This is a genomic window from Streptomyces sp. CoH27 (genome assembly GCF_020181035.1).
Taxonomy (GTDB): Bacteria; Actinomycetota; Actinomycetes; order Streptomycetales; family Streptomycetaceae; genus Streptomyces; species Streptomyces camelliae.
In genome coordinates this window covers 1-56,829 of record NZ_JAIQYY010000024.1, presented here as the reverse complement: position 1 = coordinate 56,829, position 56,829 = coordinate 1, and the positions used below count along the sequence as shown (strand labels likewise).

Below are 56,829 nucleotides of genomic sequence, written 5' to 3'. Positions count from 1 at the left end.
TGATGGTCGCGCCGAGTGGGGTGAGCACCACCAGCGCCAGCAGGACCGACAGGCCGTAGAGGACCGGCACGGCGTTGCGCAGGGCGCGGTGGCCCATCCAGATCGTGGCGGTCATCAGGGCGAAGCCGATGCCGAGGTTCATCAGATGGCGTTCGAGGAAGTAATACGGGTCGCCCTGGTTGATCTCCGTGCGGTTGCGGGTCGCCGAGAACACCAGCAGCGAGCCCAGCAGGGACAGCGCGAGGGCGGCCAGCAGTATCGGCCAGTCGAGCCGGCGAGCCAGCGAGTCACGGGCGAAGATCCTGGTCCAGCCCGCCCGCGCCGGGCCGTACCCGGAGACGGAGAAGCTGTTGCCGGTCATGAGGGCATCCTCCGGCTCCCGCGCCTGGGAATCCTGCGTGGCCTCCTGCGGGTGTTGCGGTTGCCCGCCGTGGGCGAGGGCGAGGTGGCGGGCTGCTGATCGGTGCCGTTGCTGGGGTTGTTCTGCTGCGAGGCCTCGGCGTCCTTGCCCGGGTCGCCGGTGATCTTCGGGGCGGCGATCGTGCCGTCCGTGCGGACCTTCGGCAGGGTCTTCTGCGGTTCGGGCAGCAGCGCCTTCCTGGTGTCGATGGAGCCGTCTCCCTGGACGCCGTAGAGCGCGCTGTAGATGTTGCGCACGGCCTCACCGGCGGAACCGGAACCCGTACCGGCCTGGGAGATCGTCATGATCACCGAGTAGTCCTTGGAGTACGTGGCCAGCCAGCCGGTGGTCTGCTTGCCGTAGACCTCCGCCGTACCAGTCTTGCCGTGCAGCTGGATCTTGTCCTGCGGCCAGCCGTTGAACTTCCACGCCGCCGTACCGCGCGTGATGACGCCCGCGAAGGCGTCGTCCATGCCCTTGAGGGTGGCCTGGGTGACCGGCAGCTTGCGCGCCACCTTGGGCTTGATCTCCTGGACGCTCTTGCCGTCGGGGCTGATGATCGCCTTGCCGATCGTCGGGACGTACTCGGTGCCGCCGTTGGCGACCGCGCCGTAGATCATCGCCTCCTGGATCGGCGTGACGAGCGTGTCGCCCTGGCCGATGGAGTAGTTGATCTCGTCACCCTCGCGCATCTTGTTGCCTTCGAGGCAGTTCTCGTAGGCGATCTTCTCGACGTAACTGCCGTCCTTCTTGCCGGACTTGCACCAGGCGTCCTTGTTGGCCTTCCAGTAGTCGAGCTTCCACTGGCGGTCGGGGACGCGGCCGGTGACCTCGTTGGGCAGGTCGATGCCGGTCGCCTTGCCGAGCCCGAACTGGTGGGCGGTCTTGAAGAACCAGTCCTTCGGCTGGCCCTTCTTGGGGTTGATGCCGCCGTCCTTCTTCCACTCGTTGTCGCCGAGGCCGTAGAAGACGGTGTCGCAGGAGACCTCCAGGGCGCGGCCCAGGGAGATGTCGCCGAAGTTCTCGCCCTCGAAGTTCTTGAACACCTGGCCGCCGACGGAGTAGGAGCTGGTGCAGGGGTAGCCGCCGTCCCAGGCGTAGCCGGCGTTGACCGCGGCGGCCGTGGAGACCACCTTGAACGTCGAACCGGGGGCTGCCTGACCCTGTATGGCCCTGTTGAGCAGCGGGTAGTCGGAGTCCTTGCCGGTGAGGGCCTTGTAGTCCTTGGCGGAGATGCCACCCACCCACACGTTCGGATCGTAGGTCGGCGCCGAGGCCATCGCGACGATCCGGCCGGTCTTGGCCTCCATCACCACGACGGCGCCGGAGTCGGCCTTGAAGTTCTCGCCGGTGTTCTTGTCGAACTGCTGGCGGGCGGCCTTCATGGCCTGGTCCAGCTCGTACTCGGCGACGCGCTGCACCCGGGAGTCGATGCTGGTGACCAGGTTGGAACCCGACTCGGAGGGGGTGGACTTGGCCTTGCCGATGACCCGGCCGAGGTTGTCCACCTCGTAGCGGGTCACGCCGGCCTTGCCGCGCAGGTCCTTGTCGTACTCGCGCTCCAGGCCGGAGCGGCCGACCATGTCGGAGCGCAGATAGGGCGAGTCGGTGTCCTTGGCCTTCTGGATCTCGGCGTCGGTGACGGGCGAGAGATAGCCGAGCACCTGCGCGGTGTTGGAGTTGCCCGGGCCGGGATAGCGGCGCACGGCCTCGGGCTCGGCGCTGATGCCGGGGAAGTCCTCGGAGGCCTCGCGGATCTGCAGGGCCTGCTTGGGTGTGGCCTTGTCGGTGATGGGGATCGGCTGGTACGGCGAGCCGTTCCAGCACGGCTGGGGCGTCTTCGCGTCGCACAGCCGGACCTTCTGCATGACCTCCTCGGGCTGCATGCCGAGGACGCCGGCCAGCTTGGTGAGGACGGCCTTGCCGTCGTCCTTCTGCTTGAGCAGGTCGGTGCGGGAGGCGGAGACGACCAGGCGGGTCTCGTTGTCCGCGAGGGGCACGCCCCGGGCGTCCAGGATGTCACCGCGCACGGCGGGGTCGACGACCTGCTGGACGTGGTTGCCCGACGCCTCCTTCTGGTACTGCGCGCCTTCGCGGATCTGCAGATACCACAGGCGGCCGCCGAGGGTGCCGAGGAGGGAGAGGACGAGGATCTGGATCACGACGAGCCTGATCTGGACCCGTGGGGTCCGACCGGTCTCGGGGATGTTGGTCACTGCGGCTGTCTCCCCCTCTCAGAGCGCTGATGCGGATGCGCGTACGAATGATGAACGACCAGCCTGTGAACCCGCGTTCCGCGAAAGCTGACCCGTTCGGGTGAATTCCGCGGGCCCCACAGGTGCTTGACCGTGCGGCGCGGCGACCTGACCCCTCACAGCCGCTTGACCCCCTTGATCCGGCCGACCCGGGCCGAGCGGGTGCGGGCCTTGGCCTTCAGGGCGCCGAGGCCGCCGCGCTGGCTGCCGATGCGCAGGCCGGTGCCCGAGGAGAGCCAGCCGGAGGAGATGTCGGTGGCCTTGGCGGCGGGGCCGGACTCGGTCAGCGGATCGTTGTCGGAGCGGCGGGCCAGCCACATGATCACGGGGACCACGAACGGGGCGAGCAGCAGGTCGTACAGGGCGGCCGAGATGAGCAGGCCGGGCAGGCCGACATGGCGGGCGGCGGTGTCCCCGACCAGGGCGCCCACGCCCGCGTACAGCAGCGTGGAGCCGATCGCGGCGGCGACCACGACGGCCATCGGACCGGTCGCCGACTTCAGCCGGCCGTGGTCCGGCTTGATCAGGCCGGCGAAGTAGCCGGTGACGCACAGCACGAGCGCGTAGCGGCCGGCCGCGTGGTCGGCGGGCGGGGCGAGGTCGGCGAGCAGGCCGGCGCCGAAGCCGACGAGGGCGCCGCCGACATGGCCGTACACCATGGCGAGGCCGAGGACGGTGAGCAGCAGCAGGTCGGGGACGGCGCCTGGCAGATGCAGGCGGGCGAGGACGCTCACCTGGATCACCAGGGCCACGACGACCAGCGCGCTGGAGAGCAGGATCCGGTTGAGGCGCATGGGGAAGTCAGCTCCTAGTGCTGCTGGCCGGTCGAGTCGGTCGCGTTGGCCGAGGGGGTCACCGTGACGGTGACGGTCGGCGTCGGGGTCGGCTTGTCCTGGGCCGGGAGCACGGTGTCCCGCGGGTCCTTCTTCGGGGCCTCGACGACCACACCGACGATGTCGAGCTTGGTGAAGCTGACGTACGGGGTGACGTAGAGGGTGCGGGTCAGGCCGCCGCCGGAGGGGTCGACCCGGGAGACCACGCCGACCGGGACGCCCGGCACGAACGGGCGGTCGTTCTGCGAGCCGAAGGTGACGAGCCGGTCGCCTTTGTGCACCTCCGCCTTGCCGTTGAGCAGTTCCACGCGCAGCGGGCGGTCGCCCTGGCCGGAGGCGAAGCCGAGTTCGTCGCTGCCCTCCATGCGGGTGCCGACGGTGAAGTCGGGGTCGTTGGCGAGCAGCACGGTGGAGGTGTCCGGGCCGACGGTGGTGACACGGCCGACCAGTCCGTCCCCGTTGAGCACGGTCATGTCGCGCTTGATGCCGTCGTTGGCGCCGACGTCGATGGTGACGGTCCAGGAGAAGCCCTGCGCCGACCCTATGGCGACGACCTGGGCGCCCTTGATGCCGTACTGGCCCTCGCCCGCGATCTTCAGCATCTTGTCGAGTTGGTTCAGCCGGCTGCGGTTGCGGTCGTCGCTGCCGAGCTTCGCCTTGAGGGCCGCGTTCTCCTTCTCCAGCGCGGCCAGCCGGCTGTGCCGGCTGCCGGAGTCACGGATCGCGGAGACCGCGTTGCCGACGGGGTCGACCGCCGAGGACAGCCCGTTCTCGACGGGCCCGAACACCGCGGCCGCGGCCTGCCGGGCGCCGTCGACCGGGGAGTTCCGGCCCCCTCGGATATCCACCGTGATCAGTGCGAACGCGATGGCGATCAGCAGGACCAGGAGCAGCCGGCTCTCTTTCGTGTCCCTCACGTGCGGCGGCCGTGCCCTTCCTCGATAGGAATTCGAAGAGCCCCTGCGCGGCGCGGTAGCGAACCCGGCACGGCACGCGAAACGCACACCGAAGGGACCCATTTGTGGGAGCTTATGCCTCTATATCAACGATCCGCCGCACGAGAGGAGAACGTCTCGTACGGCGGAATCGATGAGTTGCGTCATCTGCGCGGAGCCGCGTCCAGCACCTGCTGGAGCGCCTCGAACTCCTCGACGCACTTGCCGGAACCGAGCGCGACGCTGTCCAGCGGGTCCTCGGCGATGTGGATCGGCATGCCGGTCTCCCGGCGCAGCCGCTCGTCGAGGCCGCGCAGCAGGGCTCCGCCGCCGGTCAGAACGATTCCTCGGTCCATGATGTCGCCGGACAGCTCCGGCGGGCACTTGTCGAGGGTCGTCTTGACCGCGTCCACGATCGCGTTGACCGGTTCCTCGATCGCCTTGCGGACCTCGGCGGCCGAGATGACGACGGTCTTGGGCAGCCCGGACACCAGGTCCCGGCCGCGCACTTCGGTGTGCTCGTCAGCGTCGAGGTCGTACGCCGAACCGATCGTGATCTTGATCTGCTCGGCCGTGCGCTCACCCAGCAGAAGGCTGTACTCCTTCTTGATGTACTGGATGATCGCGTTGTCCAGTTCGTCACCCGCGACGCGGATGGACTGGGCGGTGACGATGCCGCCGAGCGAGATGACCGCGACCTCCGTGGTGCCGCCGCCGATGTCCACCACCATGTTGCCCGTGGCCTCGTGGACCGGCAGGCCGGAGCCGATGGCCGCGGCCATGGGCTCCTCGATGATGTGCACCTGGCGGGCGCCGGCCTGGGTGGACGCCTCGATCACGGCGCGGCGCTCGACGCCCGTGATGCCCGAGGGCACACAGACGACGACCCGCGGCCGGGCGAGATACCGCCGCTTGTGGATCTTCAGGATGAAGTAGCGGAGCATCCGCTCGGTGATCTCGAAGTCGGCGATCACGCCGTCCTTCAGCGGACGCACGGCCACGATGTTGCCCGGCGTCCGGCCGATCATCTTCTTCGCTTCGGCACCGACCGCGAGGATCCCACCCGTGTTGGTGTTGATCGCGACGACGGACGGCTCGTTGAGTACGATTCCGCGACCCCTGACGTACACCAGCGTGTTGGCGGTCCCGAGGTCGACAGCCATGTCACGGCCGATGAACGACATTGAGTTCCCCATCCGGATTCATCTGGCCTTCCTGTGCTTTTGAGGGCATATCAGGTCGGCGAGGCGGGTGCTGTGACGTGAAGGCTTCCATCGTAAACGCGCCTGCACGGCCACTGCGCGAGGGTCTCCGCCATTGTCACCAGATGGCGGGCCGCCTCGCCTGTGGAGACGGTCCATCGGAGGCACGCGTTCCCCCGATCGGCAAGGCATATGCCAAGGGACGGCCGGAAATGTACGGCCGTCCCTGGTCAGGCGCCGCCGCATACGGCTGACGCCCCCTCAGAAAAATTGGCGAAACCTCCGCCCGGGATTCATGCCCGGCCGGGGAAGAAGATCTTCACCTCGCGCTCGGCGGACTCCTCGGAGTCGGAGGCGTGGATCAGGTTCTCGCGGACGATCACACCGAAGTCACCGCGGATGGAGCCGGGCGCGGCGGCGATCGGGTCCGTCGGACCGGCGAGCGCGCGCACGCCCTCGATGACCCGCTCGCCCTCGACGATCAGCGCGACGACCGGGCCGGAGGACATGAACTCCACCAGCGGCTCGTAGAAGGGCTTGCCGACGTGCTCGCCGTAGTGCTGCTCCAGCGTGGCGCGGTCCAGGGTGCGCAGCTCCAGCGCGGTGATCTGCCAGCCGGCCTTGCGCTCGATACGGCCGATGATCTCGCCGGTCAGGCCACGACGGACGGCGTCGGGCTTGAGCAGGACGAGGGTGCGCTGGGTCACGAGGTACTCCTTACGACTGACATGTGCGGTGGCACGAGGTTACAAGAGGCGTGCTCAGCCCTCTGCGGCGAATCTGGCCTTCGCCTCGTCCACCTTCCGGCCGAAGTGCACCGACGCCCACCACAGGCCCGCGAAGACCGCGCCCATGAAGTACATGGTCGGGACGAAGACACCGGAAGCGATCAGCGCGATCTGCAGCGCCCAGCCGAGGGCCACCCCCCCAGGACGCGTCACCACCGCGCACATCAGCACGCACAGCAGCATCGCGACGCCACTGACCAGCCACACCGTCGACACCGACAGGCTCGGGTCCTTCATGGCGACCAGTCCGGCGAAGCCGATGATGAAGAACTCGCCGATCAAGGTCGAGGAGCACAGCGTACGCATCGTAGGAGCCTCAGCCCTTCCCCAGCAGCAGCCGGGCCTCGCCGACCGTGATGACAGAACCGGTGACCAGCACGCCGCCGCCCGCGAACTCGCCCTCCTCCTCGGCCAGCGTGATCGCGGCCTCCAGGGCGTCCGGCAGCCGCGGCTCGACCTGCACCCGCTCCTCGCCGAACACCTCGACGGCGATCCCGGCCAGCTCGTCCGCGTCCATGGCCCGCGCGGTGGAGTTCTGGGTGACGACGACCTCGGCGAAGATCGGCTCGAAGGCCTCCAGCAGCCCCCGTACGTTCTTGTCGCCGCTCGCGCCGACCACACCGATCAGCCGCGTGAAGTCGAACGCCTCCTGGACCGCCTCCGCGGTCGCCACGGCGCCCGCCGGATTGTGCGCGGCGTCCAGCACGACGGTCGGGGAGCGCCGCACGATCTCCAGCCTGCCCGGGGAGGACACGGCCGCGAAGGCCTTGCGGACGGTGTCGATGTCCAGTCGCTCCGCGCGCGCGGCGCCGACGCCGAAGAACGCCTCCACGGCGGCGAGCGCGACGGCCGCGTTGTGCGCCTGGTGGGCGCCGTGCAGCGGGAGGTACACCTCCTCGTACTCACCGCCGAGGCCGCGCAGGGTGAGCAGCTGCCCGCCGACGGCGACCTGCCGCGCCACGACCCCGAACTCCAGCCCCTCACGGGCCACGGTCGCGTCGACCTCCACGGCCTTCTTCAGCAGCACCTGCGCCGCGTCGACCGGCTGCTGGGACAGGATCACCGTCGCGCCCTGCTTGATGATCCCGCCCTTCTCGCCCGCGATCTCCGCGGGCGTCTCACCCAGCCGGTCGGTGTGGTCCAGGTCGATGGGCGTGATCACGGCGACGTCGGCGTCGATGACGTTCGTGGCGTCCCAGGAGCCGCCCATGCCGACCTCGACGACGGCCACGTCGATCGGGGCGTCCGCGAAGGCGGCGTACGCCATGCCCGTGAGCACCTCGAAGAAGGACAGCCGGTACTCCTGCGCGGCATCGACCATCTCGACGTACGGCTTGATGTCCTGGTACGTCTCGATGAACCGCTCGGCGGAGATCGGGGCGCCGTCCAGGCTGATGCGCTCGGTGATCGACTGCACGTGGGGGCTGGTGTAGCGGCCGGTGCGCAGCTCGAAGGCGCCGAGGAGGGCCTCGATCATCCGGGCGGTGGAGGTCTTGCCGTTGGTGCCCGTGATGTGGATCGAGGGGTACGAGCGCTGCGGCTCGCCCAGCACGTCCATCAGCGCGGAGATGCGGGAGACCGAGGGCTCCAGCTTGGTCTCGCCCCAGCGGGTGGCCAGGTCCGCCTCGACCTCGCGGAGAGCCTTGTCGACCTCCGGGTCCTCCGGTCGCCCGGGTACGTCTGCCTGCGGCGGGCCGCCCTGTGTGCGCAGGGTGCGGCTGCCGGCCTCGATCACCGCGAGGTCGGGGTCGCGGGTGGTTTCGGCCTCGATGAGTTCGTCGAAGCTGTCGAGGGGGTCGGGCTGGTCGTTTTCGTGCGGGAGGTCGCTCACAGGGCCAGTCTACGGAGGCCCGGTGACATGGGTAGGCGAAGGCCCCCGGAGCTGTACGGCTCCGGGGGCCTTCCGTCACGCACGACCGGTTACGCCGACGGCAGCTTCTCCAGCTGGGCCGTGATGCGGGCGATGTCCTCGTCGGCCTTGGAAAGACGCGTGCGGATCTTGTCCACCACGTTCTCCGGGGCCTTGGCCAGGAAGGCCTCGTTGCCGAGCTTGGCGGTGGCCTGGGCCTTCTCCTTCTCGGCGGCGGCCAGGTCCTTCGCGAGGCGCTTGCGCTCGGCCGCCACGTCGATCGTGCCGGAGAGGTCGAGGGCGACCTCGGCGCCGGCGACCGGGAGGGTGGCCGTGGCGGTGAAGTTCTCGCCCTCCGGCTGGAGGCGCAGGAGCTGGCGGATGGCGGCCTCGTGCGGGGCGAGGGCCGTACCGTCCAGGGTCAGGCGGGCGGGGACCCGCTGGCCGGGCTGGAGGCCCTGGTCGGCGCGGAAGCGGCGGACCTCGGTGATGACCGACTGGAGGCTCTCGATCTCCCGCTCGGCGGCGGCGTCGCGGAAGCCACTGTCCTTCGGCCACTCGGCGATGACGACCGACTCGCCGCCCGTCAGGGTCGTCCACAGGGTCTCGGTGACGAACGGGACGACCGGGTGGAGGAGCTTCAGCGTGACGTCCAGGACCTCGCCCAGGACGCGCTTGCTGACCTCGGCCGGCTCGCCGCCCGCCTGGAACGTCGTCTTGGACAGCTCGACGTACCAGTCGAAGACCTCGTCCCACGCGAAGTGGAACAGGGCGTCGGACAGCTTGGCGAACTGGAAGTCCTCGTAGTACGCGTCGACTTCGGCGACGACCGAGTTCAGGCGCGAGAGGATCCAGCGGTCGGTCGCCGACATCCGCGACGCGTCCGGCAGTTCGCCCTCCACCGTCGCGCCGTTCATCAGCGCGAAGCGGGTGGCGTTCCAGATCTTGTTGGCGAAGTTGCGGGAGCCCTGGACCCAGTCCTCGCCGATCGGGACGTCGACGCCCGGGTTGGCACCACGGGCCAGGGTGAACCGGAGCGCGTCGCTGCCGTACTTGTCCATCCAGTCCAGCGGGTTGACCGCGTTGCCGAAGGACTTCGACATCTTCTTGCCGAACTGGTCGCGGACCATGCCGTGCAGGGCGATGGTGTGGAACGGCGGGGTGCCGTCCATCGCGTACAGGCCGAACATCATCATCCGGGCGACCCAGAAGAAGAGGATGTCGTAGCCGGTGACCAGGACGGAGTTCGGGTAGAACTTCGCGAGCGACTCGGTCTGCTCGGGCCAGCCGAGGGTCGAGAACGGCCACAGGCCGGAGGAGAACCAGGTGTCGAGGACGTCGGTGTCCTGGTGCCAGCCCTCGCCGCTCGGCGGCTCCTCGTCGGGCCCGACGCAGACGACCTCACCCTCCGGGCCGTACCAGACCGGGATCCGGTGGCCCCACCACAGCTGGCGCGAGATGCACCAGTCGTGGAGGTTGTCGACCCAGTCGAAGTACCGCTTCTCCATCTCCTGCGGATGGATCTTGACCTTGCCCTCGCGGACGGCGTCACCGGCGGCCTTCGCGAGCGGGCCGACCTTGACCCACCACTGCATCGACAGGCGCGGCTCGATGGTGGTCTTGCAGCGCGAGCAGTGGCCGACGGAGTGGACGTACGGCCGCTTCTCGGCAACGATCCGGCCCTCGGCGCGCAGCGCGGCGACGATCGCCGAGCGGGCCTCCAGGCGGTCCATGCCCTGGAAGGGGCCGTGGACGGTGATGACGGCGTGCTCGTCCATGACCGTGATGGACGGCAGGTCGTGGCGCTGGCCGATCTCGAAGTCGTTCGGGTCGTGCGCCGGGGTGACCTTGACGGCGCCGGTGCCGAACTCGGGGTCGACGTGCTCGTCGGCGACGACCGGGATGGAACGGTCGGTCAGCGGGAGCCGGATGAGCTTGCCGACAAGGTGCTTGTAGCGCTCGTCCTCGGGGTGGACGGCGACGGCCGTGTCACCGAGCATCGTCTCGGCGCGGGTGGTGGCGACGACGATGGTGTCGTCCCCCTCGCCGTACTTCATGGAGACGAGCTCGCCGTCGTCGTCCTGGTACTCCACCTCGATGTCCGAGATGGCCGTCAGACAGCGCGGGCACCAGTTGATGATGCGCTCGGCGCGGTAGATCAGCTCGTCGTCGTAGAGGCGCTTGAAGATGGTCTGAACGGCCTGCGAGAGCCCCTCGTCCATGGTGAAGCGCTCACGCGACCAGGCGACGCCGTCACCGAGGCGGCGCATCTGCCCGCTGATCTGGCCACCGGACTCGCCCTTCCACTGCCAGACGCGCTCGACGAACGCCTCACGGCCGAGGTCGTGCCGGGACTTGCCCTCCTTGCCCAGCTCGCGCTCGACGACGTTCTGCGTGGCGATGCCGGCGTGGTCCATGCCGGGCTGCCACAGCGTCTCGTAGCCCTGCATGCGCTTACGGCGGGTCAGGGCGTCGATGAGGGTGTGCTCGAAGGCGTGGCCCAGGTGCAGGCTGCCGGTGACGTTCGGCGGCGGGATGACGATCGTGTACGGCGGCTTGTCGCTCTTGGCGTCCGCCTCGAAGTAACCGCGCTCTACCCAGCGCTCGTACAGCGGGCCCTCTACATCGGCCGGCGCGTACTGGGTCGGCAGTTCGGAGTCGGGCGCGGGTGGCTGCTGCTGAGCGTTCTCGGTCACCCGGCCAGTTTAGAGGTGCGAACCTCCCCGACGAAAACGCCGAGGTTTCTGCCTTCCGGGACCCTTCGGACGGTACGAGCGGACGCCCGGCCGGTACCTCCGACGAGGTAGCGGCACCGTCGTGCTTGATCACCGCGGTTTCCCCTTGGGAACGGCAGCAACACCTGCATCGCTGACAGCATCGGTATAGGTGGCCCGGTTCAGGGCACTACTACGTGCTTCGCGCCATCGACTCGCACCGGCGCGCGCCTGCGCATGCTGATGGAAACCATGGCGCTCCCGCTGGCCAGGCGACCAGCCGGGTTGGGCTCGTAGATACTTCACCCGGATATCGGTGCCGGGTGGGACCGGGAGGAACGTCCCGTCATTGACGGCAAGGGTGTGGATATTCACCCCGCCCACAGCGTCCCGGTGGAGCACCAGGGCGCAAGCCTTGTTCGCGCAGACGTATCTGCGGCCACGCACTTTGCGACGGTGGAGGCAGAAGGGACACGTCTGCGAGGAGTTCGCCTCGCTGACGTACTGGATCGGCAGTCCAGTCTTGTAGGCGAGCTGCCGCTCCTGGGTCCCCCGCTCCCATTGCGACAGCTGTTGGCGCGTCGAGCGCGAGGCACGCCGCCGCTTCTCAGTGTTCCTCTCGACCCCCCGTACGTCACCTACGACGAGTCGAACGACCACGTCGGTGCCGTCGGCAGTTGTTCGCTCATGCGCCGCCACCTGCTCGCGGATGAATCGATTGGCCTTCGCGGTGACCTGATGGTTGAAGTCACGCAATCGACGGGTGGTCTTCGCGCGCAGCTTCCTCTTCGCCTCGGCGAGCTTGCGGTGCCGACGCGAGCCCGTGCGACAGCGGGACATCTTGGACTGGAGCCGGGCCATCCCCTTGTTGCGCGCTTGCTTGGCTGCGCGCGCCCCTCTCCCGTTGATCACAAGCACTTCGTAAGCGCCGTCCGCGCCGAGCGCCGCGAGCGTCATGGGGTTGATGACACCTTCATCGACCGCGACCGTCACGGCGTGCACAGACACGGCCCCTGGTTCCGGGGCCTCGGGCGAACCGATACCAGGCAGACTGTCGTCGACCGCCCTGTAGGAGATGTGCAATGCCCAACTGCGGGCCACGCTGCTCCAGCACAGTTTCATCTCGCCCCAGCGCTCTGGGGTTACCAGGTGGCCCGACCTGTCAGTGAACTCCGGCACCGGCAGCACGATCCGCTCCCGCAATCGCCCCAGCGACAGGAGGAGTCGGTCTCCGTCCCTGACCTTCCAGCCGAAGCGGGCGGTGAACACAAGAGGTCTGTACTTCTTCTCGCGCCAGGGGAGCTTCGCTCCAGCGATGCCCTGAGCCTTGTTGGTTCGCGCCAGAGCAATGGCGTCCGCCAGGTCGTACGCCACTGCCTGAGCGGTATGAGCATGGATCGGACGCACCTCAGCGGGCAGGGAGGTGACGTAACGGCGGATGTCCTCCCGGCCAGGTGACCGACCGGTCTTCCATTCATCACGTACCCAGGCAAGAGTCCGGTTCCACAGCAACGCGGAGGTATGACACGCCTCGTGCGCACGTTCATGGTTGGCTCGGTTCAACCACACCGGCACCACGGCTGTGAGCACCCGCAGGTGCTCGCCGCCCACCCCCTGCCCCATGGTCACCTCCCCGATGACACACCCGAACCACGCTCATACGAACATGCGATATCGCCCTGTCTAACGCCCTGCACCTGGATCAGGTCACGGCAAGGGGGAACCCTGTCACAGGGATGTAGTGAAACCGGCAGGATTGGTAACGGGTTGGCCCCCGATGCTCCGAACAACCGCCCCCTAAGACAGGATGTTCGGAACACATAAGCATCCAAGGGGGAACCCAGAAATGAGCAACAACCAGCCGGGCCCGTACGGCCAGCCGCCCCAGCAGCCGGGGCCCTACGGCCAGCCGGGGCAGCCTGGTCCGTTCGGACAGCCGGGGCCCTACGGCCAGCCGGGCCAGCCGGGCCCGTACGGCCAGCCGCCGCAGGCTCCGCAGCCCGGCTACGGCTACCCCCAGCAGGCCCCGCAGGCGGCCCCGCCGCAGCCCGGTTACGGCTACCCGCAGCAGGGCGTACCGCAGCAGCCGAACCCGTACGGCCAGCAGCCGGGCCCCTACGGGCAGCAGCCTTACGGCATGCCGCAGGCGCCGCAGGCGGGCGGCGGCAAGAAGAAGACCGGCCTGATCATCGTCGCGGTGGCCGTGGTGGCGGCCGTGGCGGTGGGCGCGTACTTCGTGATCGGCGGGGGCGGTGGCGCTTCCGTCGCGGACGACGGGCCGCACAAGCTGATCACGCCGGATTCGGTGATCAACGGGACGTACAAGAAGTCCGCTGACGGCAGTGACTCCTCGGTGAGCGACGAGGACATGACCGACTTCAAGAACGCCGGCGTCCAGAACGCGCAGGGCGTCCAGGCCGGCTACAAGGCCGGTACCGGTCTCACCGCCCAAAACCTGATGTTCGAGGGCACGTACGGCACCATCAAGGACCCCGAGGCGACCGTCGACGCGATGTTCGCCGCGGCGAAGGCCAAGTCCGAGAAGAAGAACAGCGACGGGACCAGCGGGAGCAAGGGCACGCTCGTCGGCTCCCCGCAGCAGTTCACGCCGTCCGGCTTCAGCAATGGCGTCATGAAGTGCCAGGAAAGCCAGATCTCGAACCAGGGGGCCACGTCTGGCGCGCCGAAGACCATCACTGTCCCGGTCTGCATCTGGGGCGACCACAGCACCATGGCGATCATCTCGTCGTTCGACCTGGCCGGCCTGGCCAGTGGCAAGGGAATGAGCATGCAGGACGTGGCGGACCTCGCGGCCAAGCTCCGCAACGACGTCCGCGTCAAGGCCTGACAGCCACACGAAACACGAAGGGGCCCCGGTTGTCGGCGGTTTCTAGGGGTCGTCGCAACACGGTCGTGTTGATCAGGCCGCGAGCAGTTTATGCAGGCGCTCGGCTGGGGTTTGCCAGCCGAGCGTTTTGCGTGGCCGGCCGTTGAGTTCGGCGGCGACGGCGTCGAGGTGTTCGCGGGGGTGGACGGACAGGTCGGTGCCTTTGGGGAAGTACTGCCGCAGCAGGCCGTTGGTGTTCTCGTTGGAGCCGCGCTGCCAGGGACTGGACGGGTCGCAGAAGTAGACCGGGATGTTGGTGGCGAGGGTGAAGGAGCCGTGGGCAGCCATCTCGCTGCCCTGGTCCCACGTCAGAGACCGCACCAGGTGAGTGGGCAGCGTCTGGACGGTTTCCACGAGTGCGTCGCGGACGTTGTTCGGCGGTGCGGCCGTCGGGCAGGTGCAGCGGCATCACGTAGCGGGTGGTGCGCTCGACGAGGGTACCGATGGCGGAGTTGCCGTCCTTGCCGATGGTCAGGTCGCCCTCCCAGTGGCCGGGCAGGGCCCGGTCTTCGGCCTCGGCGGGACGTTCGCTGATCGTCACCATCGGGGTGGCGAACCGCGGCTGACGGCAGGCGGCCTGGTGGTGGGGCTTGCGGCGGGTGCGGCCGGTGCGCAGAGCCCCGGCGAGTTCGCGGCGCAGCTCGCCCCGGCCCTGGACGTAGAGGGCCTGGTAGATCGTTTCGTGGGCCACGTGCATCTCCGGCCGGTCGGGAACTGGGCCCGCAGAGCCTGGCAGATCTGCTCGGGACTCCACCGTATGTCCAGGCGACGCTGGATGAAGTCGCGCAGCTGAGGGGTCTGGCCGATCTTCCCCGGCTTGGGGCGGGGCCGTCGGGCATCCGCACGGGCCTGGGCGGCGTGGGGCCGGTACTGGCCGCCGGCCGGGTGGCGGTTGCGGCGGATCTCGCGGCTGATGGTGGACGGGCTGCGGCCCAGCTCGGCGGCGATCGCGCGGACGGTTGCCTTCTCCCGCAGCCGGTCGGCTATGTGGATGCGCTCGGCCTCACCCAGGTAGCGGGAGGGACCGGACGAAGGCGGCGCCTCCTGGTAGATCGGAGGCGCCGCCTTCTCACGACCCTTGTGGGCGTGGCGGCCGTTGCGCCACTTCTTGCCGGTCCGGACGTCGATACCGACGATCCGGCAGGCCTCCCTGCTGATGTAGCCCTGCTGCAAGAGCTGGAAGTATGCCGCCCGCTCCCGCGTCAGCTTCTTCCGTCCCTGCGGCCTCCGGTCCTTCCGGATCTCGAAGTCCATCGCACCCCTTGAACTGGGGTGTTGCAACGACCACTAGAACCCAAGGTCCGACCGGGGCCCCTTCTCGCATCTCGGGTACGCCGCCGTAGACATCACCAGGAAGTCGCACCAGGAGTGCTCATCCCGCGATGATCTCGCACTGGCGAAGTTCTCAGCCATGTTGGCGCACCCCACGGTAAGCGCTCGCCATTCGTTCCGGCGGGCGGCCCACACGAAGCTCTGGGCAACAGGAGCTGGCTATCTGGGTTCCAAGGATCTGCCTCACCCATCAGCACGCCTCAGGCAACCGCAACATCCAAGCCAACCGCCACACCACCCAATCGCATACATGATCGATTCCACGCTTGACTTGTCCACGTCACCTCGTCCCATGCAACAGAGAGGATCACGATGAGAGCGCTGAGGGTTGGCCAGGCACTTGCAGCGGCGGGCATCACGGCGGCCGCCGTACTCACTCCAGTCGCAACCGCTACGCCAGCGGCAGCGTGGGAGCCCGCCAGCCCCTGCTGGAACTACGTCGGAGACCACGGCTACCGCGTGGGCCCCAAGGTAGAGGCTGCCTGTCGGAACCTGGCGGTGTACGTGGAATTTTGGGTAGCCAATCCCAACTGCGTCAACGAGCTGTACCGGATCGGGGTCAGCTGGGGGGTCACTCAAGAAGCCTGCACCCGCGCTCATCTCTGAGGTACCTGAAACAAATCTCGCACGGCTTCAACGACGTAGATACGGCCGCCACTTCGCAAGAGGTGGCGGTCTTGCCGTGTCAGGCGGCGATGACCCGCAGCCCTGGCGGCGCTCCGCCGAGCGCGAGCAGAAAAGGGCGCCCGACAGACGTACGTCGGGCGCCTTGTCTCACAGAGCTGCTTACGCCGACTTCTGCTCGCCCGAGCCCCGCCCCCGCGCATCCCGCGGGATCAGGGTCGGGTTGACGTTGGAGAGGACCACGTCGGCTGTGATGACCACGCGGGCCACGTCCTTGCGGGACGGGACCTCGTACATCACGCCCTGGAGGACTTCCTCCATGATGGCGCGCAGGCCGCGGGCGCCGGTCTGGCGGAGGATGGCCTGGTCGGCGATGGCCTCCAGGGCCTCGCGCTCGAAGTCCAGCTCCACGCCGTCGAGTTCGAAGAGGCGCTGGTACTGCTTGACGAGCGCGTTGCGGGGTTCGACAAGGATCTTGAGGAGCGCTTCGCGGTCCAGGTTGTGGACCGAAGTGATCACCGGGAGGCGGCCGATGAACTCCGGGATCATGCCGAACTTGACCAGGTCCTCGGGCATGACGTCCTCGAAGACGTCCTTGGACTCCAGCTCCCGCTTGGACAGGATCGTGGCGCCGAAGCCGATGCCCTTCGCGCCCGCCCGGGCCTCGATGATCTTCTCCAGGCCGGCGAAGGCACCGCCCACGATGAACAGGACGTTCGTCGTGTCGATCTGGATGAACTCCTGGTGGGGGTGCTTGCGGCCGCCCTGGGGCGGGACCGAGGCCGTCGTCCCTTCGAGGATCTTGAGCAGGGCCTGCTGGACGCCCTCGCCCGAGACGTCGCGGGTGATCGAGGGGTTCTCGCTCTTCCTCGCCACCTTGTCGATCTCGTCGATGTAGATGATCCCGGTTTCGGCCTTCTTCACGTCGTAGTCGGCCGCCTGGATCAGCTTCAGGAGGATGTTCTCGACATCCTCGCCGACGTAGCCCGCCTCCGTGAGCGCCGTGGCGTCGGCGATCGCGAAGGGCACGTTCAGCATGCGGGCCAGGGTCTGTGCGAGGAGGGTCTTGCCGGAGCCCGTGGGGCCCAGCAGGAGGATGTTGGACTTCGCCAGCTCGATGGCGTCGTCACGGCCGCTCGCGCCGCCGTTCTCGCCCGCCTGGACCCGCTTGTAGTGGTTGTACACCGCGACGGAGAGGGCCTTCTTCGCCGCCTCCTGGCCGACCACATAGCCTTCGAGGAACTCGTAGATCTCGCGGGGCTTGGGCAGCTCCTCCCAGCGCACCTCGCTGGTCTCCGCGAGCTCTTCCTCGATGATCTCGTTGCAGAGATCGATGCACTCGTCGCAGATGTACACACCGGGCCCTGCGATGAGCTTCTTGACCTGCTTCTGGCTCTTGCCGCAGAACGAGCACTTGAGCAGATCGCCGCCGTCACCGATGCGTGCCACGGTGTGCTTCCCCTTCGCCTGGGAGCCGCCTGGACGCTTTCGAGTCCAGCGGCTCCTGGTGCTGCCTTATGTCCGACGGTACCTTGCCGGGCCCGGTGTTAGGGCCCCCCTTGGCAGGGTTCACTTTGACGTGCGCCCTGCCAAGGGGGGCCGGGAATCCTGCGTTCCGGGTCAGCGGACCGCGGAGTTGTTCAGCTTGCGGGTGGAGATGATCTGGTCGACGAGGCCGTACTCCAGCGCCTCCTCGGCCGTGAGGATCTTGTCGCGCTCGATGTCCTCGCGGATCTTCTCGATCGGCTGGTTCGAGTGCTTGGCCAGCATGTTCTCCAGCTGCTCACGCATCCGGGTGAACTCGTTGGCGATGATCTCCAGGTCGGAGAGCTGACCGCGGCCGGTCGAGCCCGCCGGCTGGTGGATCAGGACGCGCGAGTTCGGCAGCGCCATGCGCTTGCCCGGGGTGCCGGCGGCGAGCAGGATGGCCGCGGCGGAGGCCGCCTGGCCCATGCAGACCGTCTGGATGTCGGGCTTCACGAACTGCATCGTGTCGTAGATCGCCGTGAGGGCGGTCATGTCGCCACCGGGGCTGTTGATGTAGATCGAGATGTCCCGGTCCGGGTCCATCGACTCCAGGCACAGCAGCTGCGCCATGACGTCGTTGGCGGAGGCGTCGTCGATCTGGACGCCCAGGAAGATCACGCGCTCCTCGAAGAGCTTCGCGTACGGGTCGTACTCGCGAATGCCCTGGGAGGTGCGCTCGACGAAGCGCGGGATGACGTAGCGGTTGTCGGGCCGGGGCCCTTCGTACATGCCGCTGGCGGCGCCGGGGAAGTTGCTCATGGGGTTCACCGTCCTGGTGGCGTTCGGGGGGCTGGGGTCTCGGCGGTGCGTGGCGTGGCCGGGCCGGTCAGGCACCGGTGCCGCCGCCTCCCGGAACACCCGAGGCGTGCGTGATGATCTCGTCAATGAGACCGTACTCCTTGGCCTCTTCCGGGGTGAACCAGCGGTCGCGGTCCGCGTCGCGGAGGATCGTCTCGACGGACTGGCCGGAGTGCAGCGCGGTCAGCTCGGTCATGGTCTTCTTGGTGCGCAGCAGGTACTGGGCCTGGATCTTGATGTCCGAGACCGTACCGCCCAGGCCCGCGGAGCCCTGGTGCATCATGATGTCCGTGTGCGGCAGGGAGAAGCGCTTGCCGGCGGTGCCGCCGGTGAGCAGGAACTGGCCCATCGAGGCCGCCATGCCCATGCCGATCGTCACCACGTCGTTCGGGATGTACTGCATGGTGTCGTAGATCGCCATGCCGGCCGTCACCGAGCCGCCGGGGCTGTTGATGTAGAGGTAGATGTCCTTGTCGGGGTCGGCCGCAAGGAGCAGCAGCTGCGCGGTGATCTTGTTGGCGATGTCGTCGTCAACCTGCTGGCCGAGGAAGATGATCCGCTCGCCGAGCAGCCGGTTGTAGACCTGGTCGCCGAGGCCACCACCGATGGAAGGCTCGCCGGCGGCGGAGGGCATCAGATTCGTCACGTATCCACCTGCTCGTCTTACGACGGCGCCGGGCCGTCTCATTGTTCTGCCTTTCATGGACCCTAACGCGATGGTCCCCTCGGGGAATCCCGCAGATGACGGTGTTCGCCGGGGGCGTAGCGCTCCGCCGGGGGGCCGGGTGCGGTTCCGGGGAGGGTGGTTCGGCTGCCGTCGGGCTGCGGGTGCGTGGGTTGTTCGCTCCCCCAAAGTTCTCGACTTCACTCGGACCCGGGGCCCCCATCGCGGCGGAGCCGCATATCGATACAGCCCGCGCCCCCTGGGGTCGGCTGCCCCTCGCGGAGACGACGCAGGCCCCCGGGAGACACTCCCAGGGGCCTGCGTACGCGCTTCAGAGGCGCCGTAGGGCCCGCTCAGCCCTCGGCGTTCTCCTCGGAGGTCTCCGACGCCTCGGCGGCCTCGACCGTCTCGATGGCGGCCTCGGTCTCCTCCTCGTCGTCCAGGTCGACGATCTCGCCGTTGGTGTCCTTGACCGTGGCCTTCTCGACCACGACGGCCAGGGCCTTGCCGCGGGCGACCTCGCCGACCAGGAGCGGCACCTGGCCGCCCTCGACGACGGCCTGGGCGAACTGGTCGGGGGACATGCCGGAGGAGGCCGCGCGGCGCATGAGGTGCTCGGTGAGCTCCTCCTGGCTGACGTTGAGCTTCTCCTGCTTGACCAGCTCGTCGAGGACGAACTGGGTCTTGATGCCCTTGACCGCGGCCTCGCGGGTCTCGGTCTCGAACTCCTCGGCGGTCTTGCCCTGGATCTCCAGGTACTTGTCGAGGGTCAGGCCCATCTGGGCGAGCTGGTGGTGCTCCAGGTTGTGCTTGCGGGTGTTGATCTCGTCCTCAAGCAGCTTCTCGGGGACCGGGACCTCGACCAGCTCCAGCAGCTTCTCCAGGACGCGCTCCTGGGCCTGGGTGGCCTGGTCGAACTGCTTCATGTTGGCCAGGCGCTTGCGGCTGTCGGCCTTCAGCTCGTCCAGGGTGTCGAACTCGGAGGCGAGCTGCGCGAACTCGTCGTCCAGCGCGGGCAGTTCACGGGCGGCGACCTGGGTGACCTTGACGGTGACCTCGGCCTCCTTGCCCGCGGCGGAGCCGCCCTTCAGCTCGGAGGTGAAGGTGGCCTCCTCGCCGGCGGACTTGCCCGTGACGGCCTCGTCGATGCCGTCGAGCAGCTCGCCGGAGCCGATGGTGTAGGAGACGCCGTTGGCGATGCCGTCCTCCAGCACCTCGCCGTCGACCTTGGCCTCCAGGTCGACCGTGACGACGTCGCCGTCCTCGGCGGCGCGCTCGACCGGCGAGGTGGAGGCGAAGCGCTCACGGAGCTGCTCGACCGACTTCTCGACGTCCTCGTCGGTGACCTCGACGGCGTCGACCTCGACCTCGATGCCGGAGTAGTCCGGGATCTCCAGGGCCGGGCGGATGTCGACCTCGGCGGTGAAGTTCAGCGTCTCGCCGTCCTTCAGCTCGGTGATGTCGACCTCGGGCTGGCCCAGCGGGCTGAGCTCGGCCTCGTTGACCGCTTCGGTGTAGAACTTCGGGAGCGCGTCGTTGACCGCCTCCTCCAGCACCGCACCGCGGCCGAACCGCTGGTCGATGACGCGGGCCGGGATCTTGCCCTTGCGGAAGCCCTTCACCGTGACCTGCTGGTTGATCTTCTTGTACGCCGCGTCGAGGCTGTCCTTGAGCTCCTCGAAGGGCACCTCGACAGTGAGCCGAACCCGGGTCGGGTTCAGGGTCTCCACGGCGCTCTTCACGGTTCGGTCTCCTTGTGGCTGACTTCTTGGATTCTGCCGGAGCCAGACAGGTCCGGCGGATTCGCCGCCCGGAGGAGTACGTAGGCCGTGAGGGCCGGGGCACACGGGCGCGCAGCTTGCATAGTAACCGCAGCCGCTCAGCGCCCCAAAAGGCGATCACCGCGGTGATCATCACCGTGATCGTCACGGTGACGTGAGTCGGTGGTCGGGGTGGCGGGATTTGAACCCACGGCCTTCCGCTCCCAAAGCGGACGCGCTACCAAGCTGCGCCACACCCCGTCTGGTGCGACACGTAGGGTACATGCCCGGGACGCTCGCGTCGGCCGTATTCTCCTCGGCGATGCGCGCGGGGGCGCGTGGCGACTCCCGGGGCGAACTCGTTGGCCTCGGCGCCGGGCGACCCGCTACGATGCCTCCAGTGCCGTGGTCACCGACCTGCGGCGCACGCTTGCGGGCGTAGCTCAATGGTAGAGCCCTAGTCTTCCAAACTAGCTACGCGGGTTCGATTCCCGTCGCCCGCTCTGTACGCCGAAGGCCCAGGTAAGAGGTTGGTTTCCTCTCCCTGGGCCTTCAGCCGTTCTCGGGGCCGATCAGCCCTCCGTGTCCCCCCATGTGCCCCTTCGGCCGGCGACGACGCTTCAGAGCGTTCACGATCACCGCGTCCACCCCGTCGGCAATCTCCCGCTCACGGCGATCGGAAGTGTGCTGATAGATCAGCGCGGCGCGGGTGGAGCTGTGGCCAAGCCGGGTCATCAGCTTGCGTGTGCTGGTGTTCGTCTGGGACGCCAGGGTGTTGCCGGTGTGCCGAAGATCATGGAAGCGAAGGCCCTTGATGCCGACCTCGGCGCACGCCTTGTGCCACAGCTTGTTGAAGTGGTTCCGGCGAGGTGTGGCGCCCTTTGCGCCGACGAAGACATGGCCGTCAGCACCGGGCTCCGCGAACTGCTTCATGTGGGCGACGACGATCGGCATGACCGAACGCGGGATGGCCACGGACCGCTTGCCCGCCTCACTCTTGGGTGCCTTGTAGATCCGCTCGCCGCTGTTCAGCTCCGAGACCGAGCCACGTACCCGAATCAAGCCCGCGTCGAGGTCCACGTCCCGCCGGCGCAGTGCGACGGGTCGCCGCAGTCCGTGCGACTCTCCCGGCTACGCTCGCACGGGAGCGCCCCGCGACGCGTGGCTGCGGGGCGCCTTGTGGGGTTCAGTCGATCTTCTGCCCGTCGTACGTACCGCCCTTGCAGGTGTTGTCCGTCAGATCGGCCGTTCCGCCACCCTGCTTGCACTGAGAAGGGGTGACGTAGGACGGGGCGCCCTGTGCGGTGGCGGCGGTGGCTGTGGCGGCGCCTGTGAGGCCGAGTCCGGCGAGGGCTGCCGTGGCGATGACGGCGGCGAGGATTCGTCGAATGCGCATGTGGTTCCCCTTTCACGGATTGCCTCGGTTGGGGCCACTAGTCAGCTTGATCTTCACCCATGCGGGTGGCATGTGATGTTGCGCCATTCGGGTGACAGTGCTGTCGGGTGCGGGGGCGGTGACGCGACCCGTCGGACAGGCCCTGACCGGCCCAGGTCCGGGCATCTCGCGCTACCTGGTAGATGCGTGCCACCTGCTCCGTGGAGAGCGTTGGGGAGAGGCCCGAAAGGACCCGGTCTACCTGATCAACCTCCAGTACGAGGACCCGTGGGTTCGCGTTCTTGATCGTTAGCTTTGCCGCGCCCACTACCGAGATCACGGGACGGACAGGCACATCACCGCCGCAGTGGCGAGAGAGGACCCGCGATACGCGGCGCGCCTCGGACTCGCTGATTGCGATGTGACGGGTCGTGGCCCCGTTGATCGTGATGGCGGTATCGCCGTACCAGACGACCTTCCCTGGGTGTCGTTTCGAGTTGATGGAGAAGACGCCGGCGGGGCCAATGGCGACGTGGTCGATGTCTGCGCCGCTCGCCCACGGAACGGCATGCAGGGTGAACCAGCCGTGCCCCTTGAGCCTGTCGATTCTCCTGCCGGTGGCGCGCTCCCCAATGAGTCCGCCCGCCCAACTGTGGATCTCCGAGCCCGGCATCCAACGGCCGATCAGCCTCAGCAGTGGGTTCGGCTGCAACTCACGGATCTTGCGGCGCACCGCGTCGCCCGGTCGGTTCTCCGCTAAGTCGTCTGGCTGCACACTGCCCCCCCTGTCTGTGCTTCGCTGCCAGATCACCACGGAGTCATGACCAGCGCCAAGGGCCGTATTGGCCATGAGCTGTTACAGGTTTCTCCACCTCATCAAGGTGCCCGCGCAAGGCGCGGGCTGGCCCCATGAGTAGATCACCGCGCATGCGACGGTCAGAACAGTGCCTCCGGCGGAGGATCGGCCGGCACCGGGATGGAGGGGGCGCCGTCGCCGACCGCCGGTCCGTCGTGGCGGATGTCGAGGGCTCCCATCCCGCACACCATCGACCCAAGCTGACGGACCATCACTGTCAACTGGGTTGATAACACTGCCAGAAGCTTTACCTTCATGCGCCCCCCATGCATCGGTACCGTGGGTTAGGTCACGCTTAGCAACCGCCGTGCGCGGGGGAGACACACATCACAGTGGCCCAAAACGAAAGCCCACCGATCGCTGCACAGGCTTCCCGGCGAGAGCAGCAATCGGTGGGCGCGCACCCAGGAGGTACTGCTATGAGTGTGACCCCAACCAACCCGCTTTCAATCCCCCACCCACGAGACTGGGCTGCCGTTCTCGTCATCATCGTGGTCATCTACGTCCCTGCCGCACAGGTCCAAGGCGTTCTGACCAACTTGATCGCACTGTCGGCCGCCCTCGTTTCCGGCTCCGCAGTGAGCGCAGCATCAGCGAGGCAGCCCCACACGGACGCGTGATCGCCAACTAGGCCCGCCGCGCCGCACTCGGCGTTCCCGCCCTGGAAGGGCGGGAGAAGGCCACACGTGCCCTCTACGTGCCCGATCGAGCAGCAACAGGCAGGGACCAACGGGGAACGTCGGCTAACGACCCAGGAACGCCGAGTGCCAGCGTCTCGCCAGGTCAGCCCACATCCGGTTACGCGATCTTCCAAACTAGCTACGCGGGTTCGATTCCCGTCGCCCGCTCTGTACGCCGAAGGCCCAGGTAAGAGGTTGGATTCCTCTCCCTGGGCCTTCAGCCGTTCCGGGGGCCGATCAGCCCTCCGTGTCCCCAGCTCCGTCACCGAGCCGCGCACCCGGATCATGCCCGCGCTGCGCACCCTCTTCGCAGTCATGGGAAAGAAGGATCCAGTGCGGGCTCCGACGGAGTTGTCTTCCAGTGGCCGTCACGGGTCCCGACGCCGCCGTCAGGCCACCAGTGCACTATGTTGAACGCGTTCAAAACTGGGGCTCGGGCATGGGGCGGGGATGGCGACAGAGTGGGGAGCCGCCCGCAGGCTTGGGTACATCCTGGGGCGAATGGGGCGGTGTGCGCTTACATACGTCCTCCTCCACACCGCAGCATGGGTGGCCATCTCGCAGACCGTCTGGTGGGAAGAGAGCTTCCCGGAGATCATGATGCTGGGGATGGGCATGCTGCTGATCATCGGTATTCCCACCCTGTTCATCGCCGTTTTCGCGGTCTGGGTCCACCACCAGATGGAGACAGTCCGATTCCGAGTGCTACTTGCCCTTCCGCTGGTCGTCTGTGCCTGGCCCCTCCTTGCGAGCAGCGCCGGCGAACCTCTGGTGTTCCAGGTCATGGCTCAGATCGCATTCGCGGCACTGATTCCTACGCCGTTCTTCCCCTCGGGGTGGCTCGAAGAGGCCGCGCGATGAATGCCGGCACCGCGACGGTGAAGTGCGGCAGAGGGCAGGTCGGTGGAGCGCCTCGACTGGCTGTTGAAGCGCTCCACGGACCTCGCGAGCGCCTGATCGCCAAATGAGGCTAAATCGCGACCTACTGGGACCCCGTCAGATTCGCCCACACTCGGGCACATGGGGGCGACGCGGGATGGCGACCAGTCCACATGTCTGCGCTGCGGAGAGACCGGCGGCTCCGTACGCGAGCGCGGGCGGATCGGCCTCACGGCGAGGTACTGCGGGAAGTGCTGGAACATCCTCGCCAACGAGATGGCCGAGGCCGACGGGGCCACAGCCGCCCCTGGGCCCGAACCCGACCCCGACGACGTGGCATGGATCGAGCCACCTGTTTGCCCGGAATGCGGCGCTTCAATCCGCGTGTACCCCACCAACTACGACCGATGGGTCAGCCTCGCCATGGTGGAACTGCCCGCCAAAGACGTCCCAGAGGCGTTCAGATGGCGTCTGACGAGGCTTCCGACCCGATCCCTCGTCCCGGCCGATATCGTGGCCGTACGGGTCCGCGGAATCGATCCGTTGCCGGGCGAACCGGTGGTGCCGGCTCACCGAATGATGTGCGTCCCCGAGTGGGGTGAGCCGTAGGGTCGGGCAGCAGCGACCGGCGCGCATGCACCGTCGCCCGCTCCGATCCCTCCGGAGGCCCGGCCTCCGCGGTCTGCGCCGGGGTCAGAACTTGATCGAGTCTATGGAATGGGCTATCGAGTCCAGGAAGCGATTGATCGACGGGGCCATGCCCGTCGAGGCGAGGAAGAAGCCGAAGAGGGCGGCGATGACGGCCGGGCCCGCCTTGATGTTGCCCCCGCGGATCATGACCACGAGGATGATCGCCAACAGCAGCACCACAGACAGTGAAATGGCCACAACTGATCACACCCTAGGTCGGTCCGCTCTCCCGGCCCGGAGGTACGGTCCGCGCACCCCCCGCCAGAACCATCGTGCCACCAACCGGGCCGCCCTATGCGGCCCGTGACCCAACGTCGGGGATACGTCAGGGATACGACGTAGGGCATCGGAGCCGTACGGGTGCGGTACCGGCGGTGCCCCGCACGGCAATTCGGCGGGCTTGTGCGCGACTTTCCATGGAATTGCGCGCGTTCGTTTCCGTCCCCAGGACGTGATCGGGTGCCGGGCCGCAAAGAGGGAGCGCGAGCTGGGCCGAGCGCCCGCTCACCCATGCCCGAGACCGAGAAGTGCGCGCATCCCGGCGTACTTCTCGGTCAGCCGTTTCCGGGTCGGCTCGTCCAGGACCGCCAGCCGTCGTGGGTCGGCGTTGTGCGCGAGGTCGGCCTCCTTCACCAGCCGGGCGCCCGGGGTGTCGAGGATCCGCCGCGCGTACGCCTCGGGTTCCTCCCCCGCCCGCTTGGTGAGGGCGTCCACGATGGCCTTGGTGCGCGGAGTCAGGGCGGCCGCCGCCAGCCACTCCCGGGTGAGCGCGTCGTCCTCCACGGCGTCGTGCAGCCAGGCCGCCGCGATCTGCTCGGCATCCCCGCCCCGGGCACGCACGCCCGCGGCGACCGCGGCGAGGTGCTCGGCGTACGGCCGCGCCGCCTTGTCGGTCTGGCCCTGGTGCGCGGCACGGGCGAGGGTCTCGACCTCGGCGAGCGTGAGCAGGGGCGTGGCTTCGGGCGTGGGCGTGGACCGTGTCATCGCCCCAGTGTCCCCCATCCACGTCCCCCATCCACCGCTGAAAAACCCCACCTCCAGCCCGACCTGAGTAATAATCACTTACACCAGTCACTCATTACATCGCCTGGAGGCGGCCTTGCCGTTCGAGAGCACCGAAGACGCCGTACGAGCCTGGGTCCACGGGTGGGTCGTATCCCGCGGAGCCGCCGAACCGGCGGATCAGCCCTGGGGATTCACCGTCGAGGTCGGCCGGCCCGGGGAGGTCGCCCGGCATGTCCTGACCGCCGCCGACGAGGCGACCGTGCGGAAGCTGGCCGAGAGCAGCCCTGCCGGTGTCGCGCTGAAGGCGTGCGTTCCGGCACCGGTGCTGGCGGCGTGGCTGCCGGACGGGTGGCGGCTGCTGGACGGTCACGACTCCCTCATGGCCGTCTCCCTCGGCCGCCTCGCGGCCCCGCCCGCGCCGGCCGACGGCTACCGGCTGAGCCGCTGGCACCGGGCCGGGGTCACCCGGGTGCTGGTGCGGGCCGCCGACGGGGGCTTCGCGGCGCGTGGGCAGATCGCCGTCGCCGGGGCCACCGCCACCGTCGACCAGGTGGAGACCGATCCGGCCCATCAGCGCCGGGGGCTCGGGCGTGTGGTGATGGGGGCGCTCGCCGAGGCCGGGGCCGAGCAGGGCGCGAGGGCCGCGGTGCTGGGCGCCACCGCGCAGGGACGGGCGCTGTACGAGAGCCTGGGCTGGCGCGTGCTCGCCCCGCTGAGTGCCGCCGCGATACGGACCGACGGCTGAGGGCACCGGCGAGGACGGCTCAGCGGGTCGAGGCGGTTGCCTGGCGGCAGATCAGGAGGAGGGCGCGGTCGTCGTTGACGTCCTTCGCCACCGCCTCGATCAGATGCCAGGCGGCGCCGTGGAAGCCGCCGGCGACATAGCGGTCGGCCTCGCCGGTCAGACGGTCTATGCCCTCGACGATGTCCCGGTCGGAGGTCTCCACCAGGCCGTCCGTGAAGAGCATCAGGACGTCGCCCGGGCGCAGCGAGCCCTTCACGGGATCGAACTGGGCACCGTCGTACACCCCGAGCAGCGGGCCCTCGGCGGCCTTCGCCTCCCAGCGTCCGCTGCCGGCGGAGAGCTGGAGCCCTGGCGGATGGCCCGCGGTGTACAGCTCGTAGTCCCCGGAGTCGAGGTCCAGGACGAGGTGGATGGAGGTGGCGAAGCCCTCGTCCCAGTCCTGGCGCAGGAGGTAGCCGTTCGCGGCGGGAAGGAAGGCGTGCGGGGGCAGGGAGCCGAGCAGGCCGCCGAAGGCGCCGGACAGGAGCAGGGCGCGGGAGCCGGCGTCCATGCCCTTGCCGGAGACGTCCGTGAGCACGACCTCCAGGGTGCGGCCGCCGTTCGTACGGGCCGCGACGACGAAGTCGCCGGAGAAGGACTGGCCGCCGGCCGGCCGCAGTGCCATCTCCTGGTGCCAGCCCTGCGGCAGCTTGGGCAGCTTGCTCTGCACCCGGATCCGCTCGCGCAGGTCGAACAGCATGGTGCCGCCGCGCCGCCAGGGCACGCCGACCCGGCTGCGGAACTGGGCCGTGAGCAGGCCGAAGAAGCCGCAGGCCGCCACGACGAGGACCACGCCGGGGGTCACGCGCGACGGCCCTTCCGTGTACGGGCCGAGGCGTACCGACTCCACGATCAGGGCCGTGGCCCCGGCCGCGTACAGGCCGAGCAGGCTCGCCGGGCGCAGCAGCAGGCCGCCGGCGATGATCGGCAGCACCAGGGCGGCCGGGGAGCACCACACCGAGTCGACCAGGGTCATGCCCATGAGGACGGGGATGGTCAGCAGCAGTCCGGCGAAGGCGATCCAGTCGGAGCCGTCGCCGCGGAAGTAGTCCACGGCGCTTCTGCGCAGGCCGGTGCGGACCCGGTGCCACTGCATCTTCCACCGGGCCGTGAACGTCTCGGCCTTCGCGCGCCGCTCTCGTCCTGCTGCCATCAGTTCGGGACCCTATCCATCGGACCGGCTGCTTGGCACGGGAGGTCCCACTTGTCCCCCGTGCGGGGCTGCACTTCACAGCCGGTCCTCACAGTGAACGGCACGCGCGGCCACCGCGCTGCCGCCCCGGACAAATTCGCTGGCTCGTCCCGCACCGCCTTGATAGGCATGGCTCATGGGGACAGAGCGGACGGAACGCGCTTCCGAGTTGACGGTGTTGCGGCCGGCGGACTTCGACCGCTGGTGGGACGGCCTGGTCCGGGCCTTCGGCGGGGTCGCCGCGGCCGAGGAGCGCGAACTGGACCGCTCGCTCACGGAGTTCGACCGCTCGCTGGCCGTCCGGGACGGGGACGAGATCGTCGGTACGGCGGGGGCGTTCAGCTTCCGGATGACCGTGCCGGGCGGGGCCGGGGTGCCCGCCGCGGGGGTCACCATGGTGAGCGTGGCCGCGACGCACCGGCGGCGCGGGGTGCTGACCTCGATGATGCGGCGCCAGCTGGACGACGTGCGGGAGTGGGGCGAGCCGCTGGCCGTGCTGACCGCCTCCGAGCCGGCGATCTACGGCCGTTTCGGATACGCCGCCGCGATCCACCAGCTGCACGCCGAGATCGACACGAGCCGGGTGACCCTGGACGTGCCGGCCGGCACCGACGACGTACGACTGCGGTACGCGAATCCGGCCGACGTGCTCGCCGAGTGCGAGGCGGTGTTCGCGGAGCTGGTGCCGCGGCGGCCCGGCATGCTGGCCCGGCAGCCCGGCTGGGAGCGGGTGGGGCTCCTCGACCCGGAGAGCGAGCGGGACGGGGCGTCGGCCCTGCAGTGCGTGGTCGCCGAGCGGGACGGGCGGGTCACGGGGTACGCCCGGTTCCGTACCAAGCTGGGCTGGTCGCCGAGCGGACACGACGGCACGGTGTCGCTGGACGACCTCTGCGCCCTCGATCCCGCGAGCGACGCGGCGCTGTGGCGGTTCCTGTTCGGCATCGACCTGATGTCGACGCTGCGGACGGTACGCGGGCGGCCGCTCGACGACGCCTGGCAGTACCTGGTCTCCGACATCCGGCGCTGCCGGACGCAGGTGCGGGACATGGGGTACGTCCGTCTCGTCGACGTCGGTACGGCGCTCGCGGCGCGCACCTATCAGGCGCCGGTGGACGTGGTGTTGGAGGTGGACGACGCCTTCTGCCCCTGGAACGCGGGGCGTTGGCGGCTGAGCGGGGACACCAAGGGGGCGTCCTGCGAGCGTACGACCGATGCGGCCGAGCTCGCCCTGTCCGTACGGGAGCTGGGCGCGGCCTATCTCGGCGGGGTGACCCTGCTGTCGCTGGCGGCGGCCGGGCGGGTGCGGGAGCTGCGGCCGGGAGCGCTGGCGGCGGCATCGGTGGCGTTCGGCTCACCGGTGGCCCCGTGGCTGCCGCACGGCTTCTAGATCACCGCTGCTGACAGCTGGGGCACCAGAAGAGGTTGCGGGCGGCGAGGTCGGCGGTGCGGATCTCGTCGCCGCAGATGTGACAGGACTGGGTGGCCCGGCGGTAGACGTACACCTCGCCGCCGTGGTCGTCCACGCGGGGTGGCCGGCCCATGGCTTCCGGGGTGTGCTCGGGCCGGACGGTGTCGATGCGATTGTTCCGGACGCCCTCGCGCATCAGCGCGACGAGATCGCCCCAGAGGGCGTCCCACTCGGTGGGGGTGACGTCCTTGCCCGCCCGGTACGGGTCGATGCCGTGCCGGAAGAGGACCTCGGCGCGGTAGACGTTGCCGACGCCGGCGACGATCTTCTGGTCCATCAGCAGGGCGGCGATCGTCGTACGGCTGCGGGAGATCCGCCGGTACGCGGCGCTCGGCTCGGCGTCCTCGCGCAGCGGGTCGGGGCCGAGGCGGGCGTGTATGGCGCGCTTCTCCTCGTCCGTGATCAGCGCGCAGGTCGTCGGGCCGCGCAGGTCGACGTGGGCGGTGTCGTTGACGAGGCGGAGGCGGACGGTGTCGGTGGGCGGGGGTGCGGGGGTGCCGCCGAAGCCGACCTTGCCGAAGAGGCCGAGGTGGATGTGGACCCAGTCGGTGTCGCGGAAGCGGAGGAAGAGGTGCTTGCCGTGGGCTTCGGTGGCCGTGAGCTCCGCGCGGTCCAGGAGGGCGGCGGCGTCGGAGAACTTGCCCTGCGGGCTGCTGACGCGGGGAGCGGTCCCCTGGAATCGCCGGGCGTAGTCCTGCGCCAGCCGATGGATGGTGTGCCCTTCCGGCAAGGCTGAGCTGTCCTTTCGTACCTGTCGCCCGCCCGCCCACCTGACTCGGCGAGCGGGCGGGCGGGCCAGGCCTGGGCTAGTCCTGCGGGTGGTGGGCCGGGATCGGGGGGAGGTCGCCGGTCGTCTCGTACGCCGAGAGCATGTCGATGCGGCGGATGTGGCGCTCGTCACCCGAGAAGGGGGTGTTGAGGAAGGTCTCGACGAACTTCGTCGCCTCCTCCTGCGTGTGCATGCGCGCGCCCACCGCCACCACGTTGGCGTTGTTGTGCTGGCGGCCCAGCGACGCGGTCTCCTCGCTCCAGGCCAGCGCCGCCCGCACGCCCTCGACCTTGTTCGCGGCGATCTGCTCCCCGTTGCCGGAGCCGCCGATCACGATGCCGAGGGACTCGGGGTCCGCGGCCGTACGCTCCGCCGCGCGGAGGCAGAAGGGCGGGTAGTCGTCCTGGGCGTCGTAGATGTGCGGCCCGCAGTCGACGGGCTCGTGCCCCGCCGCCTTGAGCCACTCGACGAGGTGGTTCTTGAGTTCGTAGCCCGCATGGTCGGAGCCGAGATACACGCGCATGCCATGAGTGTGACACGCCTGATCCAGGGCAGCAGCCTCGGGTGTCGGCGCACGAGAGATGGCCTGAAACTGTGAGGGAGACCATAGAACCTCAAGGGAACCTCAAGTAACGATCCCGTTTCAGAGGTTCCCGAATCCGTTCGCCTCGGATTCACTGGACCGACTCGTACACCGCTCGTGCGAGCCGCTCCACCTGGCGTAAAGGAAACCGTCCATGACCCCTGGTTCGGGCCTCCAAGCAGGACTCAAGAACCGCCACCTGACGATGATCGCGATCGGTGGTGTGATCGGAGCCGGCCTCTTCGTCGGTTCCAGTTCCGGAATCGCTACCGCGGGACCGGGCATCCTCCTGTCGTACGCACTCGTCGGCACGCTCGTCGTCCTCGTGATGCGGATGCTGGGCGAGATGTCCGCCGCAAACCCCACCTCCGGCTCCTTCTCCGCGCACGCCGACCGTGCCCTCGGCCGCTGGGCCGGCTTCTCCATCGGCTGGCTGTACTGGTTCTTCTGGGTCGTCGTGCTGGCCGTCGAGGCCACCGCGGGCGCCAAGATCCTCGCGGGCTGGGTCCCGGCCGTCCCCCAGTGGGGCTGGGCGCTCATCGTGATGACCGTGCTGACCGCGACCAACCTGGTCTCCGTCGGCTCCTACGGCGAGTTCGAGTTCTGGTTCGCCGGGATCAAGGTCGTGGCGATCGGCGCGTTCATCGTCGTCGGCCTGCTCGCCATTTTCGGCGTGCTGCCGGGTGTGCACACCGACAAGGCGTCCTTCGCCAATCTGACGAGCCACGGCGGCTTCCTGCCGCACGGGCCCGGCACCATCCTCACCGGTGTGCTGCTCGTCGTCTTCTCCTTCATGGGCAGCGAGATCGCGACGCTGGCGGCCGGCGAGTCGGAGGACCCGCAGCGCGCGGTCACCAAGTCCACCAACAGCATCATCTGGCGGATCGGCGTCTTCTACCTCGGCTCGATCCTCGTCGTGGTCTCGCTGCTGCCGTGGAACGACCCCTCCATCAAGAAGGAGGGCTCCTACGTCGCCGCGCTGGACTCGCTCGGCATCGCGCACGCCGGCGAGATCATGAACGTGATCGTGCTGACGTCGGTGCTGTCCTGTCTCAACTCCGGCCTCTACACGGCCTCCCGCATGGCGTTCTCGCTCGGCGAGCGCGGTGACGCCCCGAAGGTCTTCGCCCGCACCACCGCCCGCGGTGTGCCGATGGCGGCGATCCTGGCGTCGGTCGTCTTCGGCTTCGTGGCGGTCTTCTTCAACTACGCCTACCCGGACACCGTCTTCCTCTTCCTGGTCAACTCCTCCGGTGCGGTGGCCCTGTTCGTGTGGCTGGTCATCTGCTTCTCGCAGCTGCGGATGCGGAGGATCATCCTGCGGGAGGCCCCGGAGAAGCTCGTCGTGCGGATGTGGCTGTACCCGTACCTGACCTGGATCACGGCCGGCTTCATCGTCTTCGTCCTCGGCTACATGCTGACGGACACGGAGGGCGAGAGCAGCGGCCGTACGACCGTGCTGCTGTCGGTCGGGGTGGCCGCGGTCGTGGTCGTGATCGCCCTGGTGAAGCAGAAGGTCGAGGCGGGCCGTGGGGCGGGCGAGCCCGCCGTCGAGGCGGCCGAGAAGGTCACCACCGGCTGAGGCGGCGAGCCGAACCGCGCATCATGGCCGCATAGCCTGACGGAACCTGTCAGGATATGCGGCCATGGTGCATTCCATGACCTACACGGACGACGAGCCGGATCCGCCCTTCCTGCGCCCCGGAGAGGCCGGCTACGACGACGAACTCGCCGGTTTCCAGCTCGGTTTCACCCAGCGGCCCGCGCTGATCGCACCGGTCCGCTCGACGGCCGGCGTGGTCGCCGCCGTACGTCACGCGGCCGCCGGGGGCCTGCCCGTCGGGGTGCAGGCGAGCGGGCACGGGCTGCCCGGCGGCTCCGCGGGCGGGCTGCTCGTCTCCACCCGGCGGATGGACGGGGTCCGCGTCGATCCCGAGGCTCGTACCGTGCGTGTGCAGGCGGGGGTGCGCTGGGGGCAGGTGGCCGCGGCGGCCGAGCCGTACGGACTGGCGCCGCTCAACGGATCGGCCCCGGGCGTGGGCGCGGTGTCGTACACCCTGGGCGGCGGACTCGGCATCCTGGCCCGCGAGTTCGGGTACGCGGCCGACCATGTGCGGTGGCTGGAGCTCGTCACCGCCGACGGCGAGCCACGCCGTGTCACCCCGGACTCCGACCCCGAGCTGTACTGGGCGCTGCTCGGCGCCGGGCACACCCTCGGTGTCGTCACGGAGCTGGAGATCGGGCTCGTCCCGGTGCGCACGCTGTACGGCGGCTCGCTCGCCTTCGACGGGCGGGTGGTGGACCCGGCGGCCGTGCTGGGGGCGTACGAGGCCTGGACGCGGACCGTGCCGGACGGGCTGACCTCGTCCTTCGCCGCCGTACCGTACCCGGATCTGCCCGCGCTGCCCCCGCATCTGCGCGGTAGGTACGTCGTCTCGGTCCGGGTCGCCTACACGGGTGACGACGGGGAGGCGCTCGTCGCTCCGCTGCGCCGGCTCGGGCCGGTGCTGTCGGACTCGCTGCGCGTGATGCCGTACGCCGAGAGCCACACCATCCACAGCGACCCGGACACCCCGCACGCCTACTACGGCGACAGCGCGGTGCTGGCGGGCCTGGACGTCGGGCGGGCCGGGGAGCTGCTGCGGATGACCGGGCCGGGCGCGGCGGACGCGATGTGCGTCGTGCAGATCAACCATCTCGGCGGGGCGCTCGCCCGGCCGGCGCCGAACGCGGTGCCGTGGCGTGCGGGCCGGTTCCTGGTGCGGTTGCTGACCGTCGGGGAGCGGGAGCCGGCGCGGGCGCTGCTGGACCCGGCGTTCGCGCTGCTGGCCGAGGACACCCTGGGACGGTCGCTCAACTTCGCCTTCGGGGCGGGCGACCGGGGTGCGGGGCTGTACGACCCCGATACGACGAAGAGGCTCGCCCGGGTCAAGGAGCAGTACGACCCGGCGAACCTCTTCCGCAGGAACTACGGCGTCTGAGCGGTCCTGGCGAAGCCGGCCGCGGTTCGGCAGCGCGCCCAAGGGGCGCGGGGCTGTGTCGACATGCGGCTCCGCCGCACTTCCCGCGGAGCGCTCAGCGCTTGTTCGCGAACTTCCAGGCGGTGGGCAGCGCGCCCATCGCCAGGGCGGCCTTGAGGGCGTCGCCGATCAGGTACGGGGTGAGGCCCGCGGCGACGGCCTGGGAGGCGGACAGGTGGGCCGCCAGGGCGAGGTACGGCACGCCGACCGCGTAGATGATGGCCTCGCCGAGGATCATCGCGCCCGCCATGCGCAACGGGGAGCGGTCGGCGCCGCGCCGGGCCAGAGCGCCGACGGCCGCCGAGGCGAGCAGCATGCCGATGATGTAGCCGAAGGAGACCATGCCGGCACCGGAGGCGCCGCCCGCGAACCACGGCACCCCGGCCACGCCGGCGAGCGCGTACAGCGCGAGCGAGAGGAAGCCGCGGCGGGCGCCGAGCGTGGTGCCGACGAGCAGCGCGGCGAAGGTCTGGCCGGTCACCGGCACCGGGGAGTGCGGCACCGGGACGGCCACCTGGGCCGCGATGCCGGTGAGCACGGCGCCGCCGATGACGAGGGCCGCGTCGCGGACGCGGGACGCGGGGAGCAGGTCGGCGAGGACTGCGCCGGGGCGCGCGATTGCGGTGGCGGTGCTCATGGGGACTCCGCGGGGTGGTGTGGACACGTCGGGACTCCGTGACGCTATCCCAGCGACCTGGAGCCGATCACCGTCGGCGCTCGACAAAGGGTCGAACGGCGCCTTCGTGACCTTCGCACAAAGAGCGCCGCTCACACGCGGTCGGGCGTGATACCGGTCACTGAGGTGAAGACGCTCAGCTCACTTTCCGGCCTCTGCCGGCAGAGGATCCCGACTGTAGGTTCCCGCCAAAGCCCCGTGGGGATCGTCTCGCCCGTCGGTCGCCGTCTGGGCAGCGCGGGGGCGCTTTGCTAGCTTCGACCGCATGGTTGCCCAGGCCCGGTACCTCACCTCGCGTCGCTACGTCGACCTGCGACGCCAGGGCACGGCCACCTGTCGCCGCCCGGGGTAGGGGCGGGCTCTTCGGCACGCTCCGCCTTCCGAGACGTGTCGGCCCCGTTCCTCAAGGACGGTTCTCCATGCCCCGTACCGCGGTGTCCACCCTTGACTCGCCCGTTCCGCGTGCCGCCGACCACGACCGGCGGCGCACCAGCGCCAGTGTCGTCCTGCGGTCCGTGCTGGAGCACGGACCGGTGGCGCGCAGCACCATCGCCCGGCTGACCGGGCTGTCGCCGGCGTCGGTGACCGAGCACTGTGCGCGGCTCGCCGGGCTCGGCCTGATCCGGGAGTCCGCGGCCCCGCGCCGGTCGAACGGGGTCGGCCGGCCGCATGTCCCCGTCGACCTGGACGAGTCGGGCTTCCTGGTCGGCGGGGTGCATGTGGCCGTGCCGTACACGACGGTCGCGCTGCTGGATCTGCGCGGCCGGGTGGTGGCCCGGCGAGAGCTGAAGCACGAACACACCGAGCCCGGCCGGGTGCTGGCGCGGGCGGCCGAGGGGCTCGCGGGGCTGCTCGCCGAAGTGCCGGGCCGCCGGGCGCTCGGGGTCGGGGTGGCCGTCGGCGGCTGGGTGGACCGGGAGACGGGCAGCGTGGTCGAGCACGAGCTGCTGGGCTGGCGGGAGGTACCGGTGCGGGAGCTGCTCGGCGCCCGCACCGGGCTGCCGGTCCATGTGGACGGGCACGCGCGGGCGTTGGTGAACGGGGAGCGGCTGTTCGGGCGGGCCCGGGGCAGCGGGAGCGTGCTGCATCTGTTCGTGGGCAATGTGGTCGACGCGGCCTTCGCCACCCATGACGAGGTGCACCACGGGCCGCGTTCGGCGGCCGGGGCGATCGCGCATCTGCCGGTGCCGGGCGGCACCGAGCCGTGCCCGTGCGGCCGCACCGGCTGCCTTCAGGCGGAGCTGAGCGAGCGCACGTTGTGCCGGCGGGCCCGGGCGGCCGGGGTGATCGACTCGGTGAATCCGATGCATGTGGTGGCCGCGGCGGCGGCCGGGGACGCGGTGTCCCGGCGACTGCTCGTGGAGCGGGCCCGGATGACGGGGCGGGCCGCCGGGCTGCTGCTGGACGTGCTCAATCCGGAGACCGTCGTCGTCACCGAGGTCGGGATCATCCACTTCGAGGACTGCCTCGCCGCACTCAGGGAAGCGGCGGGAATACGGCGTGCGGCGGCCGTCATGCCGACGAGTTTCCCGGATTCCGTGCTGGCGGTGGCGGGCGGTTCGGTGGCGCTCGACGTGCTGTACCGGGATCCGCTGGGCGCGTCACCTGAGGGTATTTAATTCAGAAACTCCGAATGTTGACAGGCATCAGTCGCGGACAGGAACATCCTGGTCATGAGCCTTCTTACGAGCTGTCGCATCCTTTGTTGCTGACGCGTTGCCGCGCGTGAAGCGCGTGTTTCCGGCTCGCTGCTCTTCTCTTTCGTCCGGTCTGTGACTCCGGAATTCCTCCTGCCTTCCCCCTCTTTTCCTTCGGGGAGATCTCGCATGCACCGTCGTGTTTTTCTCGCTTCTTTGCTGGGCACGTCCGCCGCGGCCGTGGGCCTCAGCGGCTGCGCCAAGGGTGATGCCTCCGCCGCCGTCAAGGGCGCCGCCACCAAGCCGCTCGCCGACAAGGTCCCGGCCGGGACCAGTCTGAAGATCGCCTCCTATCTGGGGCAGCAGCAGCTGCAGTTCAGGCTGGCGAAGCTGCCCGAGCTGCCGTTCACCGTGTCGAACTGGCTGAACATCGGCGCCGGTCCGGATGTCATCAACGCCTTCCGCGCGGGGTCCCTGGACCTCGCCAACAATGCGGGCATCCCGCCGATCCAGGCGCACTACCAGGGCTACGCCGCGAAGATCGTGGCGATCGACATCACCCGCAAACCCAACTACCTCTTCGCCACCAGGCCCGGCAGCGACATCCACACCGTCGACGACTTCAAGGGCAAGCGGCTCGCCTTCTCGCAGGGCCAGGCGCAGGGTGTCGTCCTGCTGCGCGCCCTGAAACAGGCGGGCCTGAAGTACGACGACGTGAAGCTGGTCCCGCTGACCAGCAACCAGTTCTTCACCGCGCTCCAGTCGGGACAGGTCGACGTGGCCCCGCTCGCCATCAGTCAGGCCCCCGCGTATCTGAAGCAGTACGCGGCGAAGGGCGCGCGAAGCATCCCCACCGACGTCGTCGACCTGCTCAACCTGCTGTGGGCCCCGCAGTCCGTGCTGAACGACCCCGCGAAGGCCGCCGCGATCGCCGCGTACATCCCGCAGTGGGCCCAGGGCCTGGTGTGGCAGTACGAGCACCCTGACGTGTGGAACGAGGAGTTCTACGTCAAGACGCAGAACCTGACCCTCCAGCAGGCACAGGGCATCTCCAAGCTCGCCAACAAGCCGCTGTTCCCGCCCCGTTGGGACGAGGCGATCACGTGGGAGCAGGAGACGGCCGATCTGCTCGCCGAGGGCGGCTTCGTGAAGAAGTTCGACGTCTCCTCGCTCTTCGACCACCGCTTCGAGGCGATCGCCGCCCGGGCCGTACCCGAGGAGTACCGGAAATGACCGCCGTGACCACGACGACCGCCGTCCCGGCGGCCCGGGCCGGAGAACTTCCCCAGGTCCGGCGGCGCCGGCTCTCCCCCGGCCGCCGGCTGCCCGCCGCCCGGCTGGTCGGCCCGCTCGTCGTTCTCGCCCTGTGGGCCGCCGCCTCCGCCGCCGGAACCCTCGACACGGGTGCCGTCCCGGCGCCCTGGACGGTGCTGCGCACGGCCGGTCATCTGTGGACCGACGGCACGCTGCCCACCGACGTCCTGACCTCCCTGAAGCGGGCCGGGTACGGCTTCGCGATCGGACTGGCCGCCGGGGTGCTGCTCGCACTCGTCTCCGGGCTCAGCCGGACCGGGGAGGCGCTGATCGACGGGACCGTGCAGCTCAACCGGGCGATCCCGACCCTCGGCCTGATCCCGCTGTTCATCCTCTGGCTGGGCATCGGCGAGACGTTCAAGGTCGCCATCATCGCGATCGTCGTCTACATCCCGGTCTATCTGAACACCCATGCCGCGCTGGCCGGCATCGACAGCCGGTACGTCGAACTCGCCGAGGTGCAGGGCCTGTCGAGGCTCTCCTTCGTCCGGCAGGTCGTGATCCCCGGCGCGCTGCCCGGATTCTTCGTGGGACTCCGGCTCGGCGTGACCAGCTCCTGGCTGGGCCTGGTGGTGCTGGAGCAGATCAACGCCACCAGCGGCCTCGGCTATCTGATGTTCCAGGCGCAGAACTACGGCCAGACCGACGTGATCCTGGTCGGTCTGCTGATCTACGGCGTCTTCGGCCTGGTCTCCGACAGCGCGGTCCGGATCGTCGAACGGAGGGTGCTGTCGTGGCGCCGCACACTGAGCAGCTGACCCGCCCCACCGTACAACTCGCCGGCCTGACAAGGTCGTTCGGCGACCGAACGGTCCTCGACGGCATCGATCTCGAACTGCCCGCCGGACAGTTCACGGCCCTGCTCGGGCACAGCGGTTCGGGCAAGTCCACGCTGCTGCGGGCGATCGCCGGGCTCGACCACGGAGTCGCGGGCGGCGGGCGGCTCACCGCGCCGGAGCGCGTCTCGGTCGTCTTCCAGGACTCCCGGCTGCTGCCCTGGCGCCGGGTGCTGGACAACGTGCTGCTGGGCACGGCCGGCGAAGACGCCGAGGAACGGGGCCGGGCCGCGCTGGCGGAGGTCGGGCTGAAGGGGCGCGAGCGGGCCTGGCCGGGCGAGCTGTCCGGCGGCGAGGCCCAGCGGGCCGCGCTGGCCCGCTCCCTGGTCCGCGAGCCCGAACTGCTCCTGGCCGACGAGCCGTTCGGCGCCCTGGACGCACTGACCCGGATCAAGATGCACAACCTGCTGCGCGACCTCTGGCAGCGCCACCGCCCGTCCGTGCTGCTGGTCACCCACGACGTGGACGAGGCGATCGTGCTCGCCGACCGCGTCCTCGTCCTCGACCGGGGCCGCATCGGCCTCGACCTGACCATCGACCACCCCCACCCTCGCTCCTACCGCGAGCCGGTGCTGGGCGAATACCGCGAGCGGCTGCTGGCCGCGCTGGGTGTCACGGAGGACCACACATGACGGAGAGAAGACTCCACCTCAACGCGTTCCTGATGAACACCGGCCATCACGAGGCCTCCTGGCGGCTGCCGGAGAGCGATCCGTACGCGCACGTCGATCTGCGGCACTACGTGCGGCTCGCCGAGATCGCCGAGCGCGGCACCTTCGACTCGCTCTTCCTCGCCGACGGCCCCCAGCTGTGGGGCAACCTCGCGCAGCGCCCGGCCGGCGCCCTGGAACCGCTGACCCTGCTGACCGCGCTGGCGACGGCCACCGAGCACATCGGCCTGATCGCGACCGCGTCCACCTCCTACAACTCCCCCTACAACCTGGCCCGCGCGTTCGCCTCGCTGGACATCATCAGCGGCGGCCGGGCCGGGTGGAACGTCGTCACCACGGCGGGAGCCGAGGCCGCCCGGAACTTCGGGCTCGACGCCGAGCCGGCGCACGCGGAGCGGTACGCCCGCGCGGCCGAGTTCCTCGACGTGGCTCTGAAGTTGTGGGACAGCTGGGAGGACGACGCGATCGTCGCCGACAAGGCGGCCGGCGTCTGGGGCGACGACAGCAAGATCCATCCGCCCCGGCACCGAGGCACGTACTTCGGCGTCGCCGGTGCCCTCAACGTGCCGCGCACGCCCCAGGGGTACCCGCTGCTCGTGCAGGCGGGGTCCAGCGAGGACGGCAAGGCCTTCGCGGCCCGGTACGCGGAGGCGGTCTTCACCGCGCAGCAGACCCTCGCCGGCGCCCAGGCCTTCTACGCCGACCTCAAGTCCCGTACGGAGCGGGCGGGCCGGGACCCCGGACACCTCAAGGTGCTGCCCGGGATCGTGCCCGTACTCGGCTCGACGGAGGCCGAGGCGCGGGCGGCGGAGCGGCTGCTGGAGGACCACATCGTGTACGACCACGGGGTGGCCAGGCTGGAGAGCCTGCTGCAACTTCCGTCCGGAACCCTGGAGTTGGATGCCCGGCTCCCCGCCGAGCTGCCGCCCGAGTCCGCCATCGAGGGCGCCAAGAGCCGCTACACGCTGGTCGTGGAGCTGGCCCGGCGCGAGCGGCTCACCGTCCGGCAGCTGATCGGGCGGCTCGGCGGCGGGCGCGGCCATCTCACCTTCGCCGGGACGCCCGAGCAGGTCGCCGACCAGATCGAGGCCTGGTTCACGCAAGGAGCCGCCGACGGCTTCAACATCATGCCCGCCGTGCTGCCCTCGGGCCTCGACGCCTTCGTCGAGCACGTCGTACCGCTCCTGCGCGCCCGCGGCCTGTTCCGCACCGAGTACGACGGCCGCCGCACCCTCCGCGAGCGCTACGGCCTCCCCCGCCCCGCCAACCAGTACCTGACCCCGGCCCCCGCCCTCGTCTGACCTCATCCGAAAGGAACCGCCATGTCCATCGAGATCACCAAGGTCACCGCCCGCATCGGCGCCCGCGTGTCCGGCGTCGACATCACCCGCCCCCTCGCCCCGGAGGAGGTCACCGCGATCCGTGAGGCGCTGGGCGTCCACAAGGCGCTCGTCTTCGAGGCGGGCGACCTGGACGACGCCGGCCAGCAGGCCTTCGCCCGCCACTTCGGGGATCTGACCACCGCGCATCCGACGGTCGGCGCGGTCGACGGCGCGCCGAACGTGCTGCCCGTGGACAGCGAGCGGGGCCGGGCCAACCACTGGCACACCGACGTCACCTTCGTCCTCAACCCGCCGCAGGCCAGCACCCTGCGCTCGATCACGATCCCGCCGTACGGCGGCGAGACCCTGATCGCGAACGCGGCCGCCGCCTACCGCGATCTGCCCGAGCCGCTGCGCCGCTTCGCCGACACCCTGTGGGCCGAGCACACCAACGACTACGACTACGCGGTGCCGGACGAGGAGGTCGACGAGGAGCGGGCGGCCCAGCGCGCCCAGTTCACGTCCATCACGTACCGCACCGCGCACCCGGTGGTCCGCGTCCACCCGCTGACCGGCGAACGCGGTCTGTTCATCGGCGGGTTCGCGCAGCGGATCGTGGGCCTGTCCACCGGTGAGTCCCGCAAGGTGCTCGACCTCCTCCAGGCGTACGTCACCCGCCCGGAGAACGTCCTGCGCCACCGCTGGGCGGAGCGCGAGCTGGTCCTGTTCGACAACCGGATCACCCAGCACTACGCGATCGACAACTACGACGGACAGCCGCGCCGGCTGCACCGGGTGACCGTCGCCGGTGACGTCCCGGTGGGCATCGAGGGCAAGGAGAGCTACTCGATCGAGGGCGACGCCTCGCACTACACGCCGGTGCTCGCAGCCGCGTAACCGATCGTTCACCCTGCGTACGACAGGTGTCCGGATAGTGGGCGGCCCGTCGGCCTGAGCGGACGGGCCGCCCACACTGGCGGGGTTTTTACCCACCCATGACAGGGGGAGAGCCGCGCCCATGCCCGCACCGGAACCGACGACCGAGACGCCGCCCCAGCAACAGCGACAGGACGGTGCCTCCCTCTCGCACGGCCTCAAGCAGCGCCATCTGTCGATGATCGCCCTCGGCGGGGTGATCGGCGCGGGCCTGTTCGTCGGCTCGGGTGCGGGCATCGCCGCCGCCGGCCCGTCGATCGTGATCGCCTACACGGTCTCCGGCCTGCTGGTGATGCTGGTGATGCGGATGCTGGGCGAGATGTCGGCCGCGTACCCGTCCTCGGGCTCCTTCTCGGCGCACGCCGAGCGGGCGATCGGCCCCTGGGCGGGCTTCGCCGCCGGCTGGTCCTTCTGGATCCTGCTGTGCACGGCCGTCGGCCTGGAGGGCATCGGCGCGGCCCACATCGTCTCCGGCTGGGTGCCCGGCACGCCCGAGTGGCTGTGGGTGGCACTGTTCATGGTCGTCTTCTGCGGCACGAACCTGGCCGCCGTCCGTAACTTCGGCGAGTTCGAGTTCTGGTTCGCCACGCTGAAGGTCGGCGCGATCTCCCTCTTCCTGATCCTCGGCGTGCTGGCCATCGCGGGCGTCCTGCCCGGCACGGACGCGCCCGGCACCGCCAACCTGTCCGACTTCTTCCCGCACGGCAGCAACGGGCTGATCATCGGCCTGCTCGCGTCCGTCTTCGCCTACGGCGGCCTGGAGACGGTCACCATCGCGGCGGCCGAGTCGGAGAACCCGGTGCGGGGCGTGGCGTCCGCCGTCCGCACGGCCATGTGGCGCATCGCCCTCTTCTACATCGGCTCGATGGCGGTCGTGGTCACCCTGGTCCCGTGGAACTCGGCGGAGGTCGTCACCAAGGGCCCGTACGTCGCCACGCTCGACCACCTGGGCATCTCCGGCGCGGGCCGGCTGATGAACGTGGTCGTCCTGGTCGCCCTGCTCTCCGCGATGAACGCCAACATCTACGGTGCCTCGCGCATCGCCTACTCCCTGGTCGACCGCGGCCAGGGCCCGAAGGCGCTGGCGAAGCTGTCCGGCGGGGTCCCGCGCATCGCGGTCCTGACCTCCTCCGTGCTGGGCTTCGTGTGCGTGCTGCTCAGCTACTGGCGGCCGGACGACATCTTCAAGTGGCTGCTGAACATGATCGGCGCGGTCATCCTGGTCGTCTGGATCTTCATCGCGGTCTCCCAGCTCCTGCTGCGCCGCCGCATCGAGCGCGAGAGCCCCGAGAAGCTGGTCGTGCGCATGTGGGCGTTCCCGGTCCTCACCTGGGTCGCCCTGGCGGGCATGGCCGCGATCTTCGTCCTGATGGCCCGCGAGGCGGACACGCGGGTGCAGCTGTACTTCACCGGCGGGATGACCGCGGCCCTGGCAGCCGTGGGGTACGGATGGCAGAAGGTGCGGGCCAAGAGCGGCTGACGCCCACACCGGCACCGGAACGGCCCCCGCGTACGACACGCGGGGGCCTTTCTGTTGCCCTGACACTCTTGTTGCTAGCCTGCACTTGCAAGTAACTTGCAATAAGGTAACGGCCCGCAGGACGGCGGCGGGGAGCCGCTCGCCGCCGACGGGGTAGGTGAGCCGGTCGAGAGAACGTCCTGCCTCGTGATCGTCTTCTCACCCTTCACGACGGCAGGCGGAGGAACGGAAAGCCCCGTGAGGACGTGACTCACGGGGCTTTCCGCTCGCCCGGTCGGGAGGCGAGGGACGGGCGCGGGGCGCACGATGAACGTATGTCCGCCAACGACATCACACCCGGCGGCAAGGGGCGACTCGTCCGGGCTGTGGCCACGGTGGCGCTGGCCGCGTCCGCACTCCTGCCGGCCGCCGGTCACGCACCGGCCGCGCCTCAGGACGACGCGATCGCCCTGCGGACGCTCGATGACATCGTCAAGGGCGACTACACCGCCGCCACCGCCCACTTCGACGCCACCGTGCGCAGGCAGCTGCCGCCGGACGCACTGAAGCAGGCATGGAGCAACTACCAGGAGCAGTTCGGGCGTTACACGTCCCACCAGCGCCCCGAGGACGCCAAGGCCGGCGGGTTCACCGTGGTCAGGGTGCCCCTTCGCATGGAGCGCGGGCCCGGTGAGTTCCGCGTGAGCTTCGACAACGGCGGCGCCGTCTCCGGCCTGTTCTTCCTCAGGCCCGGCGTGCCGCTCTCGTAGTCACCGGTCTCGTATCCGGGCCCGCCCGCCACGGGCCTACAGGTTGCTGAAGTCCGGCCCCTGGGTCCGGGTCCGCTTGATCTCGTAGAAGCCCGGCACCGACGCCACGGCGAGCGTGCCGTCCCACAGGCGGGCCGCCTCCTCGCCCTTCGGGGCGGGGGTGACGACCGGGCCGAAGAAGGCGATCTGCTCGCCGTCGGCGCCCGGGACCGCGATGACCGGGGTGCCGACCTCCTGGCCGACCTTGTCGATGCCCTCCTTGTGGGAGGCGCGCAGCTCGGCGTCGAACTCGAAGTCCGTCTGCTCGGCGTACTCGATCAGCTCGGCGGGCAGGCCGACGTCCGCGAGGGCGCCGGCGATGGCCTCCAGGGTCGGGCCCTCACCGTTGTTGTGGATGCGGGTGCCGAGCGCCGTGTAGAGCGGGCCGAGGATGTCCTCGCCGTGCTTCTGCCAGGCGGCGGTGACCACGCGGACCGGCTGCCACGCCTTGGTCGCGAGCATGTCCCGGTACTGCTCGGGCAGCTCGTCCAGCTTGTCCTCGTTGAGGACGGCCAGGCTCATGATGTGCCAGCGGACCTCGATGTCGCGGACCTTCTCGACCTCCAGCACCCACCGGGAGGTCATCCAGGCCCAGGGGCACAGCGGGTCGAACCAGAAGTCGACGGGGGTCTTGCCGGACTCGGACATGGTTCTCCTCAGGGAACGACTCTTTTGAAACGTCAACGACAACCGCGCGGCCATGATTCCCTGCTGCCCCCTGTCAGGGGCACATGGCAGGATCGGCCCTGTCCATATGCCGAAAACCACCCGAGGAGTGCCGCCCGTGCCCGGTGAGAATCTGTCCCGCGACGAGGCCAGGGAGCGGGCCGCCCTGCTGTCGGTCGACGGATACGACGTGTTCCTGGACCTCCGGTCCGCCGTCGGCGAGGGGGACGGCGAGCCGCGCACGTTCCGCTCGGTGACCACGATCCGCTTCCGCTGCAACGAGCCGGGCGCCGCGACCTTCGCCGACCTGATCGCACCGAGCGTGACGTCGGTGTCGCTCAACGGGCGGGACCTGGACCCGGGCGAGGTCTTCGACGGCGCACGGATCGCGCTGGAGGACCTGGCGGCGGAGAACGAGCTGGTGGTGGACGCCCAGTGCGCCTACTCCCGCACCGGTGAAGGCCTGCACCGCTTCGTCGACCCCGAGGACGGCGAGGTCTACCTCTACACCCAGTACGAGCCGGCCGACGCCCGCCGCGTCTTCGCGAACTTCGAGCAGCCGGACCTGAAGGCGCCGTACCGCTTCGAGGTCCAGGCGCCCGAGGGCTGGACGGCGTGGAGCAACGGCGCGGGCGAACTGGCCGACGGGGTGTGGAAGTTCGCCGAGACCAAGCCCATCTCGACGTACATCACCTGTGTCGTGGCGGGGCCGTACCACTACGTCACCGACTCCTACACCCGTACCTTCGAGGACGGCACCAAGCTGGAGATCCCGCTCGGCGCGATGTGCCGCAAGGGGCTGGCTCCGCACTTCGACGCGGACGACGTCTTCCTGATCACCAAGCAGGGCCTGGACTTCTTCCACGACCACTTCGACTACCCGTACCCGTTCGGGAAGTACGACCAGGCGTTCGTGCCGGAGTACAACCTGGGCGCGATGGAGAACCCGGGGCTGGTGACCTTCCGCGAGGAGTACATCTTCCGCGGGAAGGTGACGCAGGCGTCGTACGAGGCGCGGGCCAACGTCGTCCTGCACGAGATGGCGCACATGTGGTTCGGCGACCTGGTCACCATGGAGTGGTGGGACGACCTGTGGCTGAAGGAGTCCTTCGCGGACTTCATGGGCTCGTTCGCGAACGTGGGCGCGACCCGCTTCACCGGCGCCTGGATCACCTTCGCCAACCGCCGCAAGGCCTGGGCGTACCGCGCGGACCAGCTGCCGTCCACGCATCCGATCACGGCGGACATCCGTGATCTGCAGGATGCCAAGCTGAACTTCGACGGCATCACCTACGCCAAGGGCGCCTCGGTGCTGAAGCAGCTGGGGGCGTACGTCGGCCAGGAGGCGTTCCTGGAGGGCGCCCGCCGCTACTTCAAGCGGCACGCGTACGGCAACACACGCCTCGGCGACCTGCTCTCGGTGCTGGGCGAGACCAGCGGCAGGGACATGTCGGCGTGGGCCGGCTCCTGGCTCCAGACGGCCGGGGTGAACTCGCTGACCCCACAGGTGCTGCTGGACGCCGGCAGCGGCCGGGTCGCCGAGCTCGCGGTCGTGCAGGAAGCCCCGGAATCGCACCCCGAGCTGCGTCCGCACCGGATCGCCGTGGGTCTGTACCGGCGTACGCCCGAGGGCTCCCTCGAACGGTACGGGCGCGTGGAGACGGACGTGGAGGGCCCGCGTACGGTCGTCGCGGAGCTGGCGGGTGCCGAGGCGCCGGACCTGGTGCTGGTCAACGACGACGACCTGACGTACTGCAAGATCCGCTTCGACGCGACCTCGCTGGACACCCTGCGCACGCACCTGGGCGCCCTGACGGATCCCCTCGCCCGGGCCCTGTGCTGGTCGGCGCTGTGGAACATGACGCGGGACGCGCTGCTGCCGGCGCGGGACTTCATCGCCCTGGTGCTGACGTTCGCGGGCCGGGAGTCGGACATCGGTGTGCTGCAGATGCTGCACGCGTGGGCGGAGTCGGCGCTGACCCACTATGCGGCGCCCGAGTGGCGGACGGCCGGTGGTGAGCTGCTGGCGGAGGGCGCGCTGCGGGAGCTGCGGGCGGCCGAGCCGGGCAGCGAGCACCAGCTGGCCTGGGCGCGGTTCTTCGCGCGCGTGGCCTCCGCCGAGCCGGACCTGAAGCTGCTGACGGACCTGCTGGACGGCACGTCGGCGATCGACGGGCTGGTGGTGGACCAGGAGCTGCGCTGGGCGTTCCTGGAACCGCTGACCGCGCACGGCGCGGCCGACGAGTCGGTGCTGGCGGCCGAACTGGCCCGGGACGACACGGCGTCCGGCAAGCGTCACCAGGTCCGCTGCCTCGCGGCCCGCCCGTCGGCGGCGGTCAAGGCGCAGGCGTGGGCGCAGGTCGTGGAGTCCGACGTGCTGTCGAACGCCCTGGTGGAGGCGACGATCGCGGGCTTCGACCAGGCCTCGCAGCGGGAGCTGACGGCGCCGTACGCCGAGAAGTACTTCGCGGTGATCGAGCGGGTGTGGGCCGAGCGGTCGATCCAGATCGGCATGGACGTCGTACGGGGCCTGTTCCCGGGGTATCAGGACCGGCCGGAGACGCTGGCGGCGACGGACGCGTGGCTGGCGGAGCACGAGGACGCGGCGCCGGCGCTGCGCCGCCTGGTGCTGGAGGCACGGGACGACCTGGCGCGGGCCCTGCGCGCACAGGAGTGCGACGCGACGGCCGGTCCGACGGCCGACGACAGCCGAGCTTTGGCCTGAGCTTGCCGGGTAGGTGACCGTTACGAAATTCGGTCAAACAGAGCCGTAACCCCTGGTCCACCCCGTTCGGACCAGGGGTTTTCGCTGCCTACTCGGCATCCGAACACCTGACCTTTAGTCCCGTCTTGTCCGCATTCCTCAACGGCCGTGTAACAGCGGTTAAAGGGGGGACGGGGCGCGGGAATCCCGACGCCATGACGCACAACACCCCGCTCTCCCCCCGCCCCCTCCGCCACCTCTCCGAGGTCCACCGCCGCGTCCTGACGACAGCTCAGCTGCGCGCCCACGGCCTGACAGCGGCCGAGGTGACCGAGCAGTGCCGCCCCGACGGCCCCTGGCAGCAGCTGCTCCCGAACGTGGTCCTCCTCCACCCCGGCCCGCCGACGAGCGAGGAGCGTCTGCACGGGGCCCTGCTGTACGCGGCCCGCGAGTCGTCGGCGCCGGGCGTCCCGCCCCAGCCGACGGCGGAGACCCCGCACGCCCCGGTCTACGCGGAGGCGATGATCACGGGCCTGGCGGCGCTGACCCTGTACGGCTTCTCGGCCACCCCGCCCCTGCTCTCCCTGGACCACATCGACGTCCTGGTCCCGCGCCAGCGCCGGCTGCGCCCCACGGGCTACGTCCGCGTCCTGCGCACTCCCGCCCTGCCGGCGCCCCGCACGGTGACCGGCCTGCCGGTCGCGCCCGTGCCCCGAGCTCTGGCGGACGCGGTCGCGGAACTGACCGACGCCGAGGCGGTACGCCGGCTGCTGACCGAGGCGGTACGCGCGGGCCACTGCGAACCGGCCGCCGTGGTACGTGAGTTGACCCAGGCCAAGCTGCTGAACCGGCCGCACGTGGTCGACGCGGTGGACTCGATCCTGGCCGAGGGCCGCTCGATCGCCGAGAACCGCCTGTACCGGATGGTCGCCGAGTACGGCCTGCCCGACCCGGTCTGGAACGTCGACCTGCGCCTGCCCGGCGGCCCGCACCTGGGCGGCCTGGACGCCTACTGGCCCGACCAGGCGGTGGCGGTCGAACTCGACACCCGCGCCCCCCGCCAGGACGAGGACGCCCTCTGGTCCGAGTACGCCCGCAAGCGCGAACACCTGGAACGCCTCGGGATCACGGTCGTGTACATCACCCCGAAGAAGCTCCGGGACTCCCTGGAACAGCAGGCGGCGGTGGTCCGTACGGCCCTGATGGCGTCCGCCGACCGGGACCCGGCCGCCTATGTCGTGGTGCTTCCCCGGTAGTGACGGACCGGCGGAGCACCAGCGGGGGAAGCAGGAGGGGAGAGGAGGGGCCACCGGGGCCGATTCCGGTGGCCCCTCCTCGTGTCCTCGTCACACTGTGCTCTCACCCGGACGGCCGAGACCGGCGGGCGGCGCCGAGCGGGCCACGGTAGACCGAGACGTATGCGACACACCCGGATGGCCGTGTGCTCGGCCGCCTTCCTGCTCGCCACGGCCTGCCTCGCCACCGCCCCCGCCACGGCGCAAGGGGCGCCCCGCACGGCCGCCATGGGCTATGTGGCCCTCGGCGACTCCTACTCCTCGGGTGTGGGCGCCGGCGACTACCTCCCCGGCCCCGCGCACTGCAAGCGCAGCAGCCGGTCGTACCCCATGCTGTGGGCGGCGTCCCACCACACGACGGCCTTCGCCTTCCCCGCGTGCAACGGCGCCCACGCGAGCGACGTGCTGAAGGACCAGCTCACCGCGCTCGGGCCGGGCACCCGGCTGGTCACCCTCACCGTCGGCGGCAGTGACGCGGGCTTCGCCACCGTCATGACCACCTGCGCGCTGGGCGGCACCGACCGCTGTCTGTCGGCCGTCTCCCGGGCGCGCGCCGCCATGGACGGCGCCCTCCCGCGTGACCTGGACCGGCTCTACTCGGCCATCCGGGACCGGGCTCCCGCCGCGCGTGTCGTGGTGCTCGGCTATCCGCACCTGTACCACCTCATGGGCACCTGCCAGGCCGGCCTCCAGGACACCGAGCGCGCCGCCATCGACCGGGCCGTGGACCGGCTCGACACCATGATCGCCGAGCGCGCGGCCGGCCACGGGTTCGCCTTCGCCGACGTCAGGTCCGCCTTCACCGGCCACGAGATCTGCTCCCGGGCCCCCTGGCTGCACAGCGTCGACCTGCTCAGGCTCACCGAGTCGTACCACCCCACGGCACTGGGCCACTCGTACGGCTACCTGCCGGCACTCGATCGCGCCTCCTGAAGCCACTTTCCCGGGCTGCCCGCTCGGCGGCTCGATGTCATGGCAGCATCAGCCCCATGTCCGCCGAACCCACAACCCTCCGCCCCGTCGGCGAGGAGGACCTCCCCCTGCTGGAGCGCTTCCTCACCGACCCCACCGCCGCCGGCCCCTTCCAGTGGTACGGGTTCGCCGACCCCCGGCGGTTCCGGCAACGCTGGGAGGAGGACCGGATGCTCGGCGCGGACGGTGGCCAGTTGGTCGTCGCCGTCGGTGCCGAGCCGCTCGGGTTCGTCGCGTGGCGGAAGGTCGTCGTCTCGGCCTCCACCTACTGCTGGAACATCGGCGCACAGCTGCTCCCCGAGGCCCGGGGCCGGGGCATCGGCAGCCGGGCTCAGCTACAGCTCGTCCGCTACCTCTTCGCGCACAGCCCCGTGATGCGGATCGAGGCCGACACCGAGGCCGAGAACATCGCCGAACAGCGGGCCCTGGAGAAGGCCGGCTTCACTCGCGAGGGCGTACTGCGCGGCATCGTCTTCCGGGACGGGCAGTGGCGCGACGGCGTCGCCTACAGCGTGCTGCGCGACGACCCGCTGCCCGCCGACGTGTGAGGCGTACACCTCGTCGAGCAGGGTCGCGTACGCCGCGATCATCCGCGTACGGCTGAACCGCTCCCGGCTCAGCTCCAGGGCCGGGGCCAGATCCGCGCGGCTGGTGAGCGCGGCGCTCCAGGCGAGGGCGATCGCGGCCGGGTCCGGCGGGGTGACGAAGCCGAGGCCGTCGACGATCGACGCGCTGTCGCCGACGTCGGTGGTCACCGGGACCGCGCCGCACATCATGCCCTCGATCAGGCACAGCGGGGCCGCCTCCCCGGTGACGGAGGTCAGGGCGACGACATCGGCGCCGGCGTACACGGCCTCCATGTCGTGCCGTACGCCGAGCAGCCCGATCCGCTCCGCCAGGTCCCGGTCGGCGCCGAAGGCGGCCTCGATGTCGGCCCGCAGGGCGGGGTTCTCATCGCTCATGCCCGCCCCGCACATCAGGACGTGGCCCTCGGGTTCGCGGGCCAGCCAGGCGCGGGCCGCGCGGAGCAGCAGCGGCACGTTCTTCATCGGGGCGTACCGGGCCGCGAAGACGATCACCGGGGCCGTGGGGGCGATGCCGAGGGAGGCGCGGAAGGCGAGCCGGGCCGCCGCGTCCGGGCGGAAGCGGAGCAGGTCCACGCCGTTGGGGATCACGTGCAGCAGCTCGGCCGGGATGCCCGCCGCCTCGTACGCCGCCCGGGTCGACTCGGCGCAGCACACGCACGCCACCACCGTGCCGTCGGCGATGGCGGCCTTCAGCTCGTCGAGGGCGGGGCCCTGGTTCTCCGGGTCGGAGCGGTGCAGGCAGACCACGACCGGGCGGCGGGGCAGGCCGCCCTGGTTGAGCAGGGCGAGCGGCTGTTCCTTCAGGGAGAGGATCACGTCCGCGCCGGCCATGGACCGGGCCGTTCCGGCCAGCTCCGGGCCGCTGAAGGCGTCCGCGGCCAGCGATCCGTCCACCAGCCCGGCGCTGCGGCCGAGCGAGGTGACGCCGACCCCGGCGGCAGTCAGGGCCCGGTAGCAGGCGTCGTCCTCCATGCGCTGCGAGGTGGCCTCGCGGCGGACCTCGCCGTGGATGCTGAGCACCTGGTGGGACTGGCCGCCCTCGGCCAGTCCCAGGACGACGTCGCTGTGCACGATCCGGGCTCCTCCGGAGAAGAAGCCCTCGTAGACCGACAGCACACGCAGTTCGTGCGAAGCGCGCACAGCACCACCCGCCTTGCATAAATGATCGAGAAGATCGAGCCATCCCCGTCCACAGCGGGTTAGCCGTTATGAGGCGGTACGGACATTGCGTGCGCGTTAACAGGGCATGACGTGGGTGAAACGGTGACTAACAGAATTCCCCATCCAGCACCGAGCCGGAGTCACCCGACCAGTCTCCGTTGAAATTGAACGCCAGGGAATGCCGGCCGTCGGCCGTCGTCGCCGCCTCCGAGACCGAGCCGTGAATGCCCCCGCTGTGCCCCCAGACATGAACACCGCAGGTCAGCCGGGTGTCGATGAGACCGAGGCCGTAGCGGGCGTTCGGGACGCCGGTGACCTCGACCGTGGTCTTCATTTCCTTCAGCCGCTCGGACGGAAGGAGTTTTCCACCGAGCAGGGCTCCGTAGAAACGATCGAGGTCGAAGGATGTCGAGATCATTTCACCGGCGGCGGAGGCGAGGGAGGGGTTGAGGTTCGTGACGTCGTACGTCGAACCGTTCGGATCGGTGAATTTCGAGTAAGAAATACTGCTCGGTCGGGGCAGGGTGACCTTCGTGCCGGGCAGGGACGTGCCCGCCAGGTGCAGCGGCCGGAGAATGCGGCGCTCGATCTCGGTGGCGTACGGGTGTCCGGTCACCTTCTCGATCACCATGCCGGCGAGGACGTAGTTGGTGTTGGAGTAGTGCCAGGCCGCGCCCGGCGCGAAGTCCGGCGCGTGCCGCATCGCGATCGCCACCAGCCCGCCCGGGGTGACGGTGTCGTAGCGGTGCCGTTCGAAGCCCGCCTCGGTGAAGTAGTCGCGGGCGAAGTCCGTGTCCTCGGTGTAGTTGAAGATGCCGCTGGTGTGGTTGAGCAGCCGGCGGACGGTGATGCGGCTGCCGTCGTGGCCGTGGCCCCGGACCACCCCCGGCAGCCACTTCTCCACGGTGTCGTCCAGGGAGATCCGGCCCTCCGCCTCCAGCTGGAGCAGGACGGTGGACACGAAGGTCTTGGTGATGCTGCCGACGCGGTAGCGGTCGGCGACGGAGCGCGGCGCGCCCGTGCGCAGGTCGCCCACGCCCGCCGTGGTGGACCAGGTGCCGTGGGCGTCTTTCGCGGTGGCGGTCACCCCGGGCACCCCGGAGGCGACGGCCGCCTCGATGGCTTTCCGGGTGGCGGGGTGGGCGCCGGTGCCGGTGCCGGCTGCCACGGCCGGTGCCGCGAGGGCCGCCGAGACGAGCAGGGCGGTGGCGCCCACCAGGGTGGTACCCAGGGTCGTACGTACGCGCATGTCTTCCCCCAACCTGTGGTGTCACCCGTGATGCGGGTGCGGTCGGGGGGAGAAACCGGTGCCGGATGCGTGAAGGTTGCTTACCTGTACGCCAGTTGGGTGAGTTTCAGCCCTTCTTGAGCACCAGTTCCGTGTTCCGGTGGACCGCGGTGTTCGCGAGGGTCTTGCTCGCGCCGGGGGTGTTGAAGGCCAGCTCACGGTAGAGGGCGGCGAGACCGGTCTGGGAGAGGTCGGTGAAGTCGGTGCGGTGCGGGGCGGCGGACTCGATCAGCGTGGTGAACAGGGAGACCGTGCCGTCCTTGTTGTCGGTCAGCTCGATGATCCGGGCGAGGTGCGGGAAGTCGACGTGCGAGGCGGTGGAGATCTCCCAGAAGGAGCGGCCGCCGGAGACCTGGTGCGGGGTGATGACGTTCTGGTGGACGTGACCGTTCACCCAGGCCAGGACGTTGGCGTGGGCGGACAGGACCGCGAGCACCTCGGCGCCGGTGTGACGCTTCTCGGCGGGGCGGGCCGGGTCGGGCCAGGTGTTGCTCATCGTCGTACTGGTGTGGTGGCTGAAGACGACGGCGTAGGAGTCCTTGTTGTCCGCCAGCGTCTTGTCGAGCCACTTCAGCTGGGCGGTGCCGAGGGAGCCGCCCGGCATGCCGCAGGCGTCGGTGGTGTCGAGGCTGATGCCGATGACGTCGGCGGAGATGCGGAAGGTGTAGTACTGGGTGCCCGCGTCGAGGTTCGCCGAGGAGTAGCCGTGCCCGGTCGGACCGTGGCCCCGATAGGCGGGGTCCAGGTGGGCCTTGAGGTAGTCGGCCGGGGTGTAGGGGGCCCGCTTCTCGTCCGGGGTGACCGAGCGCATCTCGCGGGCGTGCGCCTTGAGCAGGTCGCGGTAGCCGACGCCGTGGGGGTCCTTGTTGTCCCTGATGGCGTCCTGGAGCTTCTTGCCCTCGGCGGCGGAGAGGCTCATCAGCTTCTTGCCGCCGATCGCGAACTCGGCGAGGTAGGGGTCGCCGTGGATGCCGAAGCAGCCGAGGGCGAGGCCGTCGTGGTTGCCGACGGTGGAGTACCAGGGCAGGATCAGGCCGGGGCTGTTCACCTCGCGGATCGCGGCGGCCAGGAAGCCGTTCAGGTGCGGAAGGCCCAGCGCCTTGTCGTTGTCGCGGACGGTGGAGTCCGGCTGCCAGTACAGCTTCAGGCCGCTGTTCTGCACACCCTCGTAGTGCCTCGGGTCCCCGGTGTTGGGGCTGATGCGGCCGCCGCTCATCACCTGCAGGAACCACTCCAGTTCGGAGCCGGCGTTGTTGTCGGTGTTGTCGCCGGTGGTCATGACGAAGCCGAGCGGGGCGCCGGTGACGGGGCCGCCCTTCAGGGCGTTGACCCGCTCGACGAGCGAGATGGCGCCCTGCACGGTCAGCGCCTCGTGCGGACGCCAGGCGTGCACGCCGTTGGAGCGCAGGAACTCCGCGCGCAGCGGGCTCTGGACGTCCTGTAGATGCAGGTCGGTGAACTGGACGAACGCGGCGAGCGTCCTACGGCGGCTCGCCCGGCCGGACTTGGGCGTGGCCAGCTCGCCGCGCACCACCCGCTGCCAGCCGGGGCCGTCGCCGAGGCGCTGGTAGCCGGAGCTGTTCCGGGGCGTCGCGACGGAGGCGAGGGTGGTGCCCTTGGTGTAGGGGGCGAGGGCCGGCTCGGCGATGGCCTGCCGGGAGTCGGCTGCCGGTGCCTGGGCGTCGGTGGCGGCCTCGCTGTCGGTGGGGTGCAGGGCGTAGCCGATGCCCGCGGAGAGCGAGACCGCTCCGGCGGCGGCGAGGACGGAACGACGGTGGACTCCGCGGCCGGAAGCCGCGGAGGTGGCGACAGAGCGTGTGCGCGACATGGCGCGATCTCCCCGAGTGCGAACGCGTCGGCAGTGGTCGCGGGCCGTACGCAGGCGCGAACGCCCCGCTCGCACTGGATGCTTGGCACCGGGAATGACCTGCGCGTGAACGCGGTGGCAACGCGCAGCGCCGATCACCGTACGTGGATCACGGGGCGGGCGGGCCGCCATGGAGTGGACGGGGAGCGGATCGCGGACGGCCGGGGGGCGGTCACTCGTCGTTCATCCCGCTGGGTATGGGAGGGTCCTCCAGCCGGCCGTGGGGCGGGCGTTCGCGCCAGAGCCGCAGTGCGGTGTCGACCAGGGGGATGCGGTTCAGTCCGGGTACGGCGTCCAGGTCCTGCCAGGCGGCGAAGTCGGTGGAACCGCCGATCTCGTAGCGGAGTTCACCGCCGACCACTTCGCCCTCGTAGACGAGCCGCAGGGCGTGGTGGTCGGTGCGCCGCACGGTCAGCCGGTGCGAGTCCACGCCGAGGAGACCGGTCACCCTGATCCGGTAACCGGTCTCCTCCGTCACCTCGCGGCGGACGGTGTCGTACGGATCCTCGCCGTGCTCCATGCCGCCGCCGGGCAGCACCCACTCCGGAGTGCCGTCGGGGGCCGGCGAGCGGGCGAGCAGAAGCTGTCCGTCGCGGACACACACGGCGTAGGCCGCCACCCTCAAGTTCTCTCGCATGCGCGGACGTTAGCGCGCGATGTCCGGATTCGCCGGGGAATATTCGGGCGCGGACCAGCGCAGGGGCAGGGCGGCCGGGGTCCACAGGGCCGCGCCGAGGGTGAAGCGGACTCTGCGCTCGCCTCCGTCGGTGAACTCGGTGTGTGCCTCGCCGGTGAGCTGGAGTGTGGTGCCGGTGGTCCAGTCGAGGAAGAGCAGTCCGGCGCGGGGGTCGGTGCGGAGGTTGCCGAGGGTGAGGAACATGGCATTGCCGGAGTAGTCCGGCCAGGTCAGCTCGCCCGCTGAAGTGACGGTAACGAAGCCGGGGTTGCCGCCGCGGTGACTGACGTCGGCTCCGCCGGGGTGGACCGTGGCCAGGAAGAAGGTGTCGGCTGCGCGGATGAACTCCTGCTGTTCCGGGCTGAGTTCGGTCAGCCGGAGCGGGCGGCCCGGCAGGCGGTCGGCGACCGTCTCGTACGACTCCCTGCGCTGGATGTATTTGGGGCAGTTGGAGAAGACCTGGTCGGCCTCGACGGCGAAGCCCCTTGCCGTGGACCGCAGGCGGCCGTTCAGGCGCATGCGCCGGCGGGTTCGGGGGTCGAGGGCGATGGTGCCCAGGTGAGTGCCGGGGGTGGTGAGGGCTGTGGTGAGCGGGTCGCCTGCGGCCGTGCCCCCGGCCACCGACATCTGCCTCGGACCCGTCGCCCGTACGAAACCCGGGCTGCCCGTGAGCGCCGACGCCCATACCCGCCCCGTCCCCGGGTCCGCCGCGCCCGTGATCAGCAGGGGCTGCAGTTCCAGGAAGGCCGCCGCGACCGGCTTGATGTCCTGGCCCAGGGAGCGGCCCACGTGGTCGGCCCGGTCGCGGACGCCCATCAGCTCCTGTACGGCGAGCGAGCCGGCGTGATAGGTGCCCATGGTTTAGAAGAAGCCGCAGGTCGGAGCGGAGTCGTGCGGTGCGGGGGCGCCGTCCGGGCCGAGCGGGGCGTTGATCTCCAGGCGGATGCCGTCGGGGTCGTGGAAGAAGATGCCGCCCGAGGTGCCGCCCTCCCGGTGGGCGACCACGCCGTCGTAGGCGAAGTCGAACCCGGCGGCCCGCAGCGCGGTCTCGTACGCGCGGACCTGGTCGATCGAGTCCACGGTCAGCGCGAGGTGGTGCAGTCCGGGCCGGCCGCTGTCGTACGACCCCTGGGCCTGCTGCCAGAGGGTGACGAGCGGGGCGCCGCCGGGCTCCCCCAGCATCGCCCAGCGCTGGTCGTCCTCCTTGCCCTCGGCGAGGACGGCGAAGCCGAGGAGGTCGCGGTAGAGGGCGAGGGAGCGGTCGAGGTCGGTGACGTTCAGGCCGGTGTGCGCGAGGCGCGGAGCCATGGCGGTTCTCCTTCCGGATATCTAACCTTCTTTAGTCACGTTAGAGGGTTAGATACAGGGGAGTCAACCTGTCACGTACCCTTGAGTGGTTAGAGGAGAAGGAGAGCCCGATGTCCGCCGCCCGCGACCCCCGCCCGCTCACCGGCGAGCCCCTCGCCCTCGACCTGCTCAACACCCGGTGGAACCGGGAGGGCGTGACCCAGGACCTGCTGGACGGCACCGAAGGGCTGGAGGTGTGGCTCGGCGGCAACGGGCTGGCCGGCACCTACCCCGCCGACGCGGCCGTACTGCGTCATCTGCGCCAGGCCCGTGAGGCGCTCCGGGCCGCCGTGCACGGCTCACCGGACGAGGCGGCGCCGCTCGTGGACGCCGTACTGGCCCGCGGGCGGATCCGGGCCCGGCTGACCGCCGCCGGCCCCGGCGAGGAGCCCGAATTCGCCGACCCGGCGTGGGGCCCGGCCTGGCTCGCCGCCCGGAACTACCTGGAACTGCTCACCCGCGACCCGGAGCGGATTCGCACCTGCGCCGGCGGCGGCTGCATCCTGCACTTCTACGACACGTCCCGGAACGGCACCCGCCGCTGGTGCTCGATGGCCGCGTGCGGCAACCGCGCGAAGGCGTCCCGGCACTACGCGCGCTCGAAGGAGAGCTGATCGAATCGCCGACGGCACCGGTGCGGGACGGGTTCCGTGGCCGGGCGCCCACGCCTCGGCTCCGCCGGCTCAGGGTGCCTCGCCCGACGAGCACGGTGACATGCCGGACGATCCCCAGCGGCA

49 protein-coding genes, 2 tRNA genes and 3 pseudogenes (1 of these 54 only partly in view) are annotated in these 56,829 nt (G+C 69.9%); 21 read left to right on the top strand and 33 right to left on the bottom strand.

Translation table 11 applies throughout. The features are described 5' to 3' along the window. From rodA to LE548_RS34125, 10 genes are all read right to left on the bottom strand, one after another. Positions 1-361 carry the 5' end (the start) of a rod shape-determining protein RodA gene (rodA, locus tag LE548_RS34170; protein WP_225100902.1) on the bottom strand. 833 nt of this gene lie to the left of the window's left edge, so the window shows 361 of its 1,194 coding nt (coding positions 1-361); its start codon is at positions 359-361; its stop codon lies beyond the left edge, outside the window. Then, positions 358-2,616, bottom strand: coding sequence for a penicillin-binding protein 2 (gene mrdA, locus LE548_RS34165; protein WP_225100901.1), 2,259 nt, complete (start codon positions 2,614-2,616; stop codon positions 358-360). Before mrdA ends, rodA begins: the two co-directional genes overlap by 4 nt. Before the next feature lie 155 nt (positions 2,617-2,771). Then, a complete protein-coding gene (gene mreD, locus LE548_RS34160; protein ID WP_225100900.1) occupies positions 2,772-3,449 on the bottom strand; it encodes a rod shape-determining protein MreD in 678 nt (225 codons plus the stop codon). A gap of 14 nt (positions 3,450-3,463) precedes the next feature. Continuing rightward, entirely contained in the window at positions 3,464-4,405 is a 942-nt protein-coding gene (gene mreC / locus LE548_RS34155; RefSeq protein ID WP_225100899.1) for a rod shape-determining protein MreC, read from the bottom strand. Between the two features lie 182 nt (positions 4,406-4,587). Then, on the bottom strand, positions 4,588-5,607 hold the full coding sequence (locus LE548_RS34150) for a rod shape-determining protein (protein WP_225100898.1): 1,020 nt from the start codon (positions 5,605-5,607) through the stop codon (positions 4,588-4,590). Positions 5,608-5,918: 311 nt separating this feature from the next. Beyond that, positions 5,919-6,332 carry a nucleoside-diphosphate kinase gene (gene ndk / locus LE548_RS34145; RefSeq protein ID WP_225100897.1) on the bottom strand — a complete coding sequence of 138 codons (414 nt, stop codon included), beginning with the start codon at positions 6,330-6,332 and terminating at the stop codon, positions 5,919-5,921. Between the two features lie 54 nt (positions 6,333-6,386). Further along, entirely contained in the window at positions 6,387-6,719 is a 333-nt protein-coding gene (locus LE548_RS34140; RefSeq protein ID WP_225100896.1) for a DUF4233 domain-containing protein, read from the bottom strand. A gap of 10 nt (positions 6,720-6,729) precedes the next feature. Further along, positions 6,730-8,244: a folylpolyglutamate synthase/dihydrofolate synthase family protein gene (locus LE548_RS34135; RefSeq protein WP_225100895.1), complete on the bottom strand. Its 1,515-nt coding sequence runs from the start codon at positions 8,242-8,244 to the stop codon at positions 6,730-6,732. Positions 8,245-8,333: 89 nt separating this feature from the next. Further along, positions 8,334-10,958 carry a valine--tRNA ligase gene (locus LE548_RS34130; protein ID WP_225100894.1) on the bottom strand — a complete coding sequence of 875 codons (2,625 nt, stop codon included), beginning with the start codon at positions 10,956-10,958 and terminating at the stop codon, positions 8,334-8,336. A gap of 129 nt (positions 10,959-11,087) precedes the next feature. Beyond that, positions 11,088-12,599, bottom strand: coding sequence for a zinc ribbon domain-containing protein (locus tag LE548_RS34125; RefSeq protein WP_225100893.1), 1,512 nt, complete (start codon positions 12,597-12,599; stop codon positions 11,088-11,090). A 223-nt stretch (positions 12,600-12,822) separates the two neighbouring features. On the opposite strand from LE548_RS34125, the gene LE548_RS34120 reads away from it, so the two are divergent. Beyond that, the gene (locus tag LE548_RS34120) at positions 12,823-13,824 is read left to right on the top strand and encodes a hypothetical protein (RefSeq protein ID WP_225100892.1); all 1,002 of its coding nucleotides are present in this window, start codon (positions 12,823-12,825) and stop codon (positions 13,822-13,824) included. A 20-nt stretch (positions 13,825-13,844) separates the two neighbouring features. Here LE548_RS34120 and LE548_RS46675 read toward each other — a convergent pair. The 7 genes and pseudogenes from LE548_RS46675 to LE548_RS34090 all read right to left on the bottom strand — a co-directional run. Then, positions 13,845-13,961 (bottom strand): annotated as a pseudogene (locus tag LE548_RS46675) (IS5/IS1182 family transposase); the annotation flags it as partial. Continuing rightward, positions 13,906-15,117, bottom strand: a pseudogene (locus tag LE548_RS34115) (IS30 family transposase); the annotation flags it as partial. The pseudogenes LE548_RS46675 and LE548_RS34115, both read right to left, overlap by 56 nt. An 864-nt stretch (positions 15,118-15,981) precedes the next feature. Beyond that, entirely contained in the window at positions 15,982-17,268 is a 1,287-nt protein-coding gene (clpX, locus tag LE548_RS34110; RefSeq protein ID WP_225100891.1) for an ATP-dependent Clp protease ATP-binding subunit ClpX, read from the bottom strand. A gap of 171 nt (positions 17,269-17,439) precedes the next feature. Then, entirely contained in the window at positions 17,440-18,105 is a 666-nt protein-coding gene (locus tag LE548_RS34105) for an ATP-dependent Clp protease proteolytic subunit (protein ID WP_225100890.1), read from the bottom strand. A gap of 67 nt (positions 18,106-18,172) precedes the next feature. Then, positions 18,173-18,778 (bottom strand): ATP-dependent Clp protease proteolytic subunit, encoded by a 606-nt coding sequence (locus LE548_RS34100; RefSeq protein ID WP_225100975.1) that lies wholly within the window; start codon positions 18,776-18,778, stop codon positions 18,173-18,175. Between the two features lie 383 nt (positions 18,779-19,161). Further along, the gene (tig, locus tag LE548_RS34095) at positions 19,162-20,550 is read right to left on the bottom strand and encodes a trigger factor (protein ID WP_225100889.1); all 1,389 of its coding nucleotides are present in this window, start codon (positions 20,548-20,550) and stop codon (positions 19,162-19,164) included. Between the two features lie 202 nt (positions 20,551-20,752). Continuing rightward, positions 20,753-20,829: transfer RNA gene (locus LE548_RS34090), tRNA-Pro, on the bottom strand. 171 nt (positions 20,830-21,000) lie between these two features. Between LE548_RS34090 and LE548_RS34085 the strand changes: the two genes are divergently transcribed. Continuing rightward, positions 21,001-21,071: transfer RNA gene (locus LE548_RS34085), tRNA-Gly, on the top strand. 49 nt (positions 21,072-21,120) lie between these two features. Here LE548_RS34085 and LE548_RS34080 read toward each other — a convergent pair. The 3 genes from LE548_RS34080 to LE548_RS34070 form a co-directional block, all read right to left on the bottom strand. After that, the gene (locus LE548_RS34080) at positions 21,121-21,663 is read right to left on the bottom strand and encodes a tyrosine-type recombinase/integrase (protein ID WP_225100974.1); all 543 of its coding nucleotides are present in this window, start codon (positions 21,661-21,663) and stop codon (positions 21,121-21,123) included. Between the two features lie 91 nt (positions 21,664-21,754). Then, positions 21,755-21,964, bottom strand: a complete 210-nt coding sequence (locus LE548_RS34075) for a hypothetical protein (RefSeq protein WP_225100888.1) — start codon at positions 21,962-21,964, stop codon at positions 21,755-21,757. A 37-nt stretch (positions 21,965-22,001) separates the two neighbouring features. After that, the gene (locus LE548_RS34070) at positions 22,002-22,718 is read right to left on the bottom strand and encodes a nuclease-related domain-containing protein (protein WP_225100887.1); all 717 of its coding nucleotides are present in this window, start codon (positions 22,716-22,718) and stop codon (positions 22,002-22,004) included. A 1,310-nt stretch (positions 22,719-24,028) separates the two neighbouring features. Between LE548_RS34070 and LE548_RS34065 the strand changes: the two genes are divergently transcribed. Together LE548_RS34065 and LE548_RS34060 are read left to right on the top strand one after the other, a co-directional pair. Beyond that, complete coding sequence (locus tag LE548_RS34065; protein ID WP_225100886.1) at positions 24,029-24,340, top strand: hypothetical protein; 312 nt, start codon at positions 24,029-24,031, stop codon at positions 24,338-24,340. Positions 24,341-24,499: 159 nt separating this feature from the next. Next, complete coding sequence (locus LE548_RS34060) at positions 24,500-24,967, top strand: DUF6083 domain-containing protein (RefSeq protein WP_308030938.1); 468 nt, start codon at positions 24,500-24,502, stop codon at positions 24,965-24,967. Between the two features lie 84 nt (positions 24,968-25,051). On the opposite strand, the gene LE548_RS34055 is transcribed toward LE548_RS34060, so the two are convergent. Beyond that, positions 25,052-25,246, bottom strand: coding sequence for a hypothetical protein (locus LE548_RS34055; protein WP_225100885.1), 195 nt, complete (start codon positions 25,244-25,246; stop codon positions 25,052-25,054). A gap of 306 nt (positions 25,247-25,552) precedes the next feature. Next, positions 25,553-26,032 (bottom strand): HD domain-containing protein, encoded by a 480-nt coding sequence (locus LE548_RS34050; protein ID WP_225100884.1) that lies wholly within the window; start codon positions 26,030-26,032, stop codon positions 25,553-25,555. A gap of 115 nt (positions 26,033-26,147) precedes the next feature. Between LE548_RS34050 and LE548_RS34045 the strand changes: the two genes are divergently transcribed. Further along, positions 26,148-26,798 (top strand): N-acetyltransferase, encoded by a 651-nt coding sequence (locus LE548_RS34045; protein WP_225100883.1) that lies wholly within the window; start codon positions 26,148-26,150, stop codon positions 26,796-26,798. 19 nt (positions 26,799-26,817) lie between these two features. Here LE548_RS34045 and LE548_RS34040 read toward each other — a convergent pair whose 3' ends face one another. Beyond that, positions 26,818-27,990: a PP2C family protein-serine/threonine phosphatase gene (locus LE548_RS34040; RefSeq protein WP_225100882.1), complete on the bottom strand. Its 1,173-nt coding sequence runs from the start codon at positions 27,988-27,990 to the stop codon at positions 26,818-26,820. A 175-nt stretch (positions 27,991-28,165) separates the two neighbouring features. Between LE548_RS34040 and LE548_RS34035 the strand changes: the two genes are divergently transcribed. Next, positions 28,166-29,416 carry a GNAT family N-acetyltransferase gene (locus LE548_RS34035; RefSeq protein ID WP_225100881.1) on the top strand — a complete coding sequence of 417 codons (1,251 nt, stop codon included), beginning with the start codon at positions 28,166-28,168 and terminating at the stop codon, positions 29,414-29,416. A 1-nt stretch (position 29,417) separates the two neighbouring features. On the opposite strand, the gene LE548_RS34030 is transcribed toward LE548_RS34035, so the two are convergent. Continuing rightward, a complete protein-coding gene (locus tag LE548_RS34030; protein ID WP_225100880.1) occupies positions 29,418-30,227 on the bottom strand; it encodes an Fpg/Nei family DNA glycosylase in 810 nt (269 codons plus the stop codon). Positions 30,228-30,303: 76 nt separating this feature from the next. Then, entirely contained in the window at positions 30,304-30,789 is a 486-nt protein-coding gene (locus LE548_RS34025; RefSeq protein WP_225100879.1) for a ribose-5-phosphate isomerase, read from the bottom strand. Between the two features lie 214 nt (positions 30,790-31,003). On the opposite strand from LE548_RS34025, the gene LE548_RS34020 reads away from it, so the two are divergent. Both LE548_RS34020 and LE548_RS34015 read left to right on the top strand, forming a co-directional pair. Continuing rightward, positions 31,004-32,431 carry an amino acid permease gene (locus LE548_RS34020; protein ID WP_225100878.1) on the top strand — a complete coding sequence of 476 codons (1,428 nt, stop codon included), beginning with the start codon at positions 31,004-31,006 and terminating at the stop codon, positions 32,429-32,431. Positions 32,432-32,507: 76 nt separating this feature from the next. After that, positions 32,508-33,830: an FAD-binding oxidoreductase gene (locus LE548_RS34015; protein WP_225100877.1), complete on the top strand. Its 1,323-nt coding sequence runs from the start codon at positions 32,508-32,510 to the stop codon at positions 33,828-33,830. Between the two features lie 94 nt (positions 33,831-33,924). Here the strand turns inward: LE548_RS34015 and LE548_RS34010 are convergent, their stop codons facing one another. Next, positions 33,925-34,506, bottom strand: coding sequence for a biotin transporter BioY (locus tag LE548_RS34010; protein WP_225100876.1), 582 nt, complete (start codon positions 34,504-34,506; stop codon positions 33,925-33,927). Between the two features lie 458 nt (positions 34,507-34,964). Between LE548_RS34010 and LE548_RS34005 the strand changes: the two genes are divergently transcribed. From LE548_RS34005 to LE548_RS33970, 8 genes are all read left to right on the top strand, one after another. Continuing rightward, positions 34,965-36,164 carry an ROK family transcriptional regulator gene (locus LE548_RS34005; protein WP_225100875.1) on the top strand — a complete coding sequence of 400 codons (1,200 nt, stop codon included), beginning with the start codon at positions 34,965-34,967 and terminating at the stop codon, positions 36,162-36,164. Between the two features lie 207 nt (positions 36,165-36,371). Then, a complete protein-coding gene (locus LE548_RS34000) occupies positions 36,372-37,415 on the top strand; it encodes an ABC transporter substrate-binding protein (protein WP_225100874.1) in 1,044 nt (347 codons plus the stop codon). Then, entirely contained in the window at positions 37,412-38,254 is an 843-nt protein-coding gene (locus LE548_RS33995) for an ABC transporter permease (protein ID WP_225100873.1), read from the top strand. Before LE548_RS34000 ends, LE548_RS33995 begins: the two co-directional genes overlap by 4 nt. Further along, entirely contained in the window at positions 38,230-38,964 is a 735-nt protein-coding gene (locus tag LE548_RS33990) for an ABC transporter ATP-binding protein (RefSeq protein ID WP_225100872.1), read from the top strand. Before LE548_RS33995 ends, LE548_RS33990 begins: the two co-directional genes overlap by 25 nt. Further along, on the top strand, positions 38,961-40,304 hold the full coding sequence (locus LE548_RS33985) for an LLM class flavin-dependent oxidoreductase (protein ID WP_225100871.1): 1,344 nt from the start codon (positions 38,961-38,963) through the stop codon (positions 40,302-40,304). The genes LE548_RS33990 and LE548_RS33985 overlap by 4 nt, the downstream gene beginning before the upstream one ends. Before the next feature lie 21 nt (positions 40,305-40,325). After that, a complete protein-coding gene (locus LE548_RS33980) occupies positions 40,326-41,222 on the top strand; it encodes a TauD/TfdA family dioxygenase (protein WP_225100870.1) in 897 nt (298 codons plus the stop codon). Between the two features lie 121 nt (positions 41,223-41,343). Beyond that, entirely contained in the window at positions 41,344-42,741 is a 1,398-nt protein-coding gene (locus LE548_RS33975; RefSeq protein ID WP_225100869.1) for an amino acid permease, read from the top strand. 314 nt (positions 42,742-43,055) lie between these two features. Then, the gene (locus LE548_RS33970) at positions 43,056-43,490 is read left to right on the top strand and encodes a DUF3887 domain-containing protein (RefSeq protein ID WP_225100868.1); all 435 of its coding nucleotides are present in this window, start codon (positions 43,056-43,058) and stop codon (positions 43,488-43,490) included. Between the two features lie 36 nt (positions 43,491-43,526). Here LE548_RS33970 and LE548_RS33965 read toward each other — a convergent pair whose 3' ends face one another. Continuing rightward, the gene (locus tag LE548_RS33965) at positions 43,527-44,177 is read right to left on the bottom strand and encodes a DsbA family protein (RefSeq protein WP_225100867.1); all 651 of its coding nucleotides are present in this window, start codon (positions 44,175-44,177) and stop codon (positions 43,527-43,529) included. A 136-nt stretch (positions 44,178-44,313) separates the two neighbouring features. Here LE548_RS33965 and pepN point away from each other — a divergent pair, with 136 nt between their 5' ends. The 4 genes and pseudogenes from pepN to LE548_RS33945 all read left to right on the top strand — a co-directional run. Further along, positions 44,314-46,920 (top strand): aminopeptidase N, encoded by a 2,607-nt coding sequence (gene pepN, locus LE548_RS33960; RefSeq protein WP_225100866.1) that lies wholly within the window; start codon positions 44,314-44,316, stop codon positions 46,918-46,920. 194 nt (positions 46,921-47,114) lie between these two features. Further along, a complete protein-coding gene (locus tag LE548_RS33955; protein ID WP_225100865.1) occupies positions 47,115-48,155 on the top strand; it encodes a hypothetical protein in 1,041 nt (346 codons plus the stop codon). A gap of 162 nt (positions 48,156-48,317) precedes the next feature. Then, complete coding sequence (locus tag LE548_RS33950) at positions 48,318-49,127, top strand: SGNH/GDSL hydrolase family protein (RefSeq protein WP_225100864.1); 810 nt, start codon at positions 48,318-48,320, stop codon at positions 49,125-49,127. Between the two features lie 56 nt (positions 49,128-49,183). Beyond that, positions 49,184-49,552: pseudogene (locus LE548_RS33945) on the top strand (GNAT family N-acetyltransferase); the annotation flags it as partial. Here LE548_RS33945 and LE548_RS33940 read toward each other — a convergent pair. The 6 genes from LE548_RS33940 to LE548_RS33915 form a co-directional block, all read right to left on the bottom strand. Then, entirely contained in the window at positions 49,502-50,893 is a 1,392-nt protein-coding gene (locus LE548_RS33940; protein WP_374116210.1) for a glycosyltransferase, read from the bottom strand. The pseudogene LE548_RS33945 and the gene LE548_RS33940 overlap by 51 nt on opposite strands. A 127-nt stretch (positions 50,894-51,020) precedes the next feature. After that, entirely contained in the window at positions 51,021-52,163 is a 1,143-nt protein-coding gene (locus tag LE548_RS33935) for a serine hydrolase (protein WP_225100863.1), read from the bottom strand. Between the two features lie 106 nt (positions 52,164-52,269). After that, positions 52,270-54,030 (bottom strand): TIGR03767 family metallophosphoesterase, encoded by a 1,761-nt coding sequence (locus tag LE548_RS33930; RefSeq protein WP_225100862.1) that lies wholly within the window; start codon positions 54,028-54,030, stop codon positions 52,270-52,272. Between the two features lie 211 nt (positions 54,031-54,241). Then, on the bottom strand, positions 54,242-54,706 hold the full coding sequence (locus tag LE548_RS33925) for an NUDIX hydrolase (protein ID WP_225100861.1): 465 nt from the start codon (positions 54,704-54,706) through the stop codon (positions 54,242-54,244). Between the two features lie 9 nt (positions 54,707-54,715). Continuing rightward, on the bottom strand, positions 54,716-55,603 hold the full coding sequence (locus tag LE548_RS33920) for a pyridoxamine 5'-phosphate oxidase family protein (RefSeq protein ID WP_225100860.1): 888 nt from the start codon (positions 55,601-55,603) through the stop codon (positions 54,716-54,718). 3 nt (positions 55,604-55,606) lie between these two features. Continuing rightward, on the bottom strand, positions 55,607-56,053 hold the full coding sequence (locus tag LE548_RS33915; RefSeq protein ID WP_225100859.1) for a VOC family protein: 447 nt from the start codon (positions 56,051-56,053) through the stop codon (positions 55,607-55,609). A 110-nt stretch (positions 56,054-56,163) separates the two neighbouring features. Between LE548_RS33915 and LE548_RS33910 the strand changes: the two genes are divergently transcribed. Next, complete coding sequence (locus LE548_RS33910; protein WP_225100858.1) at positions 56,164-56,706, top strand: CGNR zinc finger domain-containing protein; 543 nt, start codon at positions 56,164-56,166, stop codon at positions 56,704-56,706. Positions 56,707-56,829 lie beyond the last annotated feature (123 nt).

What these genes read in the sequence shown, in the direction of transcription:
- LE548_RS34035 (WP_225100881.1), top strand. Translation starts at nt 28,166, where the DNA reads ATGGGGACAGAGCGGACGGAACGCGCTTCCGAGTTGACGGTGTTGCGG.
- LE548_RS34140 (WP_225100896.1), bottom strand. Translation starts at nt 6,719, where the DNA reads ATGCGTACGCTGTGCTCCTCGACCTTGATCGGCGAGTTCTTCATCATC.
- LE548_RS33955 (WP_225100865.1), top strand. Translation starts at nt 47,115, where the DNA reads ATGACGCACAACACCCCGCTCTCCCCCCGCCCCCTCCGCCACCTCTCC.
- LE548_RS34020 (WP_225100878.1), top strand. Translation starts at nt 31,004, where the DNA reads ATGACCCCTGGTTCGGGCCTCCAAGCAGGACTCAAGAACCGCCACCTG.
- LE548_RS34060 (WP_308030938.1), top strand. Translation starts at nt 24,500, where the DNA reads ATGGGGGCGACGCGGGATGGCGACCAGTCCACATGTCTGCGCTGCGGA.
- LE548_RS34040 (WP_225100882.1), bottom strand. Translation starts at nt 27,990, where the DNA reads ATGGCAGCAGGACGAGAGCGGCGCGCGAAGGCCGAGACGTTCACGGCC.
- LE548_RS33925 (WP_225100861.1), bottom strand. Translation starts at nt 54,706, where the DNA reads ATGCGAGAGAACTTGAGGGTGGCGGCCTACGCCGTGTGTGTCCGCGAC.
- LE548_RS33915 (WP_225100859.1), bottom strand. Translation starts at nt 56,053, where the DNA reads ATGGCTCCGCGCCTCGCGCACACCGGCCTGAACGTCACCGACCTCGAC.
- LE548_RS33910 (WP_225100858.1), top strand. Translation starts at nt 56,164, where the DNA reads ATGTCCGCCGCCCGCGACCCCCGCCCGCTCACCGGCGAGCCCCTCGCC.
- LE548_RS33995 (WP_225100873.1), top strand. Translation starts at nt 37,412, where the DNA reads ATGACCGCCGTGACCACGACGACCGCCGTCCCGGCGGCCCGGGCCGGA.
- LE548_RS33920 (WP_225100860.1), bottom strand. Translation starts at nt 55,603, where the DNA reads ATGGGCACCTATCACGCCGGCTCGCTCGCCGTACAGGAGCTGATGGGC.
- mreD (WP_225100900.1), bottom strand. Translation starts at nt 3,449, where the DNA reads ATGCGCCTCAACCGGATCCTGCTCTCCAGCGCGCTGGTCGTCGTGGCC.
- LE548_RS33980 (WP_225100870.1), top strand. Translation starts at nt 40,326, where the DNA reads ATGTCCATCGAGATCACCAAGGTCACCGCCCGCATCGGCGCCCGCGTG.
- LE548_RS34075 (WP_225100888.1), bottom strand. Translation starts at nt 21,964, where the DNA reads ATGCGCATTCGACGAATCCTCGCCGCCGTCATCGCCACGGCAGCCCTC.
- LE548_RS34000 (WP_225100874.1), top strand. Translation starts at nt 36,372, where the DNA reads ATGCACCGTCGTGTTTTTCTCGCTTCTTTGCTGGGCACGTCCGCCGCG.
- LE548_RS33975 (WP_225100869.1), top strand. Translation starts at nt 41,344, where the DNA reads ATGCCCGCACCGGAACCGACGACCGAGACGCCGCCCCAGCAACAGCGA.
- LE548_RS34150 (WP_225100898.1), bottom strand. Translation starts at nt 5,607, where the DNA reads ATGTCGTTCATCGGCCGTGACATGGCTGTCGACCTCGGGACCGCCAAC.
- LE548_RS33985 (WP_225100871.1), top strand. Translation starts at nt 38,961, where the DNA reads ATGACGGAGAGAAGACTCCACCTCAACGCGTTCCTGATGAACACCGGC.
- LE548_RS34015 (WP_225100877.1), top strand. Translation starts at nt 32,508, where the DNA reads ATGACCTACACGGACGACGAGCCGGATCCGCCCTTCCTGCGCCCCGGA.
- LE548_RS34120 (WP_225100892.1), top strand. Translation starts at nt 12,823, where the DNA reads ATGAGCAACAACCAGCCGGGCCCGTACGGCCAGCCGCCCCAGCAGCCG.
- LE548_RS33950 (WP_225100864.1), top strand. Translation starts at nt 48,318, where the DNA reads ATGCGACACACCCGGATGGCCGTGTGCTCGGCCGCCTTCCTGCTCGCC.
- LE548_RS33965 (WP_225100867.1), bottom strand. Translation starts at nt 44,177, where the DNA reads ATGTCCGAGTCCGGCAAGACCCCCGTCGACTTCTGGTTCGACCCGCTG.
- LE548_RS34125 (WP_225100893.1), bottom strand. Translation starts at nt 12,599, where the DNA reads ATGGGGCAGGGGGTGGGCGGCGAGCACCTGCGGGTGCTCACAGCCGTG.
- LE548_RS33930 (WP_225100862.1), bottom strand. Translation starts at nt 54,030, where the DNA reads ATGTCGCGCACACGCTCTGTCGCCACCTCCGCGGCTTCCGGCCGCGGA.
- LE548_RS34100 (WP_225100975.1), bottom strand. Translation starts at nt 18,778, where the DNA reads ATGCCCTCCGCCGCCGGCGAGCCTTCCATCGGTGGTGGCCTCGGCGAC.
- LE548_RS34025 (WP_225100879.1), bottom strand. Translation starts at nt 30,789, where the DNA reads ATGCGCGTGTATCTCGGCTCCGACCATGCGGGCTACGAACTCAAGAAC.
- LE548_RS34005 (WP_225100875.1), top strand. Translation starts at nt 34,965, where the DNA reads ATGCCCCGTACCGCGGTGTCCACCCTTGACTCGCCCGTTCCGCGTGCC.
- LE548_RS34050 (WP_225100884.1), bottom strand. Translation starts at nt 26,032, where the DNA reads ATGACACGGTCCACGCCCACGCCCGAAGCCACGCCCCTGCTCACGCTC.
- LE548_RS33935 (WP_225100863.1), bottom strand. Translation starts at nt 52,163, where the DNA reads ATGCGCGTACGTACGACCCTGGGTACCACCCTGGTGGGCGCCACCGCC.
- LE548_RS34010 (WP_225100876.1), bottom strand. Translation starts at nt 34,506, where the DNA reads ATGAGCACCGCCACCGCAATCGCGCGCCCCGGCGCAGTCCTCGCCGAC.
- LE548_RS34105 (WP_225100890.1), bottom strand. Translation starts at nt 18,105, where the DNA reads ATGAGCAACTTCCCCGGCGCCGCCAGCGGCATGTACGAAGGGCCCCGG.
- LE548_RS33970 (WP_225100868.1), top strand. Translation starts at nt 43,056, where the DNA reads ATGTCCGCCAACGACATCACACCCGGCGGCAAGGGGCGACTCGTCCGG.